The 57671-nt window shown below is 60.4% G+C and carries 51 protein-coding genes and 1 tRNA gene; 27 read left to right on the top strand and 25 right to left on the bottom strand.

Annotated elements, in window-relative coordinates; translation table 11 throughout:
* Positions 1–113: 113 nt before the first annotated feature.
* Positions 114–635, top strand: coding sequence for a MarR family winged helix-turn-helix transcriptional regulator (locus ASF70_RS10645; RefSeq protein WP_062580198.1), 522 nt, complete (start codon positions 114–116; stop codon positions 633–635).
* Between the two features lie 92 nt (positions 636–727).
* Entirely contained in the window at positions 728–2107 is a 1380-nt protein-coding gene (locus ASF70_RS10640; protein ID WP_062579568.1) for a TIGR03808 family TAT-translocated repetitive protein, read from the top strand.
* Here the strand turns inward: ASF70_RS10640 and ASF70_RS10635 are convergent.
* Positions 2104–2418 (bottom strand): type II toxin-antitoxin system RelE/ParE family toxin, encoded by a 315-nt coding sequence (locus ASF70_RS10635; RefSeq protein ID WP_062453528.1) that lies wholly within the window; start codon positions 2416–2418, stop codon positions 2104–2106. The two genes, ASF70_RS10640 and ASF70_RS10635, sit on opposite strands and share 4 nt — an antisense overlap.
* The gene (locus ASF70_RS10630; RefSeq protein WP_062579566.1) at positions 2415–2696 is read right to left on the bottom strand and encodes a type II toxin-antitoxin system ParD family antitoxin; all 282 of its coding nucleotides are present in this window, start codon (positions 2694–2696) and stop codon (positions 2415–2417) included. Before ASF70_RS10630 ends, ASF70_RS10635 begins: the two co-directional genes overlap by 4 nt.
* Before the next feature lie 146 nt (positions 2697–2842).
* Here ASF70_RS10630 and ASF70_RS10625 point away from each other — a divergent pair, with 146 nt between their 5' ends.
* A complete protein-coding gene (locus ASF70_RS10625) occupies positions 2843–3490 on the top strand; it encodes a glutathione S-transferase family protein (RefSeq protein ID WP_062579563.1) in 648 nt (215 codons plus the stop codon).
* Positions 3491–3755: 265 nt separating this feature from the next.
* Here ASF70_RS10625 and ASF70_RS10620 read toward each other — a convergent pair whose 3' ends face one another.
* Both ASF70_RS10620 and ASF70_RS10615 read right to left on the bottom strand, forming a co-directional pair.
* Entirely contained in the window at positions 3756–4391 is a 636-nt protein-coding gene (locus tag ASF70_RS10620; RefSeq protein ID WP_062579561.1) for a glutathione S-transferase N-terminal domain-containing protein, read from the bottom strand.
* Between the two features lie 39 nt (positions 4392–4430).
* Entirely contained in the window at positions 4431–5438 is a 1008-nt protein-coding gene (locus tag ASF70_RS10615) for an asparaginase (RefSeq protein ID WP_062579559.1), read from the bottom strand.
* Between the two features lie 101 nt (positions 5439–5539).
* Here ASF70_RS10615 and ASF70_RS10610 point away from each other — a divergent pair, with 101 nt between their 5' ends.
* The gene (locus ASF70_RS10610) at positions 5540–6277 is read left to right on the top strand and encodes a DUF3750 domain-containing protein (protein ID WP_062453533.1); all 738 of its coding nucleotides are present in this window, start codon (positions 5540–5542) and stop codon (positions 6275–6277) included.
* A gap of 104 nt (positions 6278–6381) precedes the next feature.
* Here ASF70_RS10610 and ASF70_RS23605 read toward each other — a convergent pair whose 3' ends face one another.
* From ASF70_RS23605 to ASF70_RS10600, 3 genes are all read right to left on the bottom strand, one after another.
* A complete protein-coding gene (locus ASF70_RS23605; RefSeq protein WP_082471856.1) occupies positions 6382–6528 on the bottom strand; it encodes a DUF1127 domain-containing protein in 147 nt (48 codons plus the stop codon).
* 583 nt (positions 6529–7111) lie between these two features.
* Complete coding sequence (locus tag ASF70_RS10605; protein ID WP_062579557.1) at positions 7112–8113, bottom strand: NAD(P)H-quinone oxidoreductase; 1002 nt, start codon at positions 8111–8113, stop codon at positions 7112–7114.
* A gap of 100 nt (positions 8114–8213) precedes the next feature.
* On the bottom strand, positions 8214–10022 hold the full coding sequence (locus tag ASF70_RS10600; RefSeq protein ID WP_062579555.1) for an EAL domain-containing protein: 1809 nt from the start codon (positions 10020–10022) through the stop codon (positions 8214–8216).
* Between the two features lie 359 nt (positions 10023–10381).
* On the opposite strand from ASF70_RS10600, the gene betC reads away from it, so the two are divergent.
* On the top strand, positions 10382–11899 hold the full coding sequence (gene betC / locus ASF70_RS10595; RefSeq protein WP_062579553.1) for a choline-sulfatase: 1518 nt from the start codon (positions 10382–10384) through the stop codon (positions 11897–11899).
* 23 nt (positions 11900–11922) lie between these two features.
* Positions 11923–13386, top strand: a complete 1464-nt coding sequence (betB, locus tag ASF70_RS10590) for a betaine-aldehyde dehydrogenase (protein WP_062579551.1) — start codon at positions 11923–11925, stop codon at positions 13384–13386.
* 8 nt (positions 13387–13394) lie between these two features.
* Here betB and ASF70_RS10585 read toward each other — a convergent pair whose 3' ends face one another.
* Both ASF70_RS10585 and ASF70_RS10580 read right to left on the bottom strand, forming a co-directional pair.
* Entirely contained in the window at positions 13395–13748 is a 354-nt protein-coding gene (locus ASF70_RS10585) for a helix-turn-helix transcriptional regulator (protein ID WP_062580196.1), read from the bottom strand.
* A gap of 3 nt (positions 13749–13751) precedes the next feature.
* Complete coding sequence (locus tag ASF70_RS10580; RefSeq protein WP_244474007.1) at positions 13752–13949, bottom strand: cytotoxic translational repressor of toxin-antitoxin stability system; 198 nt, start codon at positions 13947–13949, stop codon at positions 13752–13754.
* Positions 13950–14051: 102 nt separating this feature from the next.
* Between ASF70_RS10580 and betA the strand changes: the two genes are divergently transcribed.
* Entirely contained in the window at positions 14052–15701 is a 1650-nt protein-coding gene (betA, locus tag ASF70_RS10575; protein WP_156461828.1) for a choline dehydrogenase, read from the top strand.
* A gap of 12 nt (positions 15702–15713) precedes the next feature.
* Here the strand turns inward: betA and ASF70_RS10570 are convergent, their stop codons facing one another.
* From ASF70_RS10570 to ASF70_RS10530, 9 genes are all read right to left on the bottom strand, one after another.
* A complete protein-coding gene (locus ASF70_RS10570; RefSeq protein ID WP_062579545.1) occupies positions 15714–16013 on the bottom strand; it encodes a type II toxin-antitoxin system RelE/ParE family toxin in 300 nt (99 codons plus the stop codon).
* Positions 16010–16291 carry a YlcI/YnfO family protein gene (locus tag ASF70_RS10565; protein WP_062580195.1) on the bottom strand — a complete coding sequence of 94 codons (282 nt, stop codon included), beginning with the start codon at positions 16289–16291 and terminating at the stop codon, positions 16010–16012. Before ASF70_RS10565 ends, ASF70_RS10570 begins: the two co-directional genes overlap by 4 nt.
* A gap of 72 nt (positions 16292–16363) precedes the next feature.
* Positions 16364–17734 carry an AcvB/VirJ family lysyl-phosphatidylglycerol hydrolase gene (locus tag ASF70_RS10560; protein WP_062579543.1) on the bottom strand — a complete coding sequence of 457 codons (1371 nt, stop codon included), beginning with the start codon at positions 17732–17734 and terminating at the stop codon, positions 16364–16366.
* Positions 17731–19050: a phosphatidylglycerol lysyltransferase domain-containing protein gene (locus tag ASF70_RS10555; RefSeq protein WP_062579541.1), complete on the bottom strand. Its 1320-nt coding sequence runs from the start codon at positions 19048–19050 to the stop codon at positions 17731–17733. Before ASF70_RS10555 ends, ASF70_RS10560 begins: the two co-directional genes overlap by 4 nt.
* A gap of 193 nt (positions 19051–19243) precedes the next feature.
* Positions 19244–20293, bottom strand: coding sequence for a sulfate/molybdate ABC transporter ATP-binding protein (locus tag ASF70_RS10550; protein ID WP_062579539.1), 1050 nt, complete (start codon positions 20291–20293; stop codon positions 19244–19246).
* 13 nt (positions 20294–20306) lie between these two features.
* On the bottom strand, positions 20307–21170 hold the full coding sequence (gene cysW / locus ASF70_RS10545) for a sulfate ABC transporter permease subunit CysW (RefSeq protein WP_062579537.1): 864 nt from the start codon (positions 21168–21170) through the stop codon (positions 20307–20309).
* A gap of 197 nt (positions 21171–21367) precedes the next feature.
* Positions 21368–22225, bottom strand: a complete 858-nt coding sequence (cysT, locus tag ASF70_RS10540; RefSeq protein WP_062453545.1) for a sulfate ABC transporter permease subunit CysT — start codon at positions 22223–22225, stop codon at positions 21368–21370.
* A gap of 12 nt (positions 22226–22237) precedes the next feature.
* Positions 22238–23272 (bottom strand): sulfate ABC transporter substrate-binding protein, encoded by a 1035-nt coding sequence (locus tag ASF70_RS10535; protein WP_062579535.1) that lies wholly within the window; start codon positions 23270–23272, stop codon positions 22238–22240.
* A 299-nt stretch (positions 23273–23571) separates the two neighbouring features.
* A complete protein-coding gene (locus tag ASF70_RS10530) occupies positions 23572–24057 on the bottom strand; it encodes an Rrf2 family transcriptional regulator (protein WP_062579533.1) in 486 nt (161 codons plus the stop codon).
* A gap of 358 nt (positions 24058–24415) precedes the next feature.
* Between ASF70_RS10530 and ASF70_RS10525 the strand changes: the two genes are divergently transcribed.
* The 5 genes from ASF70_RS10525 to ASF70_RS10505 all read left to right on the top strand — a co-directional run bounded on the left by ASF70_RS10525 (position 24416) and on the right by ASF70_RS10505 (position 31200).
* Positions 24416–25222, top strand: coding sequence for a phosphoadenylyl-sulfate reductase (locus tag ASF70_RS10525; RefSeq protein ID WP_062579526.1), 807 nt, complete (start codon positions 24416–24418; stop codon positions 25220–25222).
* 69 nt (positions 25223–25291) lie between these two features.
* Entirely contained in the window at positions 25292–26245 is a 954-nt protein-coding gene (gene cysD / locus ASF70_RS10520) for a sulfate adenylyltransferase subunit CysD (RefSeq protein ID WP_062579524.1), read from the top strand.
* 1 nt (position 26246) lies between these two features.
* Complete coding sequence (gene cysN, locus ASF70_RS10515) at positions 26247–27755, top strand: sulfate adenylyltransferase subunit CysN (RefSeq protein WP_062579522.1); 1509 nt, start codon at positions 26247–26249, stop codon at positions 27753–27755.
* 223 nt (positions 27756–27978) lie between these two features.
* A complete protein-coding gene (locus ASF70_RS10510) occupies positions 27979–30708 on the top strand; it encodes an ABC transporter transmembrane domain-containing protein (RefSeq protein ID WP_062453552.1) in 2730 nt (909 codons plus the stop codon).
* A 39-nt stretch (positions 30709–30747) separates the two neighbouring features.
* Positions 30748–31200: a Crp/Fnr family transcriptional regulator gene (locus tag ASF70_RS10505; protein WP_062454806.1), complete on the top strand. Its 453-nt coding sequence runs from the start codon at positions 30748–30750 to the stop codon at positions 31198–31200.
* Between the two features lie 198 nt (positions 31201–31398).
* Here the strand turns inward: ASF70_RS10505 and ASF70_RS10500 are convergent, their stop codons facing one another.
* Both ASF70_RS10500 and ASF70_RS10495 read right to left on the bottom strand, forming a co-directional pair.
* The gene (locus ASF70_RS10500; protein ID WP_062579521.1) at positions 31399–31881 is read right to left on the bottom strand and encodes a class I SAM-dependent methyltransferase; all 483 of its coding nucleotides are present in this window, start codon (positions 31879–31881) and stop codon (positions 31399–31401) included.
* 43 nt (positions 31882–31924) lie between these two features.
* Positions 31925–33202, bottom strand: coding sequence for a nucleotide sugar dehydrogenase (locus ASF70_RS10495; RefSeq protein ID WP_062580193.1), 1278 nt, complete (start codon positions 33200–33202; stop codon positions 31925–31927).
* Between the two features lie 171 nt (positions 33203–33373).
* Between ASF70_RS10495 and ASF70_RS10490 the strand changes: the two genes are divergently transcribed.
* Both ASF70_RS10490 and ASF70_RS10485 read left to right on the top strand, forming a co-directional pair.
* Positions 33374–34486: a glycosyltransferase family 4 protein gene (locus ASF70_RS10490; RefSeq protein ID WP_062579520.1), complete on the top strand. Its 1113-nt coding sequence runs from the start codon at positions 33374–33376 to the stop codon at positions 34484–34486.
* Positions 34483–35214, top strand: coding sequence for a polysaccharide deacetylase family protein (locus ASF70_RS10485; protein ID WP_062579519.1), 732 nt, complete (start codon positions 34483–34485; stop codon positions 35212–35214). The genes ASF70_RS10490 and ASF70_RS10485 overlap by 4 nt, the downstream gene beginning before the upstream one ends.
* Positions 35215–35241: 27 nt before the next feature.
* Here ASF70_RS10485 and ASF70_RS10480 read toward each other — a convergent pair whose 3' ends face one another.
* Positions 35242–36225 carry a glycosyltransferase gene (locus ASF70_RS10480; RefSeq protein WP_062579518.1) on the bottom strand — a complete coding sequence of 328 codons (984 nt, stop codon included), beginning with the start codon at positions 36223–36225 and terminating at the stop codon, positions 35242–35244.
* Positions 36226–36472: 247 nt separating this feature from the next.
* On the opposite strand from ASF70_RS10480, the gene ASF70_RS10470 reads away from it, so the two are divergent.
* The 12 genes from ASF70_RS10470 to ASF70_RS10415 all read left to right on the top strand — a co-directional run bounded on the left by ASF70_RS10470 (position 36473) and on the right by ASF70_RS10415 (position 51811).
* On the top strand, positions 36473–38365 hold the full coding sequence (locus tag ASF70_RS10470; protein ID WP_062579517.1) for an ABC transporter ATP-binding protein: 1893 nt from the start codon (positions 36473–36475) through the stop codon (positions 38363–38365).
* Entirely contained in the window at positions 38362–40281 is a 1920-nt protein-coding gene (locus ASF70_RS10465) for an ABC transporter substrate-binding protein (protein ID WP_062579515.1), read from the top strand. Before ASF70_RS10470 ends, ASF70_RS10465 begins: the two co-directional genes overlap by 4 nt.
* Positions 40281–41279 carry an ABC transporter permease gene (locus ASF70_RS10460; protein WP_062453560.1) on the top strand — a complete coding sequence of 333 codons (999 nt, stop codon included), beginning with the start codon at positions 40281–40283 and terminating at the stop codon, positions 41277–41279. Before ASF70_RS10465 ends, ASF70_RS10460 begins: the two co-directional genes overlap by 1 nt.
* A complete protein-coding gene (locus tag ASF70_RS10455) occupies positions 41276–42454 on the top strand; it encodes an ABC transporter permease (protein WP_062579513.1) in 1179 nt (392 codons plus the stop codon). The genes ASF70_RS10460 and ASF70_RS10455 overlap by 4 nt, the downstream gene beginning before the upstream one ends.
* A 57-nt stretch (positions 42455–42511) precedes the next feature.
* Complete coding sequence (locus ASF70_RS10450; RefSeq protein WP_062453562.1) at positions 42512–43717, top strand: glycosyltransferase family protein; 1206 nt, start codon at positions 42512–42514, stop codon at positions 43715–43717.
* An 87-nt stretch (positions 43718–43804) separates the two neighbouring features.
* The gene (locus tag ASF70_RS10445) at positions 43805–45055 is read left to right on the top strand and encodes a glycosyltransferase (protein WP_062579512.1); all 1251 of its coding nucleotides are present in this window, start codon (positions 43805–43807) and stop codon (positions 45053–45055) included.
* Positions 45052–46248, top strand: coding sequence for a glycosyltransferase (locus ASF70_RS10440; protein ID WP_062579506.1), 1197 nt, complete (start codon positions 45052–45054; stop codon positions 46246–46248). The genes ASF70_RS10445 and ASF70_RS10440 overlap by 4 nt, the downstream gene beginning before the upstream one ends.
* Before the next feature lie 37 nt (positions 46249–46285).
* Complete coding sequence (locus ASF70_RS10435) at positions 46286–47143, top strand: ABC transporter permease (RefSeq protein ID WP_062579504.1); 858 nt, start codon at positions 46286–46288, stop codon at positions 47141–47143.
* 227 nt (positions 47144–47370) lie between these two features.
* Positions 47371–48144 carry a glucose-1-phosphate cytidylyltransferase gene (gene rfbF / locus ASF70_RS10430; RefSeq protein ID WP_062579502.1) on the top strand — a complete coding sequence of 258 codons (774 nt, stop codon included), beginning with the start codon at positions 47371–47373 and terminating at the stop codon, positions 48142–48144.
* A complete protein-coding gene (gene rfbG / locus ASF70_RS10425) occupies positions 48126–49229 on the top strand; it encodes a CDP-glucose 4,6-dehydratase (RefSeq protein WP_244474006.1) in 1104 nt (367 codons plus the stop codon). Before rfbF ends, rfbG begins: the two co-directional genes overlap by 19 nt.
* Positions 49168–50127, top strand: a complete 960-nt coding sequence (locus ASF70_RS10420) for an NAD-dependent epimerase/dehydratase (RefSeq protein WP_082471855.1) — start codon at positions 49168–49170, stop codon at positions 50125–50127. Before rfbG ends, ASF70_RS10420 begins: the two co-directional genes overlap by 62 nt.
* 247 nt (positions 50128–50374) lie before the next feature.
* Positions 50375–51811, top strand: coding sequence for a glycosyltransferase family 61 protein (locus ASF70_RS10415; RefSeq protein ID WP_162237971.1), 1437 nt, complete (start codon positions 50375–50377; stop codon positions 51809–51811).
* Positions 51812–51864: 53 nt separating this feature from the next.
* Here ASF70_RS10415 and ASF70_RS10410 read toward each other — a convergent pair whose 3' ends face one another.
* Together ASF70_RS10410 and ASF70_RS10405 are read right to left on the bottom strand one after the other, a co-directional pair.
* Positions 51865–54126 (bottom strand): sulfatase-like hydrolase/transferase, encoded by a 2262-nt coding sequence (locus ASF70_RS10410; RefSeq protein ID WP_062579498.1) that lies wholly within the window; start codon positions 54124–54126, stop codon positions 51865–51867.
* A gap of 258 nt (positions 54127–54384) precedes the next feature.
* A tRNA-Pro gene (locus tag ASF70_RS10405) sits at positions 54385–54461 on the bottom strand.
* A gap of 253 nt (positions 54462–54714) precedes the next feature.
* Here ASF70_RS10405 and ASF70_RS10400 point away from each other — a divergent pair.
* Entirely contained in the window at positions 54715–55077 is a 363-nt protein-coding gene (locus ASF70_RS10400) for a hypothetical protein (protein ID WP_062579496.1), read from the top strand.
* Between the two features lie 91 nt (positions 55078–55168).
* Here ASF70_RS10400 and ASF70_RS24195 read toward each other — a convergent pair whose 3' ends face one another.
* A complete protein-coding gene (locus ASF70_RS24195) occupies positions 55169–56014 on the bottom strand; it encodes a glycosyltransferase family 61 protein (RefSeq protein ID WP_162237970.1) in 846 nt (281 codons plus the stop codon).
* 686 nt (positions 56015–56700) lie between these two features.
* Positions 56701–57671 (bottom strand): polysaccharide pyruvyl transferase family protein (locus ASF70_RS10390; protein ID WP_210166804.1); only part of this gene is annotated, 971 nt, incomplete at its 5' end.

Here is a 57671-nt window from a genome sequence, read left to right as displayed (position 1 = left end):
TCGGCGAATTTATGTGACTTCAGCATATAATTGTCAACGGCAGGCAGATGCACCAAGCAACAATTTCGTTGAAACAACCCGGCACCTGCTGATAAGTTGCAGCGATGACGACCATGATTTCTGCAGCAGACCCTCAGCCTTCGACCGAAACAGCCGCATTTGCGGAGGGGCTTTCGCGTGTCAGCGACAACCTGACCCGGATGCGGCATCTGATGGGGCGGCGGATGATTGCGCGCACCGCGATCGCCAACACGGTTCCGGGGCTGGAAACGGCGCATCTCGACGTGCTTGACGTCATGGGCCGGATCGAGGGCGAAATCACCGTCGGCGCGATTGCCGAGACGATGCGGATCGACCCGTCGCGCGGCAGCCGTCTGGTGACCGATCTCGTGTCGCGCGGTGTTCTCAGGCGTGATGCTTCGCAGGAGGACGGGCGGCGCTCGCTGCTGGTCAGGACCGAACTCGGCGATGCGTTGCTGACCGAGCTACAGGCGGTCAAGCGTTCGCTGCTGGTGAATGTGCTGGGCGACTGGCCGGAGGAAGAGCTTTCGGCGTTTTCGCATCTGTTCGAGAAGTTCATTTCCGGCTTCGAAGCGGTCTATCCCGGCGGCGCAGGCCGTCCCTCTCCGACCTAACCGGGCCTGACCGCTTTCGCATCCGTCCCGAAACCACACACTTCCGCTGGCACGGAAAATGCGTGTCCAAAGGGGATGATGGAGACGGCTGGATGATTTCGAGACGCAAAATGCTTGGCTGGGGCATGACGGGCGCTGCGGTTGCCGCATTGCCGCTGTCAGCGCTTGCAGCACCCGCCAGCGTTTCGACCGTTGATCTCCGCGGTTCGATCGACGCGCGCGACCACGGCGTGTCGCCTGACGGCGGTGATGTTTCAAGCCGCAAGCTGATGGCGCTGATCGAACAGGCGGCGAGGCAGAACAAGCCGGTCTACCTGCCGCCCGGCGACTACCGGGTTTCCGGCCTCGACCTTCCCGACAACACCCGGCTGGTCGGCGTATCAGGCGCTTCCAGGCTCGTCTATTCCGGCGACGGATCGCTTATCCGTGCAACCGCGGCAAGGCGGATCGAGCTGTCCAATCTGGTGATCGACGGTGGAAATCGCTGGCTGGATGATCAGACCCCTGCCCTTATCCATTTCTCCGGCATTCCCGACGTTTCCATCGACAATTGCGAAATCCTCGGCGCGCGCAAATCCGCGATCCAGCTGGAGCGATGCGGCGGGCGCATCGAGCGCTCGAAAATATCGGGCGCTGCGGATTACGCGGTCTATGCGGTCGAAAGCACCGGTCTTTCGGTGACCGGCAACAGCGTATTTGATTGCGGCAATGGCGGCATTCTCATCCATCGCTGGGAAAAGGGCGTCGATGGCAGCATCGTCACGGCTAACCGCATCTTCCGGATCGGCGCCAGAAATGGCGGCACCGGCCAATATGGCAATGCGATCAACCTGTTTCGCGCGGCCAACGTGATGGTGAGCGGCAACCACATCACCGACTCTGCCTTTTCGGCGATCCGCGCCAACAGCTCCTCCAACGCGCAGATTTCCGGCAACCAGTGTTTCCGCTCCGGCGAGACGGCGATCTATGCGGAATTCTCGTTCGAGGGTGCGGTCATCTCGGACAATACGGTGGATGGCGCGGCAAACGGCATTTCCGTCGTCAACTTCAACGAAGGCGGCAGGCTTTCGACCATTTCAGGTAATATCGTCCGCAACCTTTCGGCAACCGGCCCCTACAAACTCGACGGCGCCATCTTCGGCGTCGGCATCAGCGCCGAGGCCGACACGGCGATCACAGGCAACGTGGTGGAAAACGCCGCCCTCTGGGGCCTGGCCCTCGGCTTCGGCCCCTACCTGCGCAACGTCGTCGCCGCCAACAATATCGTGCGCGGCGCCAACGTGGGTTGCGCCGTCAGTGTAGCCGAGGGCGCCGGTTCGACTGTGATCACCGGCAACGTCTTCCAGGACGTGAACGATGGCGGCGTGATCGGCTATCGCTGGACGCAGGCGCCGACGGAAGAGTTGGGCGGGTCGGGCGATGCGGCGGCGGCGTTTCCGCATTTGACGGTTATGGGGAACCGGGTGGGTTAGGTTTCGGGGTCGGGAGCTTCGGGGTCGAAGTCTATGTTGCGGCCGTGGTGGAAGATGCGCAGGATGATGACGGTGTCGCCCTTGATCATGAAAGCGATCGTCGCCTTCTTGCGGTAGCCGACAAGGCGCACGCCGAGTTTGCTTTCCAGGCGAGATCCCCGTTCCGGAAAGAGCTCGAACGAGTGGCAGTGGTCGACGATTTGGTCGACATAGCGCCGGGCAACCCGTTCTCCGGCACGTGGCAAGAGATAGGTCAAAAGTTCGATCACATCGTCTTCGGCCGCGTCAGAAAAGCGAACCGTGTAGTTCATTTTCCGTCGCCAACCATCCGGTCGATCCTGGCGTGCAAACGCTTGCGTGTCTCCTCCAGCGGACGGGTTTTAATGGTTCCCGCGTCGATGGCCTGAAGCGTCGGCATGACCTCGTCCCTCAGCCATGCCTCGATCGCGGCATCGTGTGCTGCCATCGGGCGCAGGCCCTCGGCGATCACGTCGCTTTCCGAGGCGTATTCGCCGGAGGCGACCTTGGCTTCGACCATATCGGCGATCTCGACCGGCAGGGTGACGCTGAGCGAACGGGTGGCGCGCATGGGGTTGGCCCTTGGAAAGATCAGAATGCGGATGACTATACCGAAAACAGAAGCGGACGTCCAACCGGTCGAATTGAGGGACCTGCATCTTCCGTTCTGCGGCGAAGCACTCTAGCGTCGCCCGCGAAACACAATGGGAGATACGCATGCTGAAAATCTATGGCGTCTATCGTTCGCGCGCGACGCGGCCACTTTGGCTGATCGAGGAGCTGGGATTGCCGTTCGAGCATATTCCTGTCATCCAGGCCTATCGGCTGGATGATGCTTCGGTTGACGGCGCGCCTGTCAATACGCGGTCGCCGGAGTTTTTGAGCGTCAATCCGATGGGCTCGATCCCGTCGATGGACGATGACGGGTTTGTGCTGCACGAGTCGCTTGCCATCACGCTCTACCTTGCCCGCAAGCATGGCGGCGAGATTGCTCCGAAGACGATCGAGGAAGAAGCGCAGATGGTGCAGTGGTCGCTGTTTGCGGCAACCAGCGTCGAGACCGCGGCCCTGACGATCCAGTCGTCCAGCGCGTCGACCGACGAAGGCAAGGCCGCGATCGAGGCGGCTGCACGGACGCTCGCTCGACCGTTCGACGTGCTTGAAAAGCATCTTGCCGAAGACGGGTTCATGGTGGGCAAGCGGTTTACGGTTGCCGATATCAACGTTGCGGAAATCGTGCGTTACGCGCGCAGCCATGCCGCCCTGTTCGACAGTCGCCCGGCGCTGAAAGCCTGGTATGACGGCTGCGTCGCCCGGCCCGCCTATCAGGCGATGTGGGCAAAGCGCAACGCCGAGCCGGCCTGACGATCAGGCGGGCTGCTGACAAACTCTGAAGATGATTGTTTGACGAGAGCTAAACCACACTCTCCCTCATCCTCGCCCTTGTGGCGGGGATCCAGCGACCCGACGTCTGTCGGGTCAAAAGACTCTTTCAGCTCAAGGACTTGAGCTGACTGGATCCCCGCCACAAGGGCGAGGATGAGGGGAGTTTGGGGCAACCGACTCGATTTCCCGAGTGCCATAAAGAGTTGTGAGATAATAGCTTTGCCATCAGTCTGCGGCCTGACGGTCAGGTGGCGGGCTTTGCTGCCGCCTCTTCCGCCAGCACCCTTTGCACAGCCGGCCGCATCTCGATGCGCCGGTAATGCGCAGCAACCTTCGGGAATTCGGCCATGTCCACATGGTCGCTTTCCAGCCAGCCGGTCATGACGAAGAGATAGGCATCGGCGACGGAAAACGTGTCGCCGAGCACGAATTGGCCTTCGACAAGATCGCTCTCGATCAGGGCGAAGCTGTCGCGCATGGTCTGCGGCACCTTGGCGATCATGTCCGCATGCGAGGCGGCATTATCGGCCCAGCGCGCGCCGCGGCGGCCATGGGCGTGGTTGATGTGGACGGTGGAGGAGAGATAGGCGTTGAAGGCCTGCATTTTTGCAAACAGGAAGGGATCGTCCAGCGGCGCAAGGCTCTTTTCCGGCACGAGCTGGGCGATGTAGGGAAGCAGTGCGACGGTTTCCGTCAGCACGCCCTGGTCCGTCACCAGTGCCGGCACCCGGCCCTTGGGGTTGACCTTCAGATAGGCTTCCGATCGCTGCTCGCCCTCAGCAAAGCGGATCAGGGAGACCTGATAATCGAGGCCCGACTCGGCCAGCGCGATATGGCTGGCGCGTGAGCAGGTGCCGGGCGTGATGTAGAGTGTCAGCATCGATCCGTATCCTTGCCTCTTGTGTCAGGCCCTTATGTATCAGGCAAACAGCGCGTCGGTGACGCGGACTTCGCCGACGGTGAGGCCGTTCCAGTTCTTCATCGTGCGGTTGGCCATCGCCATCAGCTTTTCCTGCGTTTCGCCGCCCTTTTCGAAATAGCGGGCAATGAGTGCAAAGATCATCGCCTCGGCGGCGCGGGTCGTACCGTCCTCGCATTTGACCGCCATGGCAATGCCCTGATCGGGGAGTGCGGCCACGAAGACGCCTTCGGCACCGGTCTTGGCAAAGATCTTGCCCGGCGCCAGTTCCATCAGCTTGGTGCAGGCGCGGCCGGTGCCGGCGACATAGAACGGTTCGGCCATGCAGGCGTCCATCAGCCGGCGCGAGGCTTTCGCCCGTTCGTTGGACAGGCCGGTGCCGGTCAGCATTTTCGCAAAGCCGTGGGCGAGGCCCTTGAGCGGAACGGCATAGGTGGGGATCGAGCAGCCGTCGATGCCGCAATTGTCTTCGGCGAGAACCGCGCCCGTGAGGCTACCCATCACGTCGCGGATTTCCTTCTGCAGCGGATGGTCGTAATCGACATAGCCCTTCAGCTGCGTGCCGGAATGGACGCAGGTGCAGACGAAGCCGGAATGTTTTCCGGAGCAGTTGTTATGCAGGGCCGTCGGATATTCGATGGTGCGGGCCTGGTGGATGAGCGAGGCCTGTTCGGATGCCCAGTGGGCGCCGCATTCCATGTCGTCGACACTCTTGCCGGCCTTGAACAGCATCGAGGCGGCCATGGCCACATGCGCGTCCTCGCCGGAATGGGAGGCGCAGGAAAATGCCAGTTCCTTAGCTCCGAACCCGTAGGCATCCGCTGCACCACTTTCGATCAGCGGCAGCGCCTGCATGGCCTTGCAGGAGGACCGCGGAAACACGCCGGCTTCCGCATCACCGAAGGAAAACAGCGTCTTGCCTTCGCCATCCACGACGACGCCGAGGCCGCGATGGCGGCTTTCGACGAGAGAGCCGCGGGTCACTTCAACGGTCACGGGATTTTGCATCGGTCAGTCCTGAATTTGCCGGCTTCTATTGCTCATTCGGCTTAAACGCCATTTCGGCGGCGTTGATAGCCGTTTCGGCGATTTGTTGCACGGGAATGTTTATGAAATCGGTAAAGCGATTGCTGCTCCTTATCTTCGTCGTCTACCTTCTTCCCACCTTCGCTTCCGCCGGCCTTTGGGCGATGCGCGAACACCCGTCCGGCTGGAGCGCCGCGCGCTGGTCGTCGGCCGGCATCCTGCCCAAGGCGAACGAAAGCAACGATGCGGCGATCTATATTTTCTCGGCGATGACGGGCGGGCTGAAAGGTTCGGTGGCAAGCCATGCCTGGATCGTGACCAAGGCAAAGGGTGCGGCTACCTATACCCGCTATGACAAGGTGGGCTGGGGCAACCCGATCCGCCGCAACCACCGCGATCCGGATGCCTTCTGGTATTCGAACCCGCCGCAGCTGGTGACATCGATCACCGGATCGAAGGCGGAGCTGCTGATCCCCAAGATCGAAGGCGCGATTGCCGCCTACCCTTACGCCGAGCCCGGCGGCTACACGATCTGGCCGGGGCCGAATTCCAATACGTTCGTGGCCTATGTGCTGCGCACCGTGCCTGAGATCGGCGCGGTGCTTCCGCCGCATGCGGTGGGCCGCGACTATCTGCCGGATGGGGAATTCGTGCATCTGGACGAGGACAGCCGCGACCTGCATGTGACACTGCGCGGACTGTTAGGCTTTTCGGTGGGTGTGCGGAGCGGCATCGAGGTCCATTTCCTCGGTCTCGTCGCGGGCCTCGATCTCGCCCGGCCGGGCATCAAGGTGCCGGCGCTCGGACGGATCGGCATCTAGCCGGGAGAGCAGTGCCGCGATGCATGGGAGCCATGCATGAAACGCAAAACGCCCGCAGACTTGCGAGCGTTTGCAAACATTCGGATTATACGATCAGAAACCGATCAGAAGCCGACGGCAGTGCGTGCGACGCGACGGATATCGCTACGGTCGATACCGAGGTCGTGGAGTTCGCGCGAGGTCATACGGTCCAGTTCGGTGACCGTCTGACGATACTTGCGCCAGTTGTTGATGGTGCGTGCTACGTTCATGATGATCCCCTTTCCTGAGGCTTTCGAAGCTTCAGCTGCCAGATGCTGGCGCTTTCTCTTGCTTCGATGACCTCGTTATACGCTGCCCAAGGATGAAGCAGAAGCACTGAAGCGTCAGGCCACCCATGCGCGCCATGCATGTCTTTCCAGGGTGCATGTCAGGGAATTGGTCATCATTGCCAGGCAGGATGGAAGACCATCGAAATTTGCGACCGGCAGACATGGAAAAGGGCCGCTTGAGCGGCCCTTCCATGAGTTTGGTCCGGTTGAACGAACCCGGGCTGCAATCATGCAGTCCGAAGGAAGATGTCATTCAGGCCGAGGGCTGCCCCGTCAAGACCAACAACTTTCCATTGCCCGCTACACAGACCGAAATCTCATTAGACATTGGACCACCTTCCTTTCATTACGTTGATGATGATCAGAAGGTAGGTGCGATCTGCGGCGCTTGCAAGGCAAGTTATGTAAACAATCGAAGATATTATTGAGTTGCGGATCGGCGGCGGTTCGACCACTATTCGCGCAGCCGGCGGCGGGGTGCCTTCCGGGCGATGCCCAAGGCCACCCCTGCCCCCACGTTTCCTCACCCCAGCTTCATCACGATCTTGCCGATATGGCTGCTGGTTTCCATCAGCCGGTGCGCCTCGACCACGTCGTCAAACGGCACCACGGAATGGATGACGGGTGAGACCTTGCCGGCTTCGAGAAGCGGCCAGACCTCGCTCAGTAGTTCGTCGCGGATCGCCCGCTTTTCGTCAGCGGTGCGGGGCCGCATGGTCGATCCTGTCACCGTCAGGCGCTTGACCATGATCGGTGAGAGATTGACCTTTTCCGCCATGTTGCCGCCGAGGAAGGCGATGATCGACAGGCAGCCGTCCTTGGCAAGGACCGACAGGTTCTTTTCGAAATAGGAAGCGCCGATCATGTCGAGCACCACATCGACGCCCTTGCCGTCGGTCTCGGCCTTGATCACCTCGGCAAAGTCCTCGGTCTTGTAATTGATCGCCTTGGTCGCACCCAGCTTTTCGCAGGCGTCGCATTTGTCCTTCGAGCCGGCGGTCGCATAGGCCGTCGCGCCGAATGCCTTGGCGAGCTGGATCGCGGTCGTGCCGATGCCGCTCGAGCCGCCATGGATCAGCACGCTCTCGCCTTCGGTCAGGCCCGCCATCTGGAACAGGTTGGCCCAGACGGTGAAGAAGGTTTCCGGCACGGCTGCGGCCTTCACCGCATCATAGCCCTTCGGCCATGGCAGCGCCTGGCCTGCGGGCACAACGCAATATTCCGCATAGCCGCCGCCGTTCGAAAGGCCGCAGACCTTGTCGCCGATTGCAAATTCGGTCACGCCCTCGCCGAGCGCCACCACTTCACCGGCGACTTCGAGGCCAAGGATCGGGCTTGCATCCTTCGGCGCCGGGTAGTTTCCCTGGCGCTGGGCGACGTCGGGCCGGTTGACGCCGGCGGCTTCCACCTTGATCAGAATTTCGCCTGATCGGGCCGACGGGCACGGGCCGGTGGCATGGGTCATTACATCGGGCGCGCCGAAGGACGGCAGGTCGACGAAACGCATCTGGGACGGCATGGACATGGGTCTACTCCTGTCAGTATCTGACGACTGACTTAGGACAGTGCCCCCTGCTTGGAAAGGCGGAGGTTGGATGCATGCATCCGGTTGAGCCGGTGTGGCGCTACTCTGCCGCATCACCGTAGCTTGCGAAAACAAGGCCACGGTCGCTCTCCTTGGCGGCAACCTTGACCGTTGCGATCTCCGTTCCGATGCGGGCGATATCGTCGAGGATCAGTCCCTGCGGCAGATGGACAACGCCGATCGAGCAGCGCAGCAAAGGGAAATCGCGCTCCACGCCGGTGCGGTCATGGCCACGGATCCGGCCTGCCGCCCGCTCCTCTTCCGAATAGAGCGCAACGGCGTCATCGTGGAAATCCGATAGAAGGCGCTCGAGGATTTCCTCCAACTCGTCGCGGGACCAGTCGCGAATGCCGATAAAGAAATCGTCGCCGCCGACATGGCCCAGAAAATGTTCGTCGGAGAAGAAGTAGCGCTTCATCAGCGCCGCAAACAGCGAGATTGCGTGGTCGCCCATCTGGAAGCCGTAATGATCGTTGAACGGCTTGAAATGGTCGAAGTCGCAATAGCAGAAGAAGCGCTGCTCGTCGTCATCGCGGCCGGCCTGGTACATGAAGTCGCGGATCGCCCGGTTGCCGGGAAGACCCGTCAACGGGTTCTGGTCCTGGGCGATCTTCAGCTGCTTCTCGTTGACCACCTTGATCAGCGAGGCGGCCGACACGACGCCGGCATACCGCATGTTTTCGGTAAGGATGACGCAGGCGCTGTTTTCCATGTTGGCAAACAGGCTCATCAGCTCTTCCGCTTCGGCATCCAGCCCGATGATCGGGGCGCGCTCGACGAAATGGGCGATGGTGCGCTCGTAGACCTTGTTCTTCAGGAGATCGCGGCCGAAGGGCTGATAGATAAATTCCTTGAGGTGGTATTCGTTGATGACGCCGCGCGGTTCGCCATTGGCGTTCAGCACCGGAAAGAAGGCCTGGCGCGGATTGCGGCGAAACAGTTCAAAGACACTGTCGATGCTTTCGTTCTCGAACACCGTCGGCAGTTTTTCGATCTGCTTGCGGATGAGGATTTCGTCGAGAGACTGGCTGGAGCGGCGCGACAGACCGATTGCGGCCAGATGCGGATAGGCCGGCTGCAACTCCGTGACGAAGCTGGTGGGTCTTGCGATGAAATAGCCCTGTACCAGATCGACGCCGTATTCACGGCAGGCCAGAAATTCGGCCTCGGTCTCGATGCCTTCGGCAATCACGCGGATGCCGAGCACATGGGCAATGTTGACGATGTTCTTGACGAGATGCCGTTTGCGCGGATTGACATCGATATCCGAAATGAAGTGCAGGTCGATCTTCAGGTAGTCGACCGGGTAGTCGCAGAGCAGCTTCATCTCACCATGGCCGACGCCGAAATCGTCAATCGCCAGCTTGAAGCCTGCCTTGCGCATCTCGCTCATCAACTCGGCAAATTCCGGCACCGAGGTGTTGTCGAACCGCTCGGACAGCTCGAAGCAGACCGAGGACGGCGCGACGCCTGCCTGGCGCAGATGCTGGACGATCTTTTCGAGGAAAAGCTGGCCGTCGCGGATCATCCGGACATCGAGATTGAGAAACAGCGTCTGGCTGGAGAAATCCGGAAGGCCAGCGAATTTGGCAAGGGCCCGGTGGGCGACCATCTGTTCGAGCGCCAGAAGCTGGCCGCCGTCATGGGCCTGGTCGATCAGTTCGAGCGGCGAGGCAAAGCCGAGACGGTCATGGCCGCGCAGCAGCGATTCATAGCCGAACACGGACCCGGTGGCGACCTCCACGATCGGCTGGAAGGCGTTCTCAATGACAAGCTTTGCCAGCGGCAAAAGCTGATCGCTGGCATAGCGACGGAAAACGCCCGGTTCCAGAACGGCCGCAGACGACATGCAATTCACCCCATTTACTGCGTGGGCGAGATCCGCCCGGCGCCTTATTCACGGGCGCCACCTTTGCCTCCATTGGTCAAAAATACCTTTCCCGCAAATGACAGTTCGATGAAACTTCCATGACATTAATTTATGTTTCTAATACAATGAGTTGTAAATATTACATCGTCTGGCTTGGGCAGGTGCGGTCCCGCGTCAACGCCACGAGCCAAGCTTAAGCTTCCACAGGGATTTCCCCCACAGTCCCCGGCCGTGCGTTTTTGAGACAGCGCTGTTCGCAATCCCTGCTTGATTGCGCGGCCAATCGAAAATAACTCATTCTGGCGGTCTTCCTCATCTCCAAGAAAAGCAGCCCGGTTATGTCCCGTCCGAACATTCTCATCATCATGGTCGACCAGATGAACGGCACGCTGTTTCCGGATGGGCCGGCGGACTGGCTGCATGTGCCGCATCTGAAGGCGCTGGCCGCACGCTCGGCCCGCTTCCAGAACAACTACACCTCGTCTCCCCTTTGCGCGCCGGCCCGCGCCTCGTTCATGGCGGGGCAGCTGCCGAGCAGAACCGGGGTCTATGACAATGCCGCCGAATATGTCTCCTCAATCCCGACCTATGCGCATCACCTGCGCCGCGCCGGCTATTACACGGCGCTGTCGGGCAAGATGCATTTCGTCGGGCCGGACCAGATGCACGGGTTCGAGGAACGGCTGACCACCGACATCTACCCCGCCGATTTCGGCTGGACACCGGATTACCGCAAGCCGGGCGAGCGGATCGACTGGTGGTATCACAACATGGGTTCTGTCACCGGTGCCGGCGTTGCCGAGATTTCCAACCAGATGGAATATGACGACGAGGTTGCCTTCCTCGCCAACCAGAAGCTCTACCATCTCTGCCGAGACAACGACGATGCGGACCGCCGGCCCTGGGCTTTGACGGTGTCGTTCACGCATCCGCACGATCCTTACGTGGCGCGCCGAAAATTCTGGGATCTGTATAACGACTGCGAACACCTGATGCCCGAGATCGGCATGCTCGCAGAGCAGGATCCGCATTCGGCGCGTATTCTGAAGTCGTGCGACTATCCGGCCTTCGAGATCACCGACGAGCATGTGCGGCGGGCGCGTCAGGGCTATTTCGCCAACATCTCCTATATCGACGAAAAGGTCGGCGAGCTGATCGACACGCTGACCCGGACACGGATGCTCGACAACACGTTCATCCTGTTCTGCTCCGATCATGGCGACATGCTGGGCGAGCGCGGATTGTGGTTCAAGATGAACTTCTTCGAGGGGTCATCCAGGGTGCCGCTGATGATCGCCGGTCCTCAGATCACGCCGTCGCTAAACTCCGCGCCGGTTTCCAATCTCGACATCACGCCGACGCTTTGCGATCTTGCCGGCATCTCGATGGACGAGATCATGCCCTGGACCGACGGCGAAAGCCTGAAGCCGGTGATCGATGGCGGCACCCGCACCGCGCCGGTGCTGATGGAATATGCCGCCGAAGCCTCGCATGCGCCGCTGGTCGGCATTCGCGAGGGCAAGTGGAAATACGTTCACTGCGAGCTCGATCCCGAACAGCTCTACGATCTCGACGCCGATCCGAACGAGCTCAAGAACCTAGCGCAAGATCCGGCCCATGCCGCTGTGATGGACGGGTTTCGCGCCAAGCGGGCAGCCAAATGGGACATGGCGAAATTCGACGCGGCCGTGCGCGAAAGCCAGGCGCGGCGCTGGGTGGTCTATGAAGCGCTGCGCAACGGCGCCTATTACCCGTGGGATCACCAACCCTTGCAGAAAGCCTCGGAGCGCTACATGCGCAACCATATGAACCTCGACAATCTGGAAGAGTCCAAGCGCTACCCCCGCGGGGAATGATCGCGAAGGAACGGAGAAGACCCTTGAAAGCACAACCAGTCGCCAGCCATTTCATCGACGGCGAGTATGTCGAGGATACCGACGGCAGCGTTATCGAAAGCCTTTACCCGGCGACCGGCGAAGTGATCGCAAGGCTGCACGCGGCAACGCCTGCGATTGTCGAAAAGGCGATTGCGGCGGCCAAGCGCGCCCAGCCGGAATGGGCGGCAATGAGCCCGACCGCACGCGGCCGTATCCTGAAGCGGGCAGCCGAGATCATGCGGACCCGCAACCGCGAGCTTTCCGAGCTGGAAACGCTCGATACCGGCAAGCCGATCCAGGAGACCATCGTTGCCGACCCGACATCGGGCGCCGACAGTTTTGAATTCTTCGGCGGCGTGATCGCGGCCGGCATGAATGGTCAGTATATCCCGCTCGGCGGCGATTTTGCCTATACGAAGCGGGTGCCGCTCGGCGTCTGCGTCGGCATCGGCGCCTGGAACTATCCGCAGCAGATCGCATGCTGGAAGGGTGCGCCGGCGCTCGCCGCCGGCAATGCGATGGTGTTCAAGCCGTCGGAAAACACGCCGCTCGGCGCGCTCAAGATCGCCGAGATCCTGATCGAGGCCGGCCTGCCCAAGGGCCTCTTCAACGTTATCCAGGGCGACCGCACGACCGGGCCGCTTCTGGTCGAACATCCTGATGTCGCCAAGGTGTCGCTGACCGGCTCGGTGCCGACTGGCCGCAAGGTGGCGGCGAGCGCTGCCGGCAACCTCAAGCATGTGACGATGGAACTCGGCGGCAAGTCGCCGCTGATCGTGTTCGACGATGCGGATATCGATTCCGCCATCGGCGGGGCGATGCTCGGCAATTTCTATTCGACCGGACAGGTCTGCTCCAACGGTACCCGTGTGTTCGTGCAGAAGGCGATCCGGGACGAATTCCTGTCGCGGCTGAAAGCCCGCACCGAAAAGATGGTGATCGGCGATCCGATGGACGAGGCAACCCAGGTGGGCCCGATGGTCTCCTACGATCAGCGCCAGAAAGTGATGTCCTATATCGAGAAGGGCAAGTCGGAAGGCGCAACGCTCATCACCGGCGGCGGCATTCCAAACAACGTCTCGGGCGAAGGCTATTACATCCAGCCGACGGTGTTTGCCGATGTCACCGACGACATGACCATCGCGCGCGAAGAGATCTTCGGGCCGGTCATGTGTGTGCTCGACTTCGATAACGAGGAAGAGGTGATCGCGCGCGCCAACGCCACCGAATTCGGCTTGTCCGCCGGGGTGTTCACCGCCGATCTGACACGCGGCCATCGCGTCGCGGATCTTCTCGAAGCAGGCACGCTGTGGATCAACACCTACAATCTCTGCCCGGTCGAAATCCCCTTCGGCGGCTCGAAACAATCGGGCTTCGGCCGCGAAAACTCGCTCGCGGCGCTGGAGCATTATTCGGAGCTGAAGACGGTCTATGTGGGAATGGGCAAGGTTGAGGCGCCGTATTGAACGCCTCGTCAGTCCACCACCAGATCATCGAGATCGACCTTGAGGACAGCGGCGATGCGTTTCAGCTCGTCGACGCTGCCGGTCTTCTCGCCGGTCTCAATCTGGTCGATACAGGCCTGCGAAATGCCGGCCGCGTCGGCGAGTTCGGAGACAGTCATCTTCCGGTAGGTGCGGAAGGTGCGGATGCGGCTGTCTGTTTCAAACAGTTCGTACACAAGCTCGGCCGGCCAGGTTTCTTCTCCGGCCTCGATACGAGCCATGACTTCGCCAGCCATGATGGTATCCATCATGTCCTCGAATTCTTCTTCGGGGACAAGAACGAAGGGCTTACCATCGATAACCGTTCTGTTGAAAACACCCATCATTCAATCCTTGTAGGCACCGCCCCTGGGGCCGGTGTCGATGACCAAAACGAGGTTCGTCTGTTCATCGATGATGACCCTATCGGCACCGACCCTGATACGGATGAGCGGGCTACCCACCAGCTTCTTCAGGTCGACCCTTTCGCCACGGGCGAAAGCATCGACCTTCGACTTGATTGCAGCCTGTCGTTTAGGCTGCATCCGGCTCAGGCTCTTTTGTGCGACACGAGAATACTGAACCGGCTTCATCCCGGCAATATCGATTAGAACCGAATTTCATTCAACCACGGATTGAGAAGAATGCTGCAAGCAGATTTCGTCATCATCGGCTCCGGCTCGGCGGGTTCGGCCATGGCCTATCGGCTGTCCGAGGACGGGAAGCATTCTGTCATCGTGATCGAGGCTGGGGGCACGGATTACGGGCCGTTTATCCAGATGCCGGCAGCACTGGCCTGGCCGATGAGCATGAAGCGCTACAACTGGGGATATTATTCCGAGCCCGAACCGAACCTTGGCAACCGCAGGATTACCGCGCCGCGGGGCAAGGTGCTGGGCGGTTCGTCCTCGATCAATGGTCTCGTCTATGTGCGCGGCCACGCCGAAGACTACAACCGCTGGGAGGATCTCGGCGCCAGCGGCTGGTCTTATGCCGATGTGCTGCCCTATTTCAAGCGGATGGAAACGGCCCACGGCGGCGAAGTGGGTTGGCGCGGCACGGACGGGCCGATGCATGTGCAGCGCGGGCCGATGACCAATCCGCTGTTCCATGCCTTTATCCGGGCGGGTGCAGAGGCCGGTTTCGAGACGACCGACGACTACAACGGATCGAAGCAGGAAGGCTTCGGGCTGATGGAGCAGACGATTCATGACGGTCGTCGCTGGTCTGCTGCCAACGCCTATCTGCGGCCGGCGATGAAACGGAAGAATGTCGAAGTCGTCTATGGCCTCGCGCAGAAGGTCGTGATCGAGAACGGCCGCGCGATCGGCGTCGAAGTGCTGCGGCGGGGCGTGCCGGAAGTGGTGAAGGCGAACCGCGAGGTGATCATTGCCGCCTCGTCGTTCAATTCGCCGAAACTCTTGATGCTGTCTGGCATCGGGCCGGCGGCGCATCTGAAGGAGATGGGGATCGAGGTCGTGGCCGACCGGCCGGGCGTGGGTGCCAATCTGCAGGATCACATGGAGTTCTATTTCCAGCAGATCTCGACCAAGCCGGTGTCGCTCTATTCCTGGCTGCCCTGGTTCTGGCAGGGGGTGGCGGGTGCCCAGTGGCTGATGACCAAGGGGGGCTTGGGGGCCTCCAACCAGTTCGAGGCCTGCGCGTTCCTGCGCTCGGAGCCTGGCCTGAAGCAGCCGGATATCCAGTATCACTTTCTGCCTGTCGCGATTTCATACGACGGCAAGGCGGCGGCGAAGAGCCACGGGTTCCAGGTGCATGTGGGCTACAACCTGTCGAAGTCGCGCGGCGCGGTGACGCTGCGCTCGGCGGATCCAAAGGACGATCCGGTCATCCGCTTCAATTATATGAGCCACGAGGAAGACTGGATCAAATTCCGCCACTGCGTGCGCCTGACGCGCGAGATCTTCAGCCAGAAGGCGTTCGACGACTATCGCGGGCCGGAGATCCAGCCGGGCGAACAGGTTGAGAGCGACGAGGAGATCGATGCCTTCCTGCGCGAGCATCTGGAAAGCGCCTATCATCCCTGCGGTACCTGCCGGATGGGCCGGGCCGATGATCTGATGGCGGTGGTCGATCCGGAATGCCGGGTGATCGGCGTCGAGGGGCTGCGGGTGGCGGACAGTTCGATCTTCCCGCATGTGACCTATGGCAATCTCAACGGCCCGTCGATCATGACCGGCGAGAAGGCGGCGGATCATATTCTGGGCAAACAGCCCCTGCCCCGCAGCAATCAGGAGCCCTGGGTCAATCCGAGAGCGGCAATGAGCGACCGCTAAGGTCGTGCGGTGTCAATGGTAGTCGTCCTCGCGCTGGTGGCGGATGGCGAGGATGGTGACGGTCTGATCGTCAATGAGCTTGAAGAGAATGAGGTACCCGGAAGAACCAAATGGCACGACCAACTCCCGGACGAGCGGATCTTCCCTGGAAGCACGCCTCGCCATCAGTGGAAAGTCAATGAGGATAGCAAGTGCTTTCTTTATAGCCGTAATCGCCCGGATTGCTTGATCAGGATCGCGCTCAATGAGGAAATCCGCCAGCCTGTCCATATCCTCAAAGAATGCCGCGGTGTATACCAGCCTAACGGTCATCGAGTTTCAACGGCTTTCCTCGCCCTCGCTTTTTCCAGCTTGCTTTCCAACATGTCCAGTACGTCTTGGTGGCTGTAGTAAACCCCAGTGCGCTCAGCTTCGGCCAGACCTGCCAGTCCTCTCGCAATAAACTCCGCCTGGGTCTTTCGGTAGTCGATCTGCTTTTTCAGCGAGTCCTCGACGAAGGCGGATAGCGTTTCGCCTTCCTTCAGCACGCTTTCGGCAGCCGCGCGGAGTTCCGGGTCGACGCGCAGCGACGGGATGGTTGCGGTTTTCATTAGCATCACCTCATGCGTTGCAAGTGCGATGCATGATGCGCCTGGAAGCGTATTCTGGCAAGTGGATCCGGATCACATCGCGGGCAACGACAAAGCCTTGATGCGGTCCACGATCAGCCGGTTGAGGGCGCGGTAGTCGCCATCGAAATGATGGCCTCCGGGGCGTGAATGGATGAGCGTGCCGGGGATGTCCTCAACAGCAGGACAGGCCGTGTCTTCCTCGTCCGTGCCGTAAATGCACTGGATCTTGTGCGGCTCGATCTCGGCGAGGTCATCGACCGGATCGCCCTGCTTGGCGGCCCCTGCCCAACCGAGCCAGCCGGTGACGGCGATCTCGAAATCCGCCTGATGCGAGAGTGCCAGAAGCGAGAGGAACGAGACGGTCTGCTTATCTCTCTCCGGCAGCAGTCGATAGGTGGCCGGCAGGATGTTGGCGCCGAAGGAATAGCCGATCAGGACGACGTTTTTGACGTTCCAGCGCTGGCGGTAGGTGGTGATGATGCGGGAGAGATCGGTGGCCGTCTCCTGCGGTGATTTCTCGGTCCAGAAATAGCGCAGCGCATCGACGCCGACGACCGGGATGCCGTCTTCGACCAAATAGGCTGCGAGCTTCTGGTCGATATCGCGCCAGCCGCCATCGCCCGAATAGATGATCGCCAGCGTATCATGGAGCGGCACGACCGAGGTCGGAACGATCGGCAGGCCGAGCGGCGACGATGACTGGCGAAGGCGGGCAAGCGTTGTGGAAACGGTTTGCAGCAGCAGGGTTTCCGCGGTTTCGTCCCAGGCGGTGATCTCGATTGCCGGATGGGTCTGCTTCAGAGCGTCCGCATGGGCTTCCCCTGCCGGATCTGCCTGCGGCGTCAGCAGGATGCGCACCGGTTCTGGCAGCGGGCCCGGCGTGAGACCGTAGATCACGCCGCCGTCGACCACCGTCTTGGGTGCCGGGGTGCAGAGGATCTTTTCGACGGGAATGGAGGCCTGAGGATCGATGGCGATGGTTTCCGCGATCGTCGAGGCGGGCGTCTGGGCGGCGATCGCGAGGGCTAGGGCGCCACCACCGCCGATGCCGGCGATGACCGGCGGCAGGTAGGCGGCGATCTCCTGCTCGCGGTGGATCTGGCGGCTCAGTTCCTCGATATCGGAGACGAGATAGAGGCAGGTCCGGTCTTCTTCGAGGCCCAGCGCCTCGTAGTAGTCGGGAAGATCGACGCCGACGACCACGGCGCCGTCGGCGGTCAGTGCGTCGGAGACCGCTTGCTCGCGATCCGACCAGCCTTCGGTGCCGGACAGGAGGAGAACGATGCCGGATGCTTGTGCGTCGGGATAGGCGATGCGGTCGGTCGGCAGGCTTCTGATGCCGGGGCCGGCCCACCACTCGAACGCATTCACCGCGGCGGCGACCACGGTGATGCCGGCAACAATTGCAGGCAAAAGCTTCATCGGCGAAGGATGCCCCTCAGGCCGCCGGCAATCAGCTTGGTCACGTCGAACAGGGCAACGAGCGGCATGCCGCGGCCGGAGACGGCGAGATAGCGCGGCTGCCATTCCGGATCGAATTTCGACTTGAAAGCATGAACGCCGCGGAAATTGTAAAAGCGTTCGCCGTTTTCGAAGATGCGGTTGCCGATATGGTTCCAGAGCGGCGCGCGGCGATGGGTGGCAAGACCTGAAAGCGGTGCCATGCCGAGATTGAGCGTGCGATACCCTTCCGACTTGAAGTGCTCCATGATGCGCACGAAGAGCAGATCCATCATGCCGCGATGGGTGTTGGGCACATGCCGCATGAGATCGATAAAGGCATCGCCGTTCGAGCTCGTCGCATGGATATTGGCGAAGGCAACGATGCGGCCTTCAAGGCGGATGACGGCGACCGGTCCGGCGGCCACATAGGCCGGCTGGAACGTGCCGAGCGAAAAGCCCTTTTCGGCGGCGTTATGGGCTGCAAGCCAAGCGCGGGAAACGCCAATAAGCTCGTCCATCACGCCGGGCACCGCTTCGGCCGGCAGCAGCGAGAATTCCAGCCCGTCGCGTTCGGCACGGTTGATCGAGCGGCGCAGTTTCAGCCAGGCGCCGCCTTTCAGATCGAAATCGGTGAGATGGACCACCGCCTGTTCGCCGAGCTTGTAGGGTTTCAGACCCGCCTCGACTGCGCAGGGCAGAAACTCGGGCGAGACCTGGTAGAACACGGCGCGGCAGCCATCGCGGCGCGCGGCGTTCATGAACTTGACGATCAGGCCCGGCCAGGCCTTGCGGCAGCCGACCGGATCAAACAGCGCCGCCCAGGACCGGCCGGAGCGGGCATACATGACGAAGGCATTGCCGCAATCGGAAAACAGCACCTTCTTGTCGCCGAGCCGCACGAGGCCGGCGCTGGCATTGGGCTGGAGCGCCAGGATATCGAGCGCTCTCTGCAGGTCTTCGCCGGATGGAATACGGGAGACAGGCCGCGGAATGCGCAAGTGCCGGCTGGCGGCGAGCGAGCCGACGAAGGCGACGGTGACGAAGCCGGCCGAGACGCGTGTCGCGACATCACCGACAATCAGACGCCACGCCACGGCAAGCAGGTTCTCCTCCAGAAACACGTAGAGTGACAGCGCCACGGTGAAGGCGATCAGCGCGAAATAGAAGGCAAGGCCGCGATTGCCGAGGACGTCCAGCAGTCGCTCGGCAAGAAATTTGCCGAACTGACCCACAGCGGAGACCGCTTCGCCCTCCGCAACGGCGGGGGCCATCGTTTCATGCGCAATATCTGCCATAGGAGACCTGTCGGACTATCGAACTGCGAGCTTCATAGAGCACTTTGATTTACCGAAGCTTACGCGCGCAGGCTGCATATCAGCTTCCGATGCCGCCGGAATTGATAGGGATCAATTTAAGGTCGAAACTCGTGCCTTACGCTTCGTCGCGGGCGACTGGAAGGCTGGTACGCGGTCGGTACCAGCCGCCCTGTCATCGGCCGAATATCTTCCAGCGGGTCGGACGGAACCGTGCTTCGGAGCCGAGTTCGATCGGGGCGTGCAGCGGCACCTCGATCTCTACATGGAAGGGCTCGTGGCCGTTACTTCCCCCGGGGTTGGAGATATCGATCTCGGCGATGCGGGTGCCGGCCAGACGCCGCGAGGCGGTGACCTTGCCGAACAGCGCGTCCCGCTCCTGCGTCAGTTCCACGTCTTCGGGGCGGAAGTAGAGGTCGCTGGAACTGTTCGCCTCTCCGGAAACGCCGATCGGCTCCCCCTGGAACAAGACCGTGCCATCCTTTACCTCGACCGGCAGATGCGAGGATTCGCCGATGAAAGAGAACACGAAAGGCGATCCCGGCCGGTCATAGACGTCGTCGGCCGAGCCGACCTGCTCGATCTTGCCCTGGCTCATGACGACGACGCGGTCGGCAAGCTCCAGCGCTTCCTCCTGGTCGTGGGTGACGAAGACGGTGGTGTGGCCGGTGCGATCGTGAAACTCGCGCAGCCAGCGGCGCAGTTCCTTGCGGACCTTGGCATCGAGCGCGCCGAAGGGTTCGTCGAGCAGCAGGATGCGCGGCTCGATCGCCATGGCGCGGGCGAGCGCCACACGCTGGCGCTGGCCGCCAGAAAGCTGGTTCGGATAGCGGCTCTCAAGCCCCGACAGCTGGACCATATCGAGCAGGTCGGAGACGCGCTTTCTGATTTCGGTCTTGGACGGGCGGCTGGCGGAGGGGCGAACCTTCAGGCCGAATCCGATGTTTTCCGCCACCGTCATATGCCGGAACAGCGCGTAATGCTGGAATACGAAGCCGACATTGCGATCCTGCACGGAATGATGCGAGGCATCTTCGGCACCGAAGAAGATCTGGCCGTCGGTTGGAAAATCCAGCCCGGCGATCAGCCGCAGCAGCGTCGTCTTGCCGGAACCGGAGGGACCGAGCAGCGCGATCAGTTCGCCGGACGCGATTTTCAGCGACACGTCGTTCAGCGCGGCGAAGCGGTCGAATTCCTTGCGGATATTGTTGATGCTAACTTCCATAGAGCGGGAGCCTTTAATGTCTGCCGCCGGCTGAGCCGGCACCGAACCGAAGTTCGAGAAGGGTTTTGAGAGCGAGCGTGACGAGCGCCAGAAGTGCGAGCAGCGAGGCCACCGCGAAGGCTGCGACCATGTTGTACTCATTATAGAGTATCTCCACATGCAGCGGCATCGTGTTGGTGAGCCCGCGGATGCGGCCTGATACGACCGAGACGGCGCCGAATTCGCCCATGGCGCGGGCATTGCAGAGAAGCACGCCGTAAAGCAGGCCCCACTTGATATTGGGCAGCGTCACATACCAGAAGGTCTGCCAGCCGGTTGCGCCGAGTGACAGGGCCGCCTCCTCGTCGCCGGTGCCTTGGTCCTGCATCAGCGGGATCAGTTCGCGGGCGATGAAGGGGAAGGTGACGAACACGGTGGCCAGCACGATGCCGGGCACGGCAAACAGGATCTCGATGCCATAGCTCTTCAGCCAGGGTCCAAGCACGCTGGCACTGCCGAACAGCAGCACATAGACGAGACCCGAGATGACCGGCGAGATCGAGAACGGCAGGTCGATCAGGGTGATCAGGAAAGCCTTGCCCTTGAATTCGAACTTGGCGATGGCCCATGCCGCCGCAAGACCGAAGACAAGGTTGAGCGGCACGGCGATGGCAGCAACCGTCAGCGTCAACCCAATCGCGGCCCAGGCATCGGGTTCGACCAGCGCTTCCTCATAAGCACCCCAACCCTCGCGAAACGCCTCGACGAAGACCGAGACGAGCGGCAGGAACAGGAAGAAGCCGAGGAACACGAGGGATACGCCAACCAGGACGAGCTTGGTGGTGAGGCTTTCATCGGCGGGGCTGCGGAAACGTGTGATGCGGGTGGACTTAGACATGAGACAAGACCCTCTCTGCCCTGCCGGGCGACCGGGGACGAGCCACCGGTCTCGCCCCGTCCTTCGGCCCGCCCACGAGGGGGGAGAACCGACGTGGTAAGCGCTGCGTTCCTGCATCAGAGGGTGAGGCTGGGTTAAGCCCTCCCCCTTGTGGGGAGGGTTGGGAGGGGTTCTTCTTCAAGGCAACTCTGAAAACATCAAACATAACCATACCTCCTGCGGCTCCAGGCCTGGATGAGGTTGATCACCAGCAGCATGGCAAACGAGATCAGCAGCATGATCGTGGCGATTGCGGTGGCGCCGGCGTAGTTGAACTCTTCCAGCCGGATGACGATCAGAAGCGGCGCGATTTCCGAGACGTACGGAATGTTGCCGGCGATGAAGATGACCGAGCCGTATTCGCCAACACCGCGGGCAAAGGCGAGTGCGAAGCCGGTGAGGATGGCGGGCGCCAAGCCCGGCAGCAGAACCTGGAATATGGTCTGGAACCGGTTGGCGCCGAGCGTTGCTGCCGCCTCCTCCACCTCGCGATCGATCTCTTCCATGATCGGCTGCACGGTGCGCACGACGAAGGGAAGACCGATGAAGATCAGCGCGATGACGATGCCATAGGGCGTAAAAGCGATGCGGAACGGCATGAACAGCGAACCGATCCAGCCATTCGGCGCATAGAGCGAAGCGAATGCGATACCGGCGACCGCCGTCGGCAGCGCAAAGGGCAGGTCCACCATGGCATCGATCAGCCGGCGACCGGGAAACCGGTAGCGGGTTAGCACCCAGGCAAGCAGCGTGCCGAACACGACGTTGATGAGTGCTGCCGCAAAGGCCGTGCCGAAGGACACGGTGAGAGCCCGGATCGTTCTTTGATCCGAGAGGATGGCGAAGAAGCCGGACCAGCCGAGCTCGGCGGTGCGCCAGAGCAGGCCTGCGATCGGAATGAGGATGATGAGCGACAGGTAGGCGAGCGAAAAGCCGAGCGTCAACCCGAAACCCGGGATGATGCTCGGCTGTTTTACCCGCCACCGTGCCGACGTGGCAGCGGTGGATGAGGTCATGCTGGCTCCGACTTATTTGCCCGGCTTGTAGATCTGGTCGAAGATGCCGCCATCGCCGAAATGTTCCGGCTGCGCCTCTTTCCAACCGCCGAAGATCGGGTCGTCGATGGTGACGAGCTTGATATCCGGCAGCTGTTTCAGCAATTCAGGCTTTACCACATCGCGCCTGGAGGGACGATAGAAGTGCTTGGCCGCGATGTTCTGGCCTTCATCGGAATAGAGATACTGAAGATAGGCTTCGGCGACCTTGCGGGTGCCCTTTTCATCGACCGTCGCGTCGACGACGGCGACCGGCGGCTCTGCGAGGATCGAGATCGGTGGCACGACGATGTCGAATGCGTCCTTGCCGAATTCCTCGCCGGCGAGATAGGCCTCGTTTTCCCAGGCAAGCAGCACGTCGCCGATCTGGCGCTGCGCAAACGTTACCGTGGAGCCGCGGGCACCGGTATCGAGGACGGGAGCGCGCTTGTAGAGATCGGCGATATAGGCCTTGATCTTGTCCTGGTCGCCCTTGAATTCTTCGTTAGCCCAGGCCCAGGCGGCCAGATAGTTCCAGCGGGCGCCGCCCGAGGTCTTCGGGTTCGGGGTGACGATCGAAACGTCGCCCTTGACCAGATCGCCCCAGTTCTTGATGCCCTTCGGATTGCCCTTGCGCACCAAAAAGACGATCGTCGACGTGTAGGGCGAGGAATTGTTCGGCAGGCGGGACCGCCAGTTTTCCTTGATCTTGCCGGCCTTCTGGATGGCGTTGATATCGCTTTCCAGCGCCAGCGTCACGACATCGGCCCCCAGACCATCGATGACGGAGCGGGCCTGCGCGCCGGAGCCCCCATGTGACTGGCGGATGGCGACATCATCGCCACCTTCTGCCTTCCAGTGCTTGGCAAAGGCGGCGTTGAAATCCTTGTAGAGCTCGCGCGTCGGGTCATAGGACACGTTGAGGAGCTGGCTGGCTGAAAAAGCCGGCGCCACGCTGCCGGCGGCCAGCGTCACGCCGAGCGCCAGTGCCAGAAGCCGCTTCGATATCCCATCGGTAAAATTCAGCATGAATGCCTCCCCTGTGATCTGCACAAACTCTACCGAGCCGGTCGTCTTAGTCAATCGACGGCGAAACCAAGGCAAAACTGTTTCCCTTTGACGGGCTGCGGCGACAAGGGCGCGTTCCCGCGAGGCCAAGAGGCGAAACGGCAGTGCTGGGAAAAGCGGAGGAAGGGGTAAGGCAATCCGGGAAGCGGGTCGGGTTTTGGACGAGAGAGGACGCCTCGAACAGGCCGTCAGAGGCCCGCATGTGCTCGATGGCCAATCAACGCGACACAGTAAATTCTTAGATGCGCGCTAGCCAGATACTAGGCCGACAGCAGTTCGCGCACCTGTCCGGCGTCGGCAGCGTCAGTGTCCGCTGCGGCCACTTCGACCCCTGCCCCTTCCACCGCATCGGCGATGGTAGTGCTGAACAGCACGTCGCGGGTGGCGTCAGCAACGCGGGCGAAGACGTGGCGGATTTCGCAGAGGTGTTCGCCGTCGCAATCATCGCATTTGCGGTAGGCGGTCTGGGAGAGGCAAGGCAGAGGGGCAATCGGGCCATCGACCAGACGCAGCACTTCCCCGAAGGTGATGGCGTCGGCGGGCCGCAGGAGAAGATAGCCGCCCTGCTTACCGCGCCGCGACACGACGATCCCCGAACGTTTGAGGTCGAGCAGGATCTGCTCCAGAAACTTCTTCGGAATGCTCTGCTGAACCGCGATCTCGGAGATCAGCATCGGTTCTTCAGGATCCGCCTGCGCCAAGGCCGTCAGGGCTCTCAACGCATATTTCGCCTTCTGGGATATCATACCGCGACCACTAACAGCAGCGCCGCCGCAAGGCCGAAATCGGTCTCACGTCGCCGCTAATTTTCCTCTGGGCATCCACGATGAAGCCGCAACCGGCATTCGCGAGGAGCAGGCCGGCACGCGGCGATGCCGCAATGCAAAACCTGGTCCTGGGATAGCGCAAATGGCAAGAAATTACAAACCAATGGCCGCATTGGCGGGCAAAAAAGGCTCACATTTAGTTAAGGCGTCGGGTTTTCTGTGTAGGCGGAGCTTTGGAGAGATATTTGCTCCCGCAGTCCGAAGGTTGAAACGGCTTTTCCTGTCTTTCCGCAACGGGTCCGACAATAATCTTGCCATTGCTTACGGAAGATGACCGATGACCTTTCAGGACGTGGCAAGGCTTGACCATCAGGCACTTGCAGCAAATCTCGATACTCGCCTTGCAGGCCTCGACCTTGCCGGTCGTTTGTCGCTTGCATCCGAACTTGGCCGCGCCGTTTTCACCACGTCGCTCGGGATCGAGGATCAGGTGATTACCGCTGCGATCGGCATGCATCGTATGCCGATCGAGGTATCGACGCTGGAGACCGGCCGGCTGTTTCGCGAAACCGTCGATCTGATCGCCGAGACCGAAGCGCGCTACGACCTCGAGATCATCAGGTTCTACCCTGATAAGGACGATGTCGATGCGTTTGTCGAGACCTACGGCATCAATGGTTTCTATGACAGCGTCGAAGCCCGCCACGCCTGCTGTCGTGTGAGGAAGCTGGTGCCGCTCGCGCAAGCGCTGTCCGGCGCCGAGATCTGGATCACCGGCCTTCGCCGCGGCCAGTCCGGCAACCGGGCGACGACGCCGTTTGCCGAATTCGACGCCGAGCGCAACCTGATCAAGATCAATCCGCTGGCGGACTGGGACATCGACCGCATCAACGCGCATGTCGCGGCCGAGCATATCCCGATCAATCCGCTGCACGCCCGCGGCTATCCGTCGATCGGTTGCGAGCCCTGTACCCGCGCCATCAAGCCGGGCGAGCCCGAACGGGCCGGCCGCTGGTGGTGGGAAAACGACGAAAAGCGCGAATGCGGTCTGCATGTTTCGGAAAGTCACGCGTCTGACGCGCAGGCCTCCGAAGACCCCGCGGCCCGCTCCTCGGTCATCCAAGGGGCAAGCGCCATCGGATGATCCGTCCGGATCGCAGCGCCTGCCGCCCTTGCCATCTATGTTGTATTTTTAAGAATACCGGAGACTGAAATGCCCCTGTCAGTACAGGAAACGGAAATCAAGAACCCGCCCGTTTCCCGCCCGCCGCTCGATCCTCATCTCAAGGCACTCGAAAACGAAGCGATCCACATCTTCCGGGAGGTGGCGGCCGAATTCGAAAACCCGGTCATGCTCTATTCGATCGGCAAGGATTCCTCCGTTCTGCTGCATCTCGCCCGCAAGGCCTTCTTCCCCGGTCGCGTGCCCTTCCCGCTTCTGCATGTGGACACAACGTGGAAGTTCAAGGAAATGATCGCGTTCCGCGACAAGATCGCAGAGGACTACGATCTCGACCTCGTGGTGCACAGCAATGCCCGCGGCAGGGAAGAAAACATCACGCCGTTCACCCATGGTTCGTCCTTCTATACCGACGTGATGAAGACCGAGGCGCTGAGGCAGGCGCTGGATGCCGGCGGTTACGACGCAGCCTTCGGCGGCGCGCGACGCGACGAGGAAGCAAGCCGCGCCAAGGAACGGATCTATTCGTTCCGCACGCCGGACCACAAATGGGATCCGCGCAACCAGCGGCCGGAACTGTGGAACGTCTATAACGGCATGATCCGCAAGGGAGAAAGCGTGCGCGCCTTCCCGCTGTCGAACTGGACGGAAGTGGATATCTGGCGCTACATCCAGGCGGAAAACATTCCGCTGGTGCCGCTCTACTACGCTGCCGAGCGCCCTTACGTGGAGCGCGACGGGATGATGATTCTTGCCGAAGACGAGCGGCTGGAACTGCTTCCCGGCGAAGAGATCAAGCATGGCTCGATCCGGTTTCGCACGCTCGGCTGCTTCCCGCTGACAGGCGCGATCCGCTCGACGGCGTCGAACCTCGAAGAGGTCATCGCCGAACTGGAAATTGCCACCGTTTCCGAACGCCAGGGCCGCGCCATCGACCGCGATCAGTCGGGTTCGATGGAAAAGAAGAAGCGTGAAGGATATTTCTGAGATGAGCGTGACAGCAACATCCACCGCCGCTTCGGCCACCATTCTGCCCTTTGCGGAATCCGCTGCCAAGATCACCCGTGACGTGCGGCCGCTGCGGCTGATCACCTGCGGTTCCGTCGATGACGGCAAGTCGACCCTGATCGGCCGGCTTCTCTGGGATACCAAGGCCGTCAAGGAAGACCAGGCGGTGACGCTTGCCCGCGATAGCGGCGGCCAGAACGATCTCGGCCTGCCGGATTTCGCGCTGCTTCTAGATGGTCTCCAGGCCGAGCGCGAACAAGGCATCACGATCGACGTCGCCTATCGCTATTTCTCGACCGAGAAGCGTTCGTTCATCGTGGCCGACACGCCCGGCCACGAGCAGTATACCCGCAACATGGCGACCGGCGCCTCGACGGCCGATCTCGCCATTCTGCTCGCGGACGCCCGCGTCGGGCTTCTGGAACAGACCCGCCGGCATGCGACGATCGCATCGCTGATGGGCATCCGGCAATTCGTTCTCGCGGTCAACAAGTTCGACCTTGTGAATTACGACCGCGAGATCTTCGACCGTATCAGCCATGAATTCCGCGAATTCGCGCTGTCGCTCGGCGTTCGCCAGATCACCGCAATCCCGATGTCGGCGCTGAAGGGCGAAAACGTCGTCTATCCCGCAACGTCCACGATGCCGTGGTATGAAGGCCCGACGCTGGTCGACGCTTTGGAACTGGCAACGACACGCTCCACGCAGACCGGTGGCTTTCGCCTTCCCGTCCAGCGTGTCTCGCGTCCCGGCGAAAGCTTTCGCGGCTATCAGGGCACGGTTGCCGGCGGCTCGATCAAGCCGGGCGACAGCGTCGTCATCCTGCCGTCTGGCACGATCGCCAACGTCAAACAGATCGTCACCTTCGACCTCGTGCGGAACGCTGCCGTCGCCGGCGACGCGATCACGCTCGTGCTCGACCGACAGGTTGATGTGGCGCGCGGCGACGTGATCGCCTCGCTCGATGGCCAGCCAATGAGCGGGGTCAGCTTCGAGGCGCAGATGGTGGCGTTGCAGCCTGGCGGCATCGAGCCGGGCAAGCGCTACTGGCTGAAAAGCGGTTCGCGCCGCCAGCGCGTGGCGGTGGAGCCGATCTCGCAGCTCGACCTGCAGTCGGGCAGCTGGGCTCCGCATGCGTCCGGCCTAGACATGAACGCGATCGGCAAGGTGCGCCTGTCTTTCGAAGAGCAGGCGGTGTTCGACACCTATGAGCAGAACCGCTCGACCGGTGCCTTCATACTGATCGACCCGGATACGCTGAATACGGTCGCCGGCGGCATGATCACGGCCAAACGCGGCGAACTCGGCGGCATTCGCCGTGGCGAGCCCGTGCAGGGCGACCGCGTGATTCTCTCCCTGCCGGCCGATCTTGCCGAACTGCTGATGGCAACCGACGCGTTTGCCGCCCGCCGCGACGACGTTGAGATCCGCAGGGTGAGCGGTGCGGAAGCTGCCGAAATCCTGACATCGGGCGACAAAGACCGTTGATTTAAAACAGGAATTTTTTAACACTGATGGGCCGGGGTGCATAACCCGGCCCTTAGCCATCCCGGCAGGTTTGCCACACTTGGCGGCGAACCAATCGCCTAATCAAGCAGCATCGTGCACGAGACGTTTGCACAAGCGGCGGATCCACCTATATCATGCCTCCCTTCACCCTTCCGGGAGGCGCGCTGTGCAATCCAGCCTCGGGAACTGAGATCCGTTGCCGATGGAAAAACATCTACTTCGTTATATCTGGAATCATACGCGACCGCAGCAGTTATGGGTTCTCGCAATCGTTCTGATTTCGATGATTCCGTACTTCCTTGCGTTCGACCTTCCCAAGCAGATCATCAACGGGCCGATCCAGGGCGAAGGGTTCGAGATGGCGGCCGCAACCCGGCCCTTCCTCGCGTTCCAGTTCACCATTCCTTTGACGCAGTGGTCCTTCGGTTTCGAAGGCTTCGAGCTCAACCGGCTGGCGACGCTGATGGCGCTTTCGGGCGTGTTCCTGCTGCTCGTCATCGTCAACGGGTTGTTCAAGTTCTATATCAACACCTACAAGGGACGCCTGGGCGAACGGCTGCTGCGCCGTATCCGCTACGAGCTGGTGGACCGTCTTCTGCGGTTTCCGCCAAGCACGATGCGGCAGATCCGCGGTGCGGAAGTCTCCAGCATGGTCAAGGACGAGGTCGAGCCTTTCGGCGGCTTTACCGGTGACGCTTTCGTGCAGCCGGCCATGCTGGGTGGACAGGCGATCGCCGCCCTCACCTTCATTCTTTTGCAGAACCTGTGGCTTGGGCTGATCGCGGCCTTCATGGTGGCGATCCAGGTTGGCATCATTCCGAAGATGCGCCGCCGTCTGATCGATCTCGGCCGTCAGCGGCAGATCACCGCCCGGCATCTGGCGGGCAAGGTGGGCGAGATCGTCGAGGGCATGGATACGATCCACAGCTACGACACCAGCAATTACGAGCGTGCCGATATTTCCGACCGGCTGGGGCAGATCTTCCAGATCCGCTACGACCTCTACCGGTGGAAATTCATCGTCAAGTTCGTCAACAATTTCCTGTCGCAGCTAACGCCGTTTCTCTTCTATTCGATCGGCGGCTATTTTGCCTTGCGCGGCACGCTCGACGTCGGCCAGCTGGTGGCCGTCATCAACGCCTACAAGGACCTGCCGGGCCCGCTCAAGGAACTGATCGACTGGGACCAGGCGCGCCAGGACGTGCAGGTAAAATACGAACAGGTGCGCGAACAGTTCGAGCCGGGCGTGCTGATCGCGCCGACGCTGCATGCGCTCGCCCACGATGTGCCGGACCATACGCCGTCTCCGCTTGCCGCTCTGAACCTCACCATCGTCGATGGCAGCGGCGCTCATATCGCCGAAAACGTGACGCTCAAGATCGAGCCCGGCGAGCTGGTGGCGATGATCGACAATGCCGGCATCGGCGCCGAAGCGACGGCGGAAGCGTTCGGCCGCATCACCTGGCCGGCATCGGGCCGCGTGATGCTGGGCGAGGTCGACCTTCTGGAACTGCCGGAAGCGGTGACCGGGCGTCAGGTCTCCTATGCGTCGGCCGACAGCTACTTTTTCCACGGGACGCTCAAGGACAATCTTCTCTACGGGCTCAAGCACGCGCCGGCCGTGCAGGAGAAGTCCGCAGACGAACCCAAACACAAGAAGCTTCGGCGGCGCTGGAAGATGAGCGAAGCCGAACGCGCCGGAAACACGACGCACGATCCGTCCGTCGACTGGATCGACCGTCGATCCACCTCCGTATCGGAAGGCGGCGAAGACGATGTCAAGCAGTCGGTCTTGAGGGCCCTCGATGCGGTGCAGCTGACAGCCGACGTGATGGAACTGGCGTTGCATTCCTATCTCGACCCAGCCGAACACGAGGAACTGACCGGTCGTGTCGTCGAGATGCGGTTTGCCCTGCGCGAGGAACTCGCCAGTCAGGGGCTTGGCAATCTCGTCTCCTATTTTGATTTCAGCGCCTACAACACCGAAGCGACGGTGCGCGAAAACCTGCTGTTTGCGGCGACGCGCCAGTCGGCGGAACTGGATATGGAACTGGCCGAGGGAGAGTATGTCTTCGAAGTGTTGAAGACGGCCAATCTGTTCGACCTGTTCTACGACATGGGACTTTCGATCGCAGAAAACCTGTCGGAAATCTTCCAGGGCCTGCCGCCGGAACATCCGCTGTTCCAGCAGCTCGAGCATATCACCACCGACGATATCGCGTTCTACGAGCAGCTTTTGAAGCGCAAGCGCAGCCGCCGGGACTTCAAGCCCAGCGAGGACGACCGGCGCGCGGTGGTCAAGCTCAGCCTCTACTATATCGAGCCACGCTACCGCTTCGGCGTCCTGACCGCCGAGATCATGAACCAGATCGTTGCCACGCGCGACATCTTCTATGCCAACCTGCCGGCATCGCTGCGCAGCCGCATCGAGCGCTACGATCCGCACAAATACATGGGCTCGGCGACGCTTCGCGAAAACATCCTGTTCGGCAAGCTGTCGCAACGCAACGCCGACGCGCCGACCAAGATCCGCAACGTGGCGGGCAAGCTGCTGCGCGAAATGGGTCTCTATGAGAGCTTTATCGGCATCGGGCTGGACTACGACATGGGCGCCAGCGGCCGGCGACTGACACTGGTCCAGCGCCACAAGCTGAGCCTTGCCCGTGCCCTGGTGCGGCGTTCCAATTATTACATCTTCAACAAGCCCCTTCCGGGCCTCGATCGCAGGGCTCAGGAAGAAATTGTTAAGAATGTGCTTCACTTCCTCGCTCAGCAGGACAATAATCCTTCTGTGGCGTGGGTTTTGTCGAATACTGCCCTGTCACGATTGTTTCATCGTGTTATCGTATTCGACAAGGGATCCGTGGCCGAAGACGACTCTTTTGAGGCTCTGGATACAAAGAGTGGTATTTTTAAATCGTTGGTGGCATAATATCTCAGCCGCCAACAAGATGACCAAATGGTGGAAACCATGTTGCTCAACGATGAAGTGCAGTTGCTGAAGAAAGTTCCTTATTTTTGCCGGGTCGATCCGTGCAAACTTAAGCTGCTTGCCTTTACCTCCGACCGCGTCCTCTACGAACCGGGGCAGGATATTTTCTCACAGGGTGACAGCAGTGATGCTGCTTACGTAATCCTGTGCGGAAAGGTCGACATGATCAGCGGTTCGGCGAATTCCGAGACCAAGATCGGTGAGGCCGGGTGCAATTCCATTATCGGCGAGATGTGCCTTCTCTCCAATTGCTCGCAGGCCGTGACAGCACGGGCTGTGACTGAGGTCGATGTTCTGCGCATTACCAAGGATGCCTTCTTCAAGGTGATCTCCGACAATCCGCGCATGAGCATGGAAATCAGCCGGACGCTGGCCGAAACGATCCGTGGTGCCCGCATGGACGACATGCGCCGGGACCGTCAGCACGCCTGATTGCCCGTCATCGGCCGTTATCCACAGGTTATCCACAGCCTTTCCCTCGGCTCATCCGCTGGTCTTTGAGCGCGCAAACGATGCCATTTGCGCGCGTTGGACACTCGGTCAGCGATGCTGACGACAGGTTTTCTCTGACCTGAATTTGTGGCGGAACACGGGCGTGGCGCTGGTCCTCACGCCCGTTTCACGGCCTGTTTATCGCTTGCGATAATAGAAGTAGCGGCCCTCTTCCACACTGGGCAGCCGCGGCAGTTCTTCAAGATCGGGGTGGTCGAGCGGCAGGCCGCTGACGGCATAGGCGCCTGACGCGAGCATGCCAGCCGCCATTTGCGGCAACCACTGCAAGGTTCTCGCATCCGCATCCGGATAGCCGGTGCCGATATCCGCATGCACGAGGGCAGCGTTCTTGCCGACATAAGCCTGGCCGGTATCCTTGATCTCTCCCAGCACGACGTCGTTTTCGGACGGTGCTTCGGTACGGTGGGCGCCGTTGGAGCGGTCGAAGGCGAGGATGCGGCGGTCGGCGAACAGCTCGCGCAGATGGCTATAGGTGCGGCCGTTGCCGATGCCGACCTCGTAGACATCGCCCGAAGCCGGCAGGCCGAGATCGTTCTTGATGTGATTGAGGATGTCGCGCTGCGCGGTCATCCGGTTGATGAAGCTGTCCAGTCTGCTCATTGCTTTCCCTTTTCCGGCGATCAAGCGTTGAGATAGGGCACGGTTACGCCTTGACGATGGTTTGCGACGTGATGCCGCGATTGGCCATGGCGTTGCGGGTATCGACGACCAGCGGCGCACCATCGGCAATCGCCTGGTAATCGAAGCTGTCATGATCGGTGGCGATGACGACGGCATCGAAATCGCCGAGTTGATCGAGCGGGACGGACTTGCGACCCATCAGGTGACCGTATTCGCGGGTGCGCGGCACTTCGGAAACGTAAGGATCGTGATAGGCCACGTCGGCACCGCGTTCCAGAAGCAGTTCCATCAGCCTAAGCGACGGGCTTTCGCGGATATCCGGCACGTTCTTCTTGTAGGCCAGGCCGAGGATGAGAACCCGCGAACGGCTGAGCGCCTTGCCGAGCATGCGGTCGAGCGCTTCGGCCAGCCGGTCGACGACATAGCGCGGCATTGCCGTGTTGATCTCGCCGGCAAGTTCGATGAAGCGCGTCGGCTGGTCGTATTCGCGCGATTTCCAGGTGAGGTAGAACGGGTCGATCGGGATGCAGTGACCGCCAAGGCCCGGGCCCGGATAGAAGGGCATGTAGCCGAACGGCTTGGTCTTGGCGGCGGCAATCACTTCCCAGACGTCGATGCCCATTCGCTCGTAGACGATCTTCAATTCGTTCACGAGCGCGATATTGACGGCGCGGAAGACGTTTTCAGTGAGCTTGACCGCTTCCGCGGTGCGGGTGCCGGACACCGGAACGATGGTTTCGACGACGGCGCCGTAAAAGGCGGAGACCATCGCGGAGGCTGCTTCGCCATCGCCGGCAACGACCTTCGGAATGGTCGATGTCTGGAAATCGCGGTTGCCGGGGTCTTCGCGTTCCGGCGAATAGCCTAGGAAGAAATCCTCGCCCGCAACCAGCCCGGTCTTTTCGAGGATCGGCTTCATCACCTCTTCGGTCGTGCCGGGATAGGTGGTGGATTCGAGAACGACGAGCTGGCCCTTGCGCAGGGTGCCGGCGATCTGCTCGCAGGTTTTTGCGACGTAGGAGAGGTCTGGCTCTCGGTGACGGGTCAGCGGCGTCGGCACGCAGATGGCGATCACGTCGCATTCGGCAAGGCGTGCGAAATCGGTGGTGGCTGCGAACCGGCCGGCGTTTCGCTCTGCGGCCAGCACGTCGTCGGGCACGGCCTCGATATAGCTCTTGCCCGCTTCGATCGCGGTCATCTTGGACGGATCGATGTCGAAACCGGTGACCTTGAAGCCGGCGCGGGCAACCGTCATGGCGAGCGGCAGGCCGACATAGCCGAGGCCGATGACGCCGATCATTGCGCGCTTGTCTTCGATGGCGGACAAAAGATCCGTCGCCTGTGGCGATTGCTGGTTCAAGGATGGCACTCCGGAGGCATTCGAACTGGGAAGCCATCAGGTGAGCCCAACGACTGGCTCTGTCAAGAGATCGGGCTTTTCACGCTGGCGTGACGGATGCTATCCCACAGCATGGACATCGCTTTCTACGCGCCGCTGAAATCGCCGAACCACCCCGTTCCCTCAGGCGACCGGCTGATGGCGCGCCAGTTGATCGAGATCCTTGGGGTCAAAGGACACAAGGTCGATCTGGTTTCGGAGTTCCGCGCGTTTCTGCCCGAGCAGACCTCGTCGACTGGGGAACGCGATGCGCAGGCGGCGCACGAGGTCGAGCGTATTTCGACTGAGTGGGAAAGACGACTGGCACTCGGCGAGAGGCTGCCGGACCTGTGGTTTACCTACCACCTCTACTACAAGGCGCCGGACCTGATCGGCCCTGCCCTCTGCCGTCGTTTCGACATTCCCTATGTGACGGCGGAAGCCTCCTATTCGCATCGGCGCAATTTGGGGCAGTGGGTGGCGGCGCAGGAGATGGTGGTGGATGCGGTCGCGCTGGCTGCGACCAATATCTGTTTCACCGAGCGCGACGGTCATGGGCTTGCGGAGGTCGTCCCGGATGTGCGGCTTTCGCGGCTGTTTCCGTTTATCGATCCGACGCCCTATCTGGCCCGCGCGCCATCGCCTGAACCGGGGCGGCTGGTGGCTGTCGGCATGATGCGGCCGGGCAACAAGTTTGCCTGTTATGCAGCGCTTGCCGAAGCGTTGAAGCAGATTGCCCATCGTGACGACTGGCACCTCACGGCGATCGGCGACGGGCCGATGCGGGATGAGGTGGCGGCGATCTTCGGCGGCGCGCTTGCCGGGCGGGTGGAGTGGATGGGCTTGCAAAGCGCCGAGGAGGTTGCAGCGCTGCTGTCAACCGCAGCGGTCCTGACATGGCCGGGGGTTTCGGAAGCCTACGGGCTTTCCTATCTGGAGGCACAGGCATCCGGCGTGCCTGTCGTGGCGGAAAACGGCGCCGGCGTGCCTGAAGTGGTGACGGACGGGATCGGGGGTATCCTGACGCCGCCGAGAGATGCGGTTGCCTATGCGGCGGCCATCGAGCGGTTGCTGGACGACGAGACGGAAAGGTGGCGACTTGGCCACGGGGCGCGCGATTTCGTCGTGTCGCAACGATCGATCATGGCTGCGGCTGATCGGCTTGACCAGATCATCACCGCCATAGGCGCAAAGGAAAAAGCATGACCGAAAACGACCTGAGGCTGGCGCTCGACAGGCTTGCAGACGACGGACGGCGGGTCGATTTCTGGCTGCGCGACGATGACGCTGTGGAACCGACGGAACAGCTGGCAAAGCTTGCGACCATGACCGATGCGTTTTCGGTGCCGGCGACGCTTGCTGTCATCCCCGAAAAGACGGGTGCCGATCTCGCCTCCTATCTCGACACCCAGCCGCATCTCGATGTCGCGGTGCATGGCTGGTCGCATCGGAACTATGCGGGTCCCGATGAGAAGAAGCAGGAGCTCGGGAGCCATCGCCCCCTGCCCGATATATTGTCGGAGCTGAAGGACGGGTTCGACAAGCTGGCGGCGCTGCACGCTTCGCGCTTCGTGCCGATGCTGGTGCCGCCGTGGAACCGGATCGCGCCCGAACTGGTCGAGGCGCTGCCGGCGCTTCGTTTCAAGGCGCTTTCCACCTTCGGGCCGGAAAAGACGGCGCCGGTTGCGATGCTGAACAGCCATGTTGACATCATGGACTGGCACGGAACCCGCGGCGGACGGCCGGCTTCCGATCTCATTACAGAGACGATCGCGCTGATCGAGACACCGGACCGGGCGCCTGTCATCGGCGTGCTCGGCCATCACCTCGTGCATGACGACAGTGCCTGGCATTTCCTCGACCTGCTGTTCGGCGTGACGGCGGATCACCCCGCTTGCCGCTGGCGCTCGGCCCGGGTCTTGCTGGGGCTCTAACCCGACGCGTTACTGATCGCTTCGAGCCTACCAGCTCTTCCAGGCGACCAGCAGGCCCTCTCCGGACGCAACCGCGTCCGCGCAGGCTTTCTCGACTTCTGCAATCGGTGCGCCGCGCTTCAGCGAGGCGGCGACGAGGCCGAAGGGGGCGAGGAACACATTGGTCTGCCGAAACAACATGGTCATGATCAGCGGACCTGTGGACCACCAGGCGGGCGCCTGCGGCAGCGCCGCCATCACGTCCGGAAACACCTCGAGCATCTTTGCAAAGGCGGGATGGCCGGGCGGTGTGGCGATGAAGGAATTGGCAAGAAGAAGGCTCCCCGCTCCGACATCGCGCGCCACGTCCTCGGCAATGGCGCCGAGGCCGATCAACGGCAGAAGATCGCCAAAACCGATATCCTCGCGGGTCGGATACCAGTCGCAGTCGAGATAGATGCCGCCATGCTCCAGCAGAATGGCATAGCGGGCGACATCGACGGCACCGGGGTAATCGCCGTCTGCGAGCATCGCGAGATAGGCCGGATGGCTTGCAATACCAAGCTGTTCGAGATCCGCCTCGCGCCACAGCCGGTATTCGAAGCCGGTCGCCTTTGCATGGCTTTCCCAGCGCGCGACGGCTGGTGGCAGCGGCAGCGTGCCGATCCAGATCTGGTGGATAATGCGCGGCACCGGCTTTCGCCCAAGCTCTGCCATCAGCCGTTTCTCATCTGCATCGAAGGTGATGAACGGCGCCATCACGGCGGGATCGGGGACGAGGCCGTGCTGCAGACCGACGCGGCCGATTGCGTCGCCCTCCGCCTTGGCAAGCTTCAGCCATGCGGAGTGAAGCTTGCGCGGCATTCCGAGAGCCGTGCGCTCGCCCAGAACATCCGTCGTCATCACCGTTTTGTCGGCGGAAAGTGCTGTTAGAGCGGCCTGCGCCTCCTCCAGTTTTCCGGCCTCGATCAGGGCGCGGGCATCGGTGATTTTGCGCTTATAGGTTTTCTGGTCAGACTTTTCGGCTGGCACGTGTAATTTCACCTCGCTGTCACGCAACGCTCCTAGGGGATATGCGTTTAACACTCGAATTTCTCGATCTCCGCCAAGAGGTCAGGCTTATTGGCGCAGATGTCAACCGACATGCAGGGGGGCGCATGATAGGGACGATCGGCAGCGGGGTTGCTGCAATGGACAGGTGCACGAGCGTGCGCTACCGTGTTTTGCAATCGATCAATCTTACCTCTCTGCTCCAATCTCCGGGAGCCGGACTTCATTGATGAACCCACCGAAGGAAGTTCTCCGCATCGAAGGATTGAACGTGTCGTTCCCGGTCTGGGGCGGCGCGATCCAGGCGGTCCGGAATCTCAGCATGCGGATACGCCCGGGCCAGGTCACGGCACTGGTGGGCGAAAGCGGTTCCGGCAAGTCGGCTCTCGGCCGCGCGATCATGGGGATCGAGACCGACGTCGCCAAGATTTCCGGGCGCGCGGTGTTCGACGATCCAGCGACCGGCCAGTCCGTCGATCTGATTGCGCTGTCCCGCGACGGGCGGCAGATCCGCGCGATCCGCGGCAGCCGCATCGGCATGATCTTTCAGGAACCGATGACCTCGTTCTCGCCGATCCACACGGTCGGCAACCAGATCGAGGAAAGCCTGAAAATCCATACGGCGATGTCGCCTGCCGAGCGGCGCGAGGCGAGTGAGGAGACGCTGTCTCTCGTCGGTTTCGACAATCCTGCCCGCGTGTTCGACATGTATCCGTTCGAGCTTTCCGGCGGCATGCGCCAGCGTGCGATGATCGCGATGGCTCTGGTCTGTCGCCCGGCGCTTCTGATCGCCGACGAGCCGACGACGGCGCTCGATGTGACGATCCAGGCGCAGATCCTCAAGCTGCTGCAGGAGTTGCAGGCCAAGCTCGGCATGGCGATGCTCCTGATCACCCACGATCTCGGTGTCGTTGCATCGATGGCCGATGAAGTGGTGGTGGTCTATCGCGGCGAGGTCATGGAGGCTGGCTCCGCCTCGGACATTTTCCGCAATCCGCAGCATCCCTACACGAAGGGGCTGATGGCAGCGGTGCCGGATTTCGACAGGCCACGCGAGGAACGCCTGAAGCCGCTGCGCGAAATCAAGGTGGATACGGTTGGCCTGATGGGACGGCGCAAGAGCGAGAAGGTCCTCCCCGAGATACTGCTGTCGGTCAACCACGTCACCAAGAGCTTCGTCACCAAGAAGGGTGCAGGCTTCGGTTTCGGGGCAAAGCCCGAGCGGACGGTGGCAGTCAATGATGTGAGCTTCGAGATCCGCCGCGGCGAGACGCTCGGGCTCGTGGGCGAAAGCGGCTGCGGCAAGACCACGCTCAGCAAGATCCTGATGCGCGGGCTGTCGGTCGATCATGGCAGTGTCGTCTATAACGGTGAAAACGGTCCGGTCGACGTGCTCAACTGCGAAGGCGAAGTGCTGGACGATCTGCGCACTCGGCTGCAGATGGTGTTCCAGGATCCGGTCTCATCACTTTCGCCGCGCATGCCGGTTCGCAGCATCATTCGCGAACCGCTCGACATCCATGACCGCGGCCCGCTCGCCAAGCGGCAGGAAGCGGTGCGCCGGCTGATCCATGCGGTGGGCATGCCCGAAAGCGCGCTGATGCGCTATCCGCATTCGTTTTCCGGTGGCCAGCGCCAGCGCATTGGGATCGCGCGGGCGCTTGCTCTCGGGCCGGATCTGGTGATCTGCGACGAACCGGTTTCGGCGCTCGACGTGTCGATCCAGGCGCAGGTGCTGAACCTGATGAAGGACCTGAAGTCCGAACTCGGGCTGACCTATCTGTTCATCTCGCACAATCTGGCTGTCGTGAACTACATGGCAGACCGGGTGGCGGTGATGTATGCGGGGCGGATCGTGGAGATCGGCCCCTGCGAAACGATCATGCGGGCACCTGTTCATCCCTATACGAAGAAACTGCTGGCCGCCGTGCCTCTGCCGAGCCTCGACCACAAACTGGATTTCGAGACGATCGGCACGCCGACGGCATCGGCCATGAAGATCTGGGGCAAGCAGTTCCTCGACGAGAAGGATAGCGACCAGCTGACCCATGTGGATCTCGGCGGCGGGCATCTGGTTCTTGCCCGCACCAATGTCGATGCGCGGGAGCTTGTGGCAGGATGACGATTTCCAGACGGCATATGCTGGCCCTGTTGGGCTCGGTCGCGGGTGCAACCGCAATCCCGGCGCGGGTGTTTGCGGCCTTTAGCCAGTCCGACTATCTGGCGCAGATCCCGACCGAGACGCCGCTGCCGCCCATAGAGGAGCGTCTGCCGAAGACGCCGCGCGTCCTCAACCTTGCAGAGCGCGGGCTCAAACCCGGGCGTTACGGCGGTTCGATGCGGATGCTGATCGGCGGCCAGCGCGACATCCGCTTCATGCCGATCAACTGTTACGCCCGGCTGGTGGGATATAATTCCGACCTGAAGCTGGAAGCCGATATTCTGGAAGCCTACGAGGTCGAGAACGACCGCGTCTTCACCTTCCGCTTACGCGAAGGCCATAAATGGTCGGACGGGAGCCCGTTCACGGCCGATGATTTCCGCTATGTCTGGGATGATGTCTTTCACGAGAAGAAGCTCGCCAAGGGCGGACCGCCGGCCGGGCTGATGATCAACGGCAAGCCCCCGCGGTTCGAGGTGATCGATGCGCGCACCGTGCGCTACAGCTGGGACGATCCCAATCCGGATTTCCTCGCCGACCAGGCCTCGCCCTCGCCGATCCGGCTGATGTTCCCCGCTGCCTACATGAAGCAGTTCCATATGCGCTACCAGACGAAGGAACTGCTGGCTCAGCATATCGCCAAGGAAAGGGTCGACGACTGGGCGGCGCTGCACCAGAAGATGTCGCGCGTGGTGCGGCCGGAAAACCCGAACCTGCCGACGCTGGATGCCTGGCGCAACCGCACCGCGCCGCCGGCCGAGCGCTTCGTGTTCGAGCGCAACCCCTATTACTACCGCGTCGACGAAAACGGCCTGCAGCTTCCCTATATCGACAAGGTGATGCTGGACGTGTCCTCCGCGGACCTGATCGCCGCCAAGACCGGCACCGGCGAGAGCGACCTGCAGGTGACCAACCTCGATTTTGCCGATTACACGTTCCTGAAGAATGCCGAGCAGCGCTACCCGTTGAAGGTGGATCTGTGGAAGCGGACGCAAGGATCGCGCATGGCGCTGTTTCCCAACCTAAACTGCAAGGATGAAGGCTGGCGCAACCTCTTCCGCGACGTGCGCTTCCGGCGTGCGATGTCTCTTGCGATCAATCGCGGCGAAATCAACAAGGCGGTGTTCTATGGTCTTGCGACCGAGAGCTCCAATTCGATCCTGCCCGACAGCCCGCTGTTCAAGCCGGAATACCAGAAGGCCTGGGCCGCTTTCGATCCTGATCAGGCGAACCGGCTGCTCGACGAGATCGGTCTTGCCATGGATGATAGTGAGGGCATGCGCCGCCTGCCCGATGGCAGGCTGGCAAAGATCATCATCGAGATCACCGGCGAAAGCACGTTCGAGACCGATGCCTTGGAACTGATCGGCGATCAGCTGCTGCAGGTCGGCATCAAGATCTACCCGCATGTGGCCCAGCGTGAGCTTTTGCGCCGGCGCGTGAAGGGCGGCGATGCGATCATGTCGGTCGGCGGCGGCCTCGATAATGGCGTTCCGACAGCCGACATGGCGCCGAAGGAACTGGCACCGACCAGCGATGACCAGTTGCAATGGTCGATCTGGGGACTGCATGCGCTTTCCGGCGGCAGCGATGGCAAGGCGCCTGATCTTCCCGAGGCAAAGGCGCTGCTGGACCTTTACAGTGAATGGCGTAAGGCAGAGGGCTTCGATCAGCGAACGGATGTCTGGCACAAGATGCTGGCGCTGTTTACCGACCAGGTCTTTACGATCGGCATCGTCAACGCCACGCTGCAGCCCGTCGTGCAATCGTCCAAGCTGCAAAACGTGCCGTCGAAGGCGCTCTACGGTTTCGACCCAACATCCTATCTCGGCGTCTATCTGCCGGATGCATTCTGGTATGACGAGGAAACTGCCTGATGTTCCGCTACATTATCTGGCGCATCCTCGTGATGATCCCGACGCTGGTCCTGATCTCGATGCTGATCTTCACGATCATCGAGCTGCCGCCGGGTGACTATTTCGAAAGCTATGTCGAACAGCTGAAGGCGATGGGCGAAAAGGCCGATCTTCAGGAGATCGAAGACCTGCGTGCCCGTTACGGTTTCGATCAGCCCGAGCCGATCCGCTACCTCAACTGGGTGGCCGGCATGATGACCGGCGATTTCGGCTATTCGTTCGAATACCGCATGCCTGTCACGGACGTGGTCGGTGACCGGGTGTGGCTGACGATCCTCGTTTCCACCCTGACCATCATCATCACTTGGGTTCTCGCCTTCCCGATCGGCGTCTATTCGGCCACCCACCAGTATAGCTGGGGTGATTACGGGCTGACGCTTCTTGGCCTGATCGGTCTTGCCGTTCCCAATTTCGTGCTGGCCCTCGTTCTCATGTATCTCGCCAACATCTATTTCGGCACGTCGATCGGCCATCTGATGGACGCGCAGTACATGTCGGAATCGATGAGCTGGGCGAAGTTCAAGTCGATCCTCGAGCATATCTGGATCCCCGTGCTGATCATCGGCACCGCCGGGACGGCCGGCATGGTACGGCGGCTGCGGGCCAACCTTCTGGATGAACTGCACAAGCAGTATGTGATGACGGCGCGTGCCAAGGGCCTGCATCCGTTCAAGGTTCTGACCAAGTATCCGCTGCGGATGTCGCTCAACTTCTTCATCTCCGATATCGGCTCGATTCTCCCCTCGATCATTTCAGGGGCTGAAATCACCGCGGTGGTGCTTTCGCTCGAGACCACCGGCCCGATGCTGATCCGTGCCCTTCAGAGCCAGGACATGTATCTTGCCGGCTCGTTCCTGATGTTCCTCAGCTTCCTTACTGTTATCGGCGTGCTGATTTCAGACATTGCGCTTGCGATGTTCGACCCGCGCATCAGGCTTCGCGGCGGGAGGACCAAATGACGGTGATCGACAGCAGCGACGCGGGCAAGCTGCCGCATTATGTCCGCGAGGGCGCGTTCGACCCTTACGAGATCGAGCGCGATGCCGACGGCAGTGCGCTGAAGGTGCATGAGGCATCGCAGCTGCAGCTGATGTGGTGGCGCTTCAAGCGGCACCGGTTGGCGCTGATCTCCGGCATCCTTCTCCTCATCGCCTATCTGATGATCGTGATTGTCGAGTTCCTGGCGCCCTACAAGGTTCATACCCGCAATATCGATTTCATCTACGCGCCGCCGCAATCGGTGCATCTGTTCCACGAGGGTAACTTCGTCGGTCCTTTCGTCTATGGCCAGAAGATGGACCTGGACATGACGACGCTGCGGCGGAACTACTCCGACGACACGGCCGATGTGCAAAAGCTGCGCTTTCTCTGCCAGGGCGATCCCTACCGGTTCTGGGGCGTGGTGGAGATGAGCACGCATCTGGTCTGCCCGGCGGAAGGTGGCCAGTTCCACCTGCTCGGGACCGACCGTCTCGGCCGCGACATGCTGTCGCGCATTCTCTACGGCGCGCGGATCTCGCTGACGATCGGCCTGCTCGGCGTGGCCACCAGCTTCATCCTCGGCATCGTCATCGGCGGCATCGCCGGCTATTGGGGCGGCTGGTTTGATACGGTGACCCAGCGCATCATCGAGGTACTGCAATCGATCCCCAGCATTCCGCTGTGGCTGGCGCTTGCAGCCGTGATGCCGGCCGACTGGAGCCCGCTCGTCATCTATCTCGGGATCACCTTCATCCTTGGTCTGCTCGACTGGACAGGGCTTGCGCGCGCGGTGCGCTCCAAACTGCTGTCGCTGCGCGAAGAGGATTACGTGCTTGCCGCACAGCTGATGGGTGCCGGCAGCACGCGCATCATCGGTCGGCACCTGATCCCCGGTTTCATGTCGCATCTGATCGCCAGCGCGACGCTGACAATTCCGGGCATGATCCTTGGCGAGACGACGCTGAGCTTCCTCGGCCTCGGTCTTCGCCCGCCGATCACGAGCTGGGGCGTTCTTCTCACAGAAGCGCGAAGCGTCAGCGCTATCGCACTTTATCCTTGGCTGCTGCTGCCGGTCGTGCCAGTGATATTCGTCATACTTGCCTTCAATTTCCTCGGTGATGGTCTTAGAGATGCAGCAGATCCATACAAATAGTGACTGCTGCTTCAAGCCGCTTTGTCAGCCACTTCGTTGCCGGTAGGAGTTTCGGGCATGCCGCGACATCTGAATAACGCCCGCATTCTCATGTACAGCCATGACACGTTCGGGCTTGGGCATCTGCGGCGGTGTCGCACCATTGCGCATTCGCTGGTGGAGAATTACCGCGGCGTGCAGGTGCTGATCATTTCCGGCGCGACGATTGCCGGTGCCTTCGATTATCGCGCCCGGGTGGATTTCGTGAAGATCCCCAGCGTGATCAAGCTGCACAATGGCGATTACACGTCGATGGACCAGCATATCGATCTGGCCGAGACGCTGAAGATGCGCCATTCCAGCATTCGCCATACCGCCGAAAGCTTCGAGCCCGACATCTTCATCGTCGACAAGGAGCCGCTTGGCCTTCGCGGCGAAGTGGAGGACACGCTGGTCTATCTGAAGACCAAGGGCACACGTCTGGTGCTCGGCCTTCGCGACGTGATGGACGCGCCGCATCTGCTCAAGGCCGAATGGGAGCGCCACGATACGCTGCGCAAGATCGGCCAGCTCTATGACGACGTGTGGGTCTATGGCCCGCCGGAGTTTCATGATCCGCTCGAAGGGCTGGATGCGCCGGCATCCGTGCGCAAGAAGATGCATTTCGTCGGCTTCCTGCAGCGCAAGGTGACCTCCGGTGCCGTGCCGGAAACGGATGCGGACGAGGATTACCTGCTGGTGACGACCGGTGGCGGCGGCGATGGCGCAGACCTGGTGCGCGACGTGATTGCAGCCTATCAGGCCGATCCGGCGCTGACCTACAAGACGGTGATCGTGCTTGGGCCCTACATGCCGGCCGAGCAGCGCGCCGTGTTTACCGAAGCCTGCAAGGACGATCCGCGCCTTGAAGTGATCGAGTTCGACAACCGCATGGAAGACCGGATCGCCGGCGCCAAGGCGGTAATCGCCATGGGCGGCTACAACACCTATTGCGAGATCCTGTCGTTCGACAAGCCGGCGCTGATCGTGCCGCGCACGCAGCCGCGCGAAGAGCAGCTGATCCGTGCAACGCGCGGCGCGGAGCTCGGTCTCGTCGACATGCTGTCTGCCGACGACAGTGCCGATGCCACGAAATTTGCAGCCGCGATCAAGGCGCTGTGGCAGCGCGACCCGCCCTCGGTGACGGCGCCCGGCCTGCAGATGGAAGGCCTGCCGCATATCGGCGAGATTGTCGAAGGCTGGATGAAGAACAAGGGACGCCACCTTGCGATTGCGCAAGGCTAACACGCCCTCTCCTGACCGGACGCAGCCCCGGATGCAAGATCGCCCGGATGTAAAAGCGCTGCGCATTTCTGCTGGAACTGCTTTGACATGACCAACAAGACCATCGTCGTGCTGCTGAAAGGTTATCCGCGGCTCTCGGAAACGTTTATCGCCCAGGAGCTGCTGGGGCTGGAACGGGCAGGCTTTACCCTGAAGCTGGTGGCCATGCGCCGCCCGACCGACAAGAAGCGGCATCCGGTGCATGACGAGATCAAGGCGCCGGTGAGCTACCTGCCGGAATACCTGCATGAGGAGCCGGTGCGGGTGGCTAAGGCGCTCATGAAGGTCGTGACGCTGCCGGGTTTCGGCTCGGCGCTCATGGCGTTTTTCCGCGACCTGCCGAAGGACTTTTCCCGCAACCGTTTCCGGCGTTTCGGCCAGGCTGCTGTTCTGGTGGCGGAATGGCCTGATGATGCCGGCTGGCTGCATGTGCATTTCATTCACACGCCGGCAGCCGTTGCCCGCTACGCAAGCCGCATGAGCGGCATTCCCTTTACCGTTTCGGCACATGCCAAGGATATCTGGACGTCCGAGCCCTGGGATCTCTCCGACAAGCTTGATGAGGCCGACTGGACGGTAACCTGCACCAAGGCGGGTCATGAGCGGCTGCAGAGCCTTGCCTCCCGCGACAACGTGCATCTGAGCTATCACGGGCTGGATCTCGACCGGTTCCCGCATTTTGCAGGAACCCGCCCTGCCCGCGACGGGCGAGATCCGGATGATCCAGTCCGGATCGTCAGCGTCGGCCGGGCGGTGAAGAAGAAGGGCTATGATACGCTTCTGAGGGCGCTGGCGCTGCTGCCGCAGGAGCTTGCCTGGCGCTTTACCCATATCGGCGGCGGCGACGAGCTCTCCCCGCTCAAGGCACTGGCCGAAGACCTTTCGATCGCATCCCGCATCACCTGGAAGGGTGCGCTGGACCAGCGCGAGGTGTTGGACCATTACCGCGACAGCGACCTTTTCTCGCTCGCCTGCCGGATTACCGCCGACGGTGACCGCGACGGCCTGCCCAACGTGATGGTGGAGGCCGCAAGCCAGAACCTTGCCGTGGTGGCGACCAATATTTCAGGCATTACCGAACTTTTCGTCGATGGCGAAAACGGACTGCTGGTTGCGCCGGAAGATCCCGTGGCACTGGCGGCAGCGCTTGAAAAAGCGATCCGCGAACCTGACCTTCGCCAGCGCCTTGGTCAGGCCGCCGAGGCAAAGGTGCGCCACGACTTCGACCACCATACCAGCATTGCCGACCTCAAGCGGCTGTTCACCAAGAGCTTTGCGAGCCGGGAGACAAGTCGATGAACAACGGCACCTCTATCGGCAAAGGCCGGCGCGTTTTGTTCTATGTGCAGCACCTGCTGGGCATCGGTCATATCGTTCGGGCCAGCCGCGTGGCGTCGGCCTTGCAGAGCGCCGGGTTCGACGTGACGCTGGTGACGGGTGGCACGCCGGTGAAAGGCTTTCCGCCTGCAGGCATGGCGCATGTGCAGCTGCCGCCGGTGGTCGCCTCCAACAGCGGATTTTCATCGCTTAGCGATGCCACGACCGGCGAGCCTGTGGACGAGGCCTTCCAGGACCATCGCACCGGCCTGCTGCTGGATCTCTTTCACGACCTGAAGTCTGACGTGGTTATCACCGAGGCCTTTCCCTTCGGTCGCCGGCAGATGCGGTTCGAACTTCTGCCGCTGCTGGACGCGATCAGGTCTGCCGAGCCAAAGCCGCTGCTTCTTGCCTCCGTGCGCGACATTCTGCAGGAGAACCGCAAGTCCGGCCGCGACGACGAGACGATTGCCCTGATGCGCGATCATTTCGACGGCGTGCTGGTGCATGGCGATGCGGGCTTCGTGAAGCTTGAGGAGACTTTTCGCAGGGCGTCGGAATTTGCGGGCAAGATCCATTATACCGGCCTCGTCGCACCCAAGACGCCCACCCCCTCGCCCGACCGGTTCGACGTGCTGGTATCCGCCGGCGGCGGCGCCGTCGGTGCGGGGCTGATCGGCGCGGCCCTGGAAGCCGAGCGCATTCTCAACGACGGCCGCAGCTGGTGCGTCATCACCGGGCCCAATCTTCCCGCGGAGGATTTCGACCGTATTTCGGCAGAGGCCGGCTCCCGCGTGACGGTCATCCGTTTCCGCCCCGACTTCCCGTCGCTTCTGGCAAATGCCCAAATCTCTGTCTCGCAGGCCGGCTACAACACCGTCTGCGACCTGTTCCGCACCACCTGCCGGCCAGTCCTTATCCCCTTTGCGACCGGCGGCGAAACCGAACAGACCGCCCGCGCCGAGAAACTGGCAGCGCTGGGACTTGCAGAAGTGGTGGAAGAGGCATCGCTGACCGGCCAAGCACTGGCAGAGGCCATCCGAAGGGCGAGCGGGATCACTGGCGTTCAGGAACTGCCGTTTTCGCTGGATGGTGCGGAGAGGTCGGCGGAGATTGTGGCGGGGATCCTGGATGGGCGTGGCGAATTAGACAAGCGTCCGGAAACGATGACCTGATTGCATTTTCATGCGAAATGTGGTTTGAGGCGAGCCAATGTCGGCGGTCGAGAGGTATGCGATGCAGGCACAGACCGAAGATCGATTTCTTTTTGCTCTAAAAAACCAGATCAATGCGATCGGTTCACTGATCCTACTCGAAGCTCATTTGCGGTTCGGCCGCAGGTCGCTTGGGTTTTACGAGGATCTGGCTAGTATCGCTATTCACGTTGCTGGCTTCACGCTCCTTCGCTACATCTCCGGCATGGGCAGCCACTACGGCATGGCTGCAATCCCGTTCATGACGGTCGGAATCTTCGTCTTTTGGATGTTGCGTACCAATCTCAATCTGGCATCAGCTTTCAAGTCTGCCAAAGGCCGATACCGCGTCAATGCCCGCGTAACCCAATTAGACGTGCTGATTGCAAGGACCGTCATCAGCACGATTTTGTACCTATGCATCGGCTTTGCCACCTTCTACATCTACGTGTATCTCGGCATCGGTCCTATGCTCGCAAGGCCTTGGATGGTTGCGCTTATTCTGGCGATTTCCGCATTATGGGGCTTTGGATGCGGCCTTATACTGGGTGGCGTTTTTCTTTATTTTCCCGTTCTCCGGACCATCTGGGGCGGGATGATGCGCGTTTTGATGTATACGAGCGGCCTGATGTTCATCTGGGCTGAAGTGCCCTACTCATTCCGGTTCGTCGTCGAATACAACCCGCTTTTCCATATGGCCGAACTCTCGCGACAGTTCTACTTCGGCACCTACATTTCCCCGGTTGCGAGCTGGCGCTTCATATTCTTCACAGTCATCGTCACGCTGGCACTTGGCCTGGCAATGGAACGGATTTGCCGCGAAAAGGCTCTAAATGCTCCCAACCGGAACGAGACTGCGGACGAGGAGCTGTTTTAACGTGCTTCGAGTTCCGATTTACATATGGGTGTAGCAAATCAATGGCTTGACTCCGAAGCGGTCCCATTGGAATCAAGCTGGGTCTGGTTTCCCGGAGAAAGAATGCCAAGCGTTGAAACTTTAGGATCGCGCATCGGCTTACCAGTCGCCGCACCATTGCCGTATGCGCCGCTTGATGGCTTTGACTGAATCGGTCTAGAAAGACCGCTTGTTATAGAGGAACGAATATGAAGGCCATAATCCTTGCAGGGGGACTCGGTACTCGCCTGAGTGAAGAGACCTCGTTGAAGCCCAAGCCGATGGTGGAAATCGGTGGGCGGCCGATACTTTGGCACGTGATGAAAATCTATGCGGCACACGGCGTGACGGATTTCGTCATCTGCTGCGGCTACAAAGGCTACGTCATCAAGGAATACTTTGCCAACTACGCCCTTCATAACTCCGACATGACCATCGATCTTTCAAGCGGAGAGATGACATTCCATCGTCGCTGGGCAGAGCCTTGGCGTGTGACGCTGGTCGATACCGGCGAGGAATCAATGACCGGCGGTCGGCTTCTGCGCGTAGCCGAACATGTACGGGACGAAGAGGCTTTCTTCTTCACGTACGGCGACGGTTTGGGCGATGTCGACATCACTGCGAGTCTCGCATTCCATAAGCAGCATGGGCGACTTGCTACGCTTACCTCATCGTATCCGCCCGGTCGGTTCGGTGCGCTTGGCATCCACGACGGCGTGATCACAAACTTCGAGGAAAAGCCACGCGGCGACGGTTCAATGATCAACGGCGGTTTCTTCGTGCTATCGCCCAAGGTCATAGATCGCATCGTTGACGACAGCACAACCTGGGAACAGGAGCCACTTCGCGGTCTTGCCAGAGACGGCGAGTTGATGGCGTTTGAACATCGGGGCTTCTGGCAGCCAATGGACACGCTTCGCGACAAGCATCTGCTCGAAGGTCTCTGGGCCTCTGGCAAGGCACCATGGAAGGTATGGGCATGACAGTTCCAGCGGAACACGAGCGCGCAGAATGGTGGCGCGGCAAGCGGGTTTTCGTAACTGGACATACCGGTTTCAAGGGTGCTTGGCTTTCATTGTGGCTTAGTCGTTGGGGTGCGGAAGTGACTGGGATGTCGCTCGCACCACCGACAGAGCCCAGCCTCTTCTACGAGGCGAATATCGGCGAACGGATTACCTCGCATATCGGCGACATACGCGATGCCGAACTGGTCAAGCGGCTGATGGCGGAAGCGCAGCCGGAAATCGTGTTGCATCTGGCCGCGCAAGCGCTTGTGCGGCAGTCCTACAGCAACCCGGCGGAAACCTACGCAACCAACGTGATGGGTACGGTCCACGTGCTTGAAGCCGTACGCGCGACACCGTCGGTCAAGTCGGTCGTCGCGGTAACCAGCGACAAGTGCTACGAAAATCGCGAGTGGCCTTGGGGATATCGCGAAAACGACCCAATGGGCGGCCACGATCCGTATAGCAGCAGTAAAGGCGCCTGCGAGCTCGTAATCGCGTCATGGCGGAACTCGTTCTTCAATCGGCCAGAATCTCCGCGGGTCGCGTCCGTTCGTGCCGGCAATGTTATCGGCGGTGGCGACTGGGCAGATGACCGATTGATCCCCGACATTCTCCGTGCATTCGAGGAGAGCCGGCCGGTCGTCATCCGTAATCCTAGCGCGACCCGGCCTTGGCAACATGTGCTCGAGCCGATAGGAGCCTATCTTCGCATTGCCGAGCACCTGTACGAGGATGGCAGCGACTGGGCAGAAGGCTGGAATTTCGCTTGCGACGCCGACGACATCCGTCCGGTAGGATACATCGTTGATCGCATGGTCTCGCTTTACGGAGGAGACGCGCGTTGGGAGCTGGACAAGAACGCACAGGTGCACGAAGCACATGCACTGTCGTTGGATTGTTCAAAAGCTCGCCAGCGTCTCGGCTGGCGACCGACATGGCGACTGGACCGCACGCTTGAGCGGATCGTGGACTGGTCGCAGCGCCGGCTCGCCGGAGAACATGTCGGCTCGCTCAGCGAAGCCGAGATCGATCTGTTCCTCTCCGACATGGCCGCCCGTTGATGATTTGCTGCAGGAGGAAGTTCAGGTGCGGGTAGTGGTCACCGGAGCTTCTGGCTTCCTTGGCAAACGTGTAGCAGCATCACTGACGGAGCGCGGAGAAGACGTTACCCTTCTCGCGAGAAGCACGTCGGTGTTGCCCTCCGGCGCGGGCCAAGTGGTTCGTTTCGAGCACGCCGTCGAGGCAGGGGAATTGGTAGCGGCCATGGCGCCCGACGTGCTGATCCACATGGCGGCCGCGCAAGGTCGTCGGGGTGAGAGCGCGGCCACCATGGTCGATGCAAACGTGACGCTGAGCGCCGCCCTATTGGGCGCGATGGGTCCCGGATCACTGTTCATAAATACTGGCACGACCCTGCCGCCGCATATGAACCTTTACGCACTGACGAAAAGCCAGTTCGTCGAACTTGCACGGCATCTCGTCACGCAAGGACGCACCGACGCGCATGTCGTCAACACGCAGTTCCAAATGATCTACGGGCCTGCAGACGATCCCGCAAAATTTGTTCCGAAGCTTGCCCTGCAGCTTGTCGAGAACGCCGGACCGCTGGTTACAACACCCGGAACCCAGCGGCGCGATTTCATTTATGTCGATGATGCAGTTGCCGCAATACTTGCAATTGTGGATGCCCGAACGCAGCTTCCCACTTGGCAAGAAGTGCCGATTGGGACGGGTATCGCAGTCCCTCTTTGCGATTTCATCGAACGCGCGATCACGGTGAGCGGCTTCAATCAGCCTTGGCAAAAATCCCTGTCGCCACGCGCTGGCGAACCGGAAGAGATGGTTGCGGATATCACGATCCTGCAGTCCCTGGGGTGGGCCTCGCGCACATCGCTGGACGACGGGATAGGTCGTCTGATTGACGATGCTCGCGCAACTGTCAGCTCCGGTCGAACATAATTGCTCAAGAGACACCGTCTCCGTCACGGGCAAGGAAGACCAGCCGGGGTCGTTCGATGATTTCCGACGCCCGAGCCAGGACTTATGTAAGTTGAAACATGCGTATTGTCGGATCCGTAACACGCGACCCGTGATTTTATTGGGTACGGAGGCGGACATCCCTCCCGGTTGGTCTCCCAGCCTTGCACTTTTCTGTTTTTGAAGCATAACACCATACAACAAGATGCCTGCATGTTGCGGAGATGAAATGCCGAAACCCATACTCAAAGATGTTCTGACACTGGCTTCAAAATCACTATGGCAAGACGTCATATCTGCAACAGATAACGTGTCGGACCTTGTCAAACAGCCTCGATTGTTCGGCTTGAGGCTCGAGGCGTCGATCGCATTGGCGGATGAGGAAAAACTCCGCTCCACTTGTGCGGACGCGGCAGCAACGAGCATGCCGCCACAGATCCGATATGCGACACTTCGTCCTTTGATGAAGGTTGGCCGGGGCTCCGATGCCTGGCAGATCCTGATGGGTGACAGTTCCATCGTGTCGGATCCTGGTTTTCTTCCTCAAGCCCACCGCGTGGCCAAGGGCGCGAAGGCGGACCGGGGTTTGAAGACGAAGATTACCTCAACCCTCAGAAATCTACATCCGCGTACTGTTCGTCCTCACAGAAGCAAGCTGCAGTTTGCAAATAACAAGTCGTCCAGCGGCAGACCGTTAGGAAGCGTTACCTGCCTTGCATCGACCGCGACGGATCAGAAGCATCTCGTCGCACTCAACCAGTCTTACAACGACCTTCTGCACCGGATTGCACAGCCTCGTCCGCCGCGGGTAAGGGAGTTTCATGACGTCTTCGTGGATCGCTACGGGCAGATTTGGGCGGAGGACGGCGCGATCGTAAGATCGTACGGAAAGCCGATGCCTTCCCTCAAGCGCTCCGACTGCCAAGTCGTTGATTACGCGGTGAACGGTCTCATGGCGACGAGAGGCATCTACCATTGGCTTATCGACCGGATGCCACATTTCGGCATCGTATCGCCGGGAGACACAACCGGCGTCAAGATCATAATGTGGGAAGGCGGGCCGCGGTTCGAACGCGAAAGCCTCGATATGGCTGGCTTCGAACACGATCAGATTGTGACAATCTCCGAGTTCGCGTTCATCAAGCGTCTGGTGGTTCCTGACGTTGGTTTCGCCGGGCTGAGACACTGGGCCGTCAGTGGCGAAATGTTCGAGCGGATGTCCGAAAGAGCGTTTGCAATCGCTGAGAGAGAAGGGTTCCGAGGGTCCAAACGCATCTACGTCTCGCGGCGCGACAGCGTCCGTCGGCCGCTCGACAACGAACTGGAACTGGAAGCATTGCTTGAGCAGAGGGGGTTCTCGAACCTGCTGTTTGCCGAGATGCCTATGTGGCAAAAGATCGTTGTCTGCTCGACCGCAACGCATGTTATCGGACCGCATGGCGCAGGCTTGGCGCACCTCATCTACAGCAAGCCGGGAACGAAAGTTCTGGAAGTTCTTCCCATCATGGACGGGTCTTATGCGCTGCGCTTCATCTACTCGCGCCTGTCTACAGTTCTGGGACTGGACTACCAGGCGTGGCTGGAACCCCAGCTGCCCCAAACGGACCGCTGGCGAGTCGATCTGGCCGAGTTTACGCCGGTACTGGATCGCTGGCTCGCCGAGTAACCGCAAGTCATCTGGATGGGTGTGATGCGCCTATCCAGATGACGCTACCCATCCTAAATCTCTTTGATCATCACCAGCTTCAGTCCGGTGCAGAAGCCGAATGAGTCGGCAAAGTTGAAGAGCCTGACTTCGATGCGGCTTTGGCGCGAGTTGAGTTCGAAACAGACCTCTGCCTCAAGGTTGTCGTCCAGCTGGCTGATCTTAACGACAGATAATATTTGCGTGTCGCCATCAACGACATCGACACCGATACTTCCGAGCAGGGTACCGGGCTTGAAGACGAAAGCTGCCCGATACCTGCCGGGTTCGAGCGTAATGTAAGGCCCATGCAGGACGATCCCGGTAGATTTCGGATCCAGCCCAAAGCCCTCACTGGTGTGATCGTTTCCCTGATAGTGAAGCCGACCTTCAGGCTGATCGGATGCTAGGACATTGTGGCCATAGAACCTTGAGAATGGTCCGATCTCTGTTTCTCTGGATATGACGAGAAGCTTCTTTGCGATAGGCGAGACGAAGGCGCTGGAAACCGACAACTTGTCTCGGAAGACCCTTGAGATGGATTTCTGAACAATCGGTTCCGAGAGCGAGCCTTTCAAGAGCGTTTCCTTTAACCTGAGCACCTCGCCGTGCAGTGGCTTGCCGTGCGTGTCGGTGCAAAGAATGTCGGAGTTCTGATAATCGATACATATGCAGTTGTTGCCCTGCGCCAGCATAACTGCGGCACGGGGCCAGGAGCGCCATTCGTTGACGGTCAGCGTGTAATGAACACGATCCGCGGGGACGGGCTCGAAGAGATTGAAGCCAGCGTATGATAGCGTTTCTGGGAGAGTGAGGTTGAGCAAGCCTGCTACCGTCGGCGCGATATCGATCGTCGAAATCAGACTATCCATATTCGCTCTCAGCACGCCTAGTTCACGTTCGGGAAGACCTCGCGGTGGCTTGATCGCGTAAAGCGGACGGACCACGGGCTCAGACAGGTTCGTCAGACGTGAGAATCGGCTCGTTTCGTCAGAGCCGTCGACACCCATGGTTTCGCCATGGTCGCCAACCGAAACAATCAGGCTGTCATCGTATCTACCCGTTTTCTTCAGCGCATCGAAAATGAGACCGTGCGACGCCTCTATCACATAAGACGCGCGTTTGCGCCGATCTTTAATCCCGTCAGGTATTGCGCATGCACTTTGGTTCTGGAACGGAATGTGAAGCGCATTCTGGTAGACCACGATGCAGAGCGGCTCATCAGTTTCCAGGATCGCAGTATGAAGCTGCTTAGCGACAAGATAATCATCGCCGCACATGTCGTTGACAAATTCCATGCCATCCGTATCCGCCGAATACAGCGTATCGATCGACTGTGAATTGAAGAAGCTTTCGAAGCCTCCCCATCTCAGGCTGGACGACGTAAACATCAAGGTCCGCAAGCCGCGCGCTTTCGCTAAGTCAAAAACCATCGGCAGACGATGCAGTTGATCCATACTTTCATGCGGACCACACCCCGTCAGGATGCACGGGATGCTGATATCCGTGCAGGAGCTTGCAGTCAGAGCGTTGTTCGGGTGGAACCACTCGGATGCGTTTCCGCTCAACTCCGAAATCTGCCGAGCCAAGCTGTGTGTAGAAGAGAGCGCGGCCGGGACGTCGGCACCAGCCGATTCATTGATGATGAGCACGATATGCTTTCCCGACGAGGCAATCTGGGAACCATTTACAGCAATCGCTGCTCGGTCAGACCCGTAGAGGCGTTCGGCCGCCAACTCGTCCTCGATCTTAAGGTAGGCGGTTTCTATGGATGTTGGCTCAGCACTTCCCCTGCCCAGCGAACTCCCCGAGTATACAAGCATGGCAATTGCAGCAGAGCAGATCGACGAGACGGCGACAAAATCCGCCGGCAGAGCATCCTTCAGAACCACGGCAGAAAAAATCGCCGCACATGAGAGGGTCAATACGAATTTCGTCGGAACGTACTGCTTGAAATAAGCGGCTGCTGCAGCACCGCTTCCCTTATCGCTCATCTTCACCGGAAGGTGCATGAATATGCGATATAACGACAAACCAAAGTAAAGTTGGGCGACAAAATCAACGACCATGTAGAGCGCCCAGACGACGATCACGGGGATACAGGTCGCTATGAACACCAGGTTGTTATCAAAGCGGATCAGCCCGAAGCAAATCGCGTAGAGAACGCAAAGTTTTGCTGAAACAAGAGCCGCCTGTTGCAGGTGTTTGCGAACCCCTAACCTCTCTCGTACGACCCATAGGCGAGTTTGATAGCAGAAAAGGCTGCTGGAGAGGAGAACGTACAGATAGAGGGTCATAGCACCGGCATCGCTGAGATATTGTCGAGACGCCGATATGCGTAGTGAAATCCGGACTAGATCAAACAATGCAGCTTGCGCGTCGTCACAAATATTTCACACGGCTGCATCACGCACAACCACTTCGACAGCGGGAGTCAGATTGCAAGCCACTGCCCTATCCGAGTGTCAGTACGATCCTCAACCGACAACTGCCGGCGAACACGAATGACGTCGGCCTGGACCTATTGGAAATCTTAAATCGGAGAAGCGTCGATCTGGTCGGAGTGAGAGGATTCGAACCTCCGACCCCCACGTCCCGAACGTGGTGCGCTACCAGACTGCGCTACACTCCGTGACCAGTGGCGCCTCTATAGACCGCCGTATTCAGTTACACAAGCATCATTCAAGAAAAAATGGACCGGATTACAGCAGCGATTCCGGCTCTCATAAAGCACCAAATTTGACGGCGTTGCAAAAAAGCGGCTTGCGGAAAAATTGATGCACTAACCTCAAGATGGTGTCGCGGAACACGATACAAACCTGCTACCTGAACTTCGAAAGCCCCCCAGTGTGTGGGTATCAGCATATAAAGGATTCCAAAGGATCATGAGCCGTCGCCTGATCGTATCGACCACTCTTGTTGCGCTTGCGCTTTCCGCCTGCACCACCGTCAGCGAAGTCAGCAGCCCGATTAACAACTACTGGGTTGGCCGCTCAGCTGGCGAATTCTTCGCCAAGTTCAGCCCACCACTGAGCGATGTGGATAGCGGACCCACGACGATCTACAATTGGCGTGGTGGCTACAAGCGGATCAAGCTTGCAAATGGGAAATCGGCCAGCGTCAGTTGCTCAGCAAAGATCACCGTCTCGCAGAGCTACACAATTCGCGACATCAGCGTAACGGCCGACCGCCCGGGCACCACCGGCTCAAGCTACTGCGAAGAACTACTGGTCACGCAAGCTCAGTAGAGCAAGCCGACTTCGATCCCGAGTTTGGCTTTCAAACAGTCATGGCATCGAGTTATTCTGTCCGGACCACGAGATCGGACCGGACAGTTTCTCATCCCAGAGAATGCATCATGTTCTCGACGTGCCTGAGCAGCGGTGGCGTCGAGACTGTCCACTTGTTGATCGCTTCATCAATCGGCTCCAACCATAGTCTGTGGTCATGCCCTCTCGCATAGGACAGGCGAGCGAAGTTGAACCTTAGAGAGTGTGAGCCCATTTGGCATGGGACAAGTTCGACTACCTTGAGACCACTGGCCGCTGCGGCGATGTGGCTGAGACCTGCCCCGTGGGGAGCAACCACCAGCCGGGCATTGCGAATTAGATTGATCTGGTCCGCTAGAGACATCTCACCGAATATGACGACCTTCACTCCAAGAGATGACAAACCGGCTTCCAGTTCGTTCTCGTTGACCATGACGCGTCGTTGCGTATCACGCCGAGAAATGTATATCGCATCGGCAGTGTTGATCGTCGACAGCCTGGCCGCCCTTTCGCCTATGGCTTGGTAAAGATCTCCGAAGTACTCCCACTGGGCAAGGGTACTGGCTGCCGAATGCGCGATATAACATTCCTCACACCAAGCCACCTGATCTATACGCTCGAATTGCGGCGCTGGGTGGTCAATCAGCTCGATTGTCTTGTCCTGGAATTGCTGGGCGTGCTGGCCAAACAATATGGTGCCATCAAAGTCCGGGTTTTGAAGCGACCAGTTTAAGGCAGGCAGCCGTTCCGCGAACCAGTGGTAGAACCCGCGCGTTGAATTCGTCGAAAGCACCGCCGTGCCATAACTCCGGCTGGACGACACCCCGATTGTCTCGATAGCCCGGTTACCGTGGTGTATGACCTCGTTCTCGTTGCGCCATATCTGACCTGCACTGTTAACGAAGACATTTTCCACACGCCTCACGATGGGTTTGACATTTCGCCGACCTTGGATCTCAAGTTTTTGCAGCAGCCGCCTATTCTCGTGAACGTGAATGTCGTTCAGCCTATCACTTCCGGAAATCGTGATTGTTCCGGGTGAGGGCCTGAGGTGAGCATCTGAGGCAACAAATTGGAAGGGTGAAATCTCGTAACGACCCGACCGGGCAACAACCTGAGGGCCTGCCAGCGGGGGAACTATAGCTCTCCACCGTGCACGGGCAGCGGCACGTAACTCTTCCTGGGTACCGGGATGCGCTGATATTCGGCGACAAAGCTCCGAATATCGGTGTGGATTTGTATCGGACGGGATGCTCCCTAGCAATCTCCATGCAGGTTCGGTTTTCCCCCAGGCAATGAGCTTCGTCGCGATTGCCATCTTGGAACTGGGCGCCATAGACGCCGCGACAGTCCGATCGACAATCGTTTCGACCAACGCCTGATTGTCCTGCTCCAATGCAGCGCTCAGGCTTGCAAGGATCCGTTGTTTCCGGTTCAAGAAAAACGGAGATTGGCGTCTGACGTTTAGTTGCCGAGCAGCGAGCGCGGATGCTAGTAGCGCGAAACTTCTAAAGAACCTGGCAATCAAAACCACACCTCCAAAGCGGAACGACCGATCACCAAAGCGATCGGCCGTTCCGCCTTTCTGGGAACGCAACAAGCCTAGAATTTGAAACTACGCTTGAGGGCGTCGCTGATTACCCAAAGACCCTCGGAATTTTTGGCAGCAACTGGAAGCGGAAACGCTTCGACAAGCGCGTCCCCGGAATATGTAAGGGGTGTCCAGTTCGCTCTTACATAAGACGCGGCACCTTCCCAGTCCGTCTTTCGTGAACGGTCGAGGCAATAGGCGAGAACACTTTCAGTTCCGGCTCCAAGGTAGAAATCCTTGAGACGGTGATCGACGCGTACGTTCGGATCCTTGAGATCAAGACGCGCCCCAGCTCCGTCGCCATAGGTTGCGAACCACGCACAGGGGATCCCGTAAGTTTCAGCAATGACCAATCCATGGAGACTGGTCGACAGAATGAGGTCGCAGGACAGAATCTCGCGGACCTTCTCCTCCAGCGCCTCTACCGTTTTCTCGGTCAGGGTGTTGATCAGATGGACTGAGGATCCGTCACCGGTGTACGGCAACTGGTAGCGGGAAAGCTCCGCTTTTGCCGTACCGTTTGGGGTCTGCTCGTCAAGTTCCGTCAGATGCAGGATCACACCGATCCGGTACTTCTTTTCCACATCGCGCATCGGCCAGATCTGAGGGAGCAACCAGACAGGGTCGCCGTATACCCCCGACACTTCGATCCCGGTCGCCGCAAGCGTGCTGGCAGTCTGTGGGCCACGCGTCGCATGGATCTGATACGTGGTATCGGGAGCCTTCACGAAATTCGGGATGGTCCGATCCACCGCATTCCGCGTTGCATCCATCCCGGTGCCCCAAAAATGGAGCACACCATTGCGCTGGGCGTGACCGATAGTCCCGACGCCGACGACCCTCTCGCCAGGCGCATCGAACCCCGCGTGGCGGATCGGAAGGCCAGACACCGCGCTGACTACAACCGCGCTCAACGCGTCGCCAAGGTTGGCATATGGAACCCCTGTCGTGCTTGCGGCCCACGACAAGGGGATTTCGGTCC

This window comes from Rhizobium sp. Leaf321 (genome assembly GCF_001423215.1).
Classification (GTDB): domain Bacteria; phylum Pseudomonadota; class Alphaproteobacteria; order Rhizobiales; family Rhizobiaceae; genus Neorhizobium; species Neorhizobium soli.
This window is presented reverse-complemented; position numbering and strand designations above follow the sequence as displayed.

Excerpts from the sequence above, each read along its gene's own strand:
- ASF70_RS10605 (WP_062579557.1), bottom strand. The coding sequence starts at position 8,113 with ATGTCCATGCCGTCCCAGATGCGTTTCGTCGACCTGCCGTCCTTCGGC.
- ASF70_RS10455 (WP_062579513.1), top strand. The coding sequence starts at position 41,276 with ATGACGGTGATCGACAGCAGCGACGCGGGCAAGCTGCCGCATTATGTC.
- ASF70_RS10630 (WP_062579566.1), bottom strand. The coding sequence starts at position 2,696 with ATGCGCGCCACCCGTTCGCTCAGCGTCACCCTGCCGGTCGAGATCGCC.
- ASF70_RS10530 (WP_062579533.1), bottom strand. The coding sequence starts at position 24,057 with ATGATATCCCAGAAGGCGAAATATGCGTTGAGAGCCCTGACGGCCTTG.
- rfbF (WP_062579502.1), top strand. The coding sequence starts at position 47,371 with ATGAAGGCCATAATCCTTGCAGGGGGACTCGGTACTCGCCTGAGTGAA.
- ASF70_RS10435 (WP_062579504.1), top strand. The coding sequence starts at position 46,286 with ATGTCGGCGGTCGAGAGGTATGCGATGCAGGCACAGACCGAAGATCGA.
- ASF70_RS10500 (WP_062579521.1), bottom strand. The coding sequence starts at position 31,881 with ATGAGCAGACTGGACAGCTTCATCAACCGGATGACCGCGCAGCGCGAC.
- ASF70_RS10580 (WP_244474007.1), bottom strand. The coding sequence starts at position 13,949 with ATGCAGCCTAAACGACAGGCTGCAATCAAGTCGAAGGTCGATGCTTTC.
- ASF70_RS10470 (WP_062579517.1), top strand. The coding sequence starts at position 36,473 with ATGAACCCACCGAAGGAAGTTCTCCGCATCGAAGGATTGAACGTGTCG.
- betC (WP_062579553.1), top strand. The coding sequence starts at position 10,382 with ATGTCCCGTCCGAACATTCTCATCATCATGGTCGACCAGATGAACGGC.
- ASF70_RS10415 (WP_162237971.1), top strand. The coding sequence starts at position 50,375 with ATGCCGAAACCCATACTCAAAGATGTTCTGACACTGGCTTCAAAATCA.
- ASF70_RS10525 (WP_062579526.1), top strand. The coding sequence starts at position 24,416 with ATGACCTTTCAGGACGTGGCAAGGCTTGACCATCAGGCACTTGCAGCA.
- cysT (WP_062453545.1), bottom strand. The coding sequence starts at position 22,225 with ATGACCTCATCCACCGCTGCCACGTCGGCACGGTGGCGGGTAAAACAG.
- ASF70_RS10615 (WP_062579559.1), bottom strand. The coding sequence starts at position 5,438 with ATGCAAAATCCCGTGACCGTTGAAGTGACCCGCGGCTCTCTCGTCGAA.
- ASF70_RS10600 (WP_062579555.1), bottom strand. The coding sequence starts at position 10,022 with ATGTCGTCTGCGGCCGTTCTGGAACCGGGCGTTTTCCGTCGCTATGCC.
- ASF70_RS10495 (WP_062580193.1), bottom strand. The coding sequence starts at position 33,202 with ATGATCGGCGTCATCGGCCTCGGCTATGTCGGCCTGCCGCTCGCCATG.
- ASF70_RS10510 (WP_062453552.1), top strand. The coding sequence starts at position 27,979 with ATGGAAAAACATCTACTTCGTTATATCTGGAATCATACGCGACCGCAG.
- ASF70_RS10460 (WP_062453560.1), top strand. The coding sequence starts at position 40,281 with ATGTTCCGCTACATTATCTGGCGCATCCTCGTGATGATCCCGACGCTG.
- ASF70_RS10440 (WP_062579506.1), top strand. The coding sequence starts at position 45,052 with ATGAACAACGGCACCTCTATCGGCAAAGGCCGGCGCGTTTTGTTCTAT.
- ASF70_RS10490 (WP_062579520.1), top strand. The coding sequence starts at position 33,374 with ATGGACATCGCTTTCTACGCGCCGCTGAAATCGCCGAACCACCCCGTT.
- ASF70_RS10465 (WP_062579515.1), top strand. The coding sequence starts at position 38,362 with ATGACGATTTCCAGACGGCATATGCTGGCCCTGTTGGGCTCGGTCGCG.
- ASF70_RS10610 (WP_062453533.1), top strand. The coding sequence starts at position 5,540 with ATGAAATCGGTAAAGCGATTGCTGCTCCTTATCTTCGTCGTCTACCTT.
- cysW (WP_062579537.1), bottom strand. The coding sequence starts at position 21,170 with ATGTCTAAGTCCACCCGCATCACACGTTTCCGCAGCCCCGCCGATGAA.
- ASF70_RS10570 (WP_062579545.1), bottom strand. The coding sequence starts at position 16,013 with ATGACCGTTAGGCTGGTATACACCGCGGCATTCTTTGAGGATATGGAC.
- ASF70_RS10420 (WP_082471855.1), top strand. The coding sequence starts at position 49,168 with ATGTCGGCTCGCTCAGCGAAGCCGAGATCGATCTGTTCCTCTCCGACA.
- rfbG (WP_244474006.1), top strand. The coding sequence starts at position 48,126 with ATGGAAGGTATGGGCATGACAGTTCCAGCGGAACACGAGCGCGCAGAA.
- ASF70_RS10635 (WP_062453528.1), bottom strand. The coding sequence starts at position 2,418 with ATGAACTACACGGTTCGCTTTTCTGACGCGGCCGAAGACGATGTGATC.
- ASF70_RS10560 (WP_062579543.1), bottom strand. The coding sequence starts at position 17,734 with ATGAAGCTTTTGCCTGCAATTGTTGCCGGCATCACCGTGGTCGCCGCC.
- ASF70_RS10445 (WP_062579512.1), top strand. The coding sequence starts at position 43,805 with ATGACCAACAAGACCATCGTCGTGCTGCTGAAAGGTTATCCGCGGCTC.
- ASF70_RS10410 (WP_062579498.1), bottom strand. The coding sequence starts at position 54,126 with ATGACCCTCTATCTGTACGTTCTCCTCTCCAGCAGCCTTTTCTGCTAT.
- ASF70_RS10620 (WP_062579561.1), bottom strand. The coding sequence starts at position 4,391 with ATGCTGACACTCTACATCACGCCCGGCACCTGCTCACGCGCCAGCCAT.
- ASF70_RS10585 (WP_062580196.1), bottom strand. The coding sequence starts at position 13,748 with ATGGGTGTTTTCAACAGAACGGTTATCGATGGTAAGCCCTTCGTTCTT.
- ASF70_RS10555 (WP_062579541.1), bottom strand. The coding sequence starts at position 19,050 with ATGGCAGATATTGCGCATGAAACGATGGCCCCCGCCGTTGCGGAGGGC.
- ASF70_RS10550 (WP_062579539.1), bottom strand. The coding sequence starts at position 20,293 with ATGGAAGTTAGCATCAACAATATCCGCAAGGAATTCGACCGCTTCGCC.
- ASF70_RS10505 (WP_062454806.1), top strand. The coding sequence starts at position 30,748 with ATGTTGCTCAACGATGAAGTGCAGTTGCTGAAGAAAGTTCCTTATTTT.
- ASF70_RS10450 (WP_062453562.1), top strand. The coding sequence starts at position 42,512 with ATGCCGCGACATCTGAATAACGCCCGCATTCTCATGTACAGCCATGAC.
- cysN (WP_062579522.1), top strand. The coding sequence starts at position 26,247 with ATGAGCGTGACAGCAACATCCACCGCCGCTTCGGCCACCATTCTGCCC.
- ASF70_RS10400 (WP_062579496.1), top strand. The coding sequence starts at position 54,715 with ATGAGCCGTCGCCTGATCGTATCGACCACTCTTGTTGCGCTTGCGCTT.
- ASF70_RS10565 (WP_062580195.1), bottom strand. The coding sequence starts at position 16,291 with ATGAAAACCGCAACCATCCCGTCGCTGCGCGTCGACCCGGAACTCCGC.
- ASF70_RS23605 (WP_082471856.1), bottom strand. The coding sequence starts at position 6,528 with ATGAACGTAGCACGCACCATCAACAACTGGCGCAAGTATCGTCAGACG.
- ASF70_RS10640 (WP_062579568.1), top strand. The coding sequence starts at position 728 with ATGATTTCGAGACGCAAAATGCTTGGCTGGGGCATGACGGGCGCTGCG.
- ASF70_RS10625 (WP_062579563.1), top strand. The coding sequence starts at position 2,843 with ATGCTGAAAATCTATGGCGTCTATCGTTCGCGCGCGACGCGGCCACTT.
- ASF70_RS10485 (WP_062579519.1), top strand. The coding sequence starts at position 34,483 with ATGACCGAAAACGACCTGAGGCTGGCGCTCGACAGGCTTGCAGACGAC.
- ASF70_RS10535 (WP_062579535.1), bottom strand. The coding sequence starts at position 23,272 with ATGCTGAATTTTACCGATGGGATATCGAAGCGGCTTCTGGCACTGGCG.
- ASF70_RS10645 (WP_062580198.1), top strand. The coding sequence starts at position 114 with ATGATTTCTGCAGCAGACCCTCAGCCTTCGACCGAAACAGCCGCATTT.
- cysD (WP_062579524.1), top strand. The coding sequence starts at position 25,292 with ATGCCCCTGTCAGTACAGGAAACGGAAATCAAGAACCCGCCCGTTTCC.